Here is a 57,671-nt window from a genome sequence, read left to right as displayed (position 1 = left end):
ACTCTCAGTGTCGGTTATAACGCATGCGCATGAAAAAACCGTCGCACTGGCAACGAGTCAGTTGACGGTTTTCTCTACTGAGAATCGTGAACGCGGGGAGCGAACGTTCGTTCAGCCGCGCTTCTTGACGAGGTCCTCGGAATCCTTGTCCAGCGTGGCCATGATGGCGTGCTGCGCGTCCTTCACGTAGCCGAATCCACCGGCCTTCGTGAACTCCTTCTTGGCGGCTTCGTCCTCGGTGACGGCGCGGGTCACGCGTGCGATGGCGACCAGCACATTGGGCAGCTGCGAATCGGGAGCGTCGTTGCCCAGCTCGCCGTAGAAACGAATCGTCTCCACGTCGTTCGGATTGGCGCCGTTGGTGGGAGCAGCCTTCAGTGCTTCAACAATGCCGCCGAGATATTGCTTCATTGGATACTCATTTGGAATGCTCATGGCTCCCATGGTAGAAGGGCGTACGTGGATTTCCAGTCGTCAATCGTTCTATGTGCCGCAAAGGAAAACCGCTGGAATCCGAGCGAAAACCGACCTAAAATAATACTGGTTTCGTTGCTTTTTATCTTTGAATATTTGAATATCCCGAAAACGCGAATTATGAGGTTTTGCCGCTGGCGTCGGGGAAGCGCGCCGCTCCTAATCGTTGCGATTGCGTCCCAAGCTTCCAGTGAAAACCATACTTTCGAAATACCGAGCCCACGATTGACATTTTGCTCATAGCAAGGTGTATGGAGGCGTCGAAGCGGAGTGGATTCCGAAGTGGAAGAGGGGTTCGTTGAGGGGAAATCCCGTAAAAAAGAAAAATCCCCGTAGAAAAGAAGAAGACGGACCCCGTTGTCCGCTTTCCCTCACATATTCGGCCTGACTGCTGCAATCTCTGCCGCAATTGCGCGAAGGGCGCCGAATCAACCCTTCACGTCGTATATGAACCGCCGAATCAGCGATCCTGGGCGATCTTGATGATCGTGTCGTTCATTTCGTGGTTGGAGCAGCCCATCGTGCCGGCCATCTTGGCGCTGCCGTAGAGAGCCATACCGCGAAGCATCGAATCCTTGAGAGACATGATTGCCACCTTTCATAGTGTTTCTTCATCAATTGACTTCGTTAAGGACGAAAACCCGAATCGTGATGCGCGCTATCGATGAATTCCAAATAATCCTTCGGAAATCAACGATCTTGTGTATCGCTTTCGTTGTTTTCCTTCCCAACGATTCCCAATATAGCTCTTGAAACCGGTTTCAGCAAGTCGTGCCACGATTTGTCACACGGAGTTTACCTGCGATGACGATTGTCGTGGGCAACGCGATATGGGTGCCTTGGAATCGTGTGGTGGGGAAATGAGCGGGGCGGGCGAATCAGGACGTGTTGAATCGACCTCGTGTGTTTTTGTGGTTTTAATAGTCCGGTATCGCTTGGCATTCGCTCGAAAATCAGACTGTTTGGTGTGATATGACCTCGGAAAAACCACAAAACTCGCATGGTCATGGTGGGCTGGGCCGGAAACGACGGGGGCGGCCCATTCGCTGATTGCAGAGGTACGTGTGCGATTCGGGCCCGGCCGAGGTGTAGTCTCGAACACGATTGCCATATCGCAGGGAAGGAAGCCGCACATGGATAAGCTCTTCATCGGATCGCATCTGTCGACCTCGGGCGGCTGGAAGAAGCTGCTGGAGCGTTCGCATGACGAAGGCGGCACCGCGTTCGCGTTCTTCCCGCGTTCGCCGTACGGCAAGCGTTCGAAGGCGCTGACCCCCGAAGGGGCCGCCGCGTTCGGCGAGCAGCTGGCGGCCGAGCATTACGGCCCGCTGGTCGTGCATGCTCCCTACGTCTACAACTTCGCCGGCAAGGACGCCTCCAAGCGCGCCTTCGCCATCGACGCGCTCGCCCAGGACATCCGACTGCTGGAGCCCATCGCCGCGGCCGGCCAGCGCACGTACATCAACATTCATCCCGGCTCGCATGTGGGGCAGGGGAGCGAGGCCGGCTGCCGCCTCATCGCCGACGGCCTCAACCGCGTGTTCGATGCGCTTGCCGACGACGATACCGAGGAGTCCGGCGTCATGATCCTGCTCGAGACCATGGCCGGCAAGGGCACCGAATGCGGCCGCAGCTTCGAGGAGCTTGCCTCCATCATCGACGGCGTGGAGAACAAGGCGATGATCGGCGTTACCTTCGACACCTGCCATGTGTATGATGCCGGCTACGACATTGTGAACGACCTCGACGGCGTATTGAAGCAATTTGATGACGTCGTCGGGCTGGGGCGTCTCAAGGCCATTCACGCCAACGATTCGCAGTTCGGCTTCGGATCGCATAAGGACCGTCACGCCAATATCGGCGAAGGCGAGCTCGGCCTCGGGTTCTTCCGTACGATGGTCAACGACCCGCGTATGGAAGAGTTGCCGATGATTCTTGAGACCAAAGAACTCACCGAGACCACGCATCGTGAGGAGATCGCCCTGCTGCGCGGCCTGCGCGCGGATTGACGGGAGTCGCGGGTCGGTCGCATACGGACGCGCAGCGTGGTCCCCTCTGACCTCAAAACAGAATCAACTCCTTGGGGGTTTCCATGTCGGGGGATTGCCGGGCGCATAACAAAAAAGCGGCTTCGCGCCGCTTGAATCATATTGATTTATATACGTATGTGATGAATGCGATACGCGGACGCCGTTGGCCGCATATCCTCTTATCTTCTTCTCTGTTGGGATTCCCCTAAGGCCTCCCGTGGTCATGCCTTGCGGCAGACCATGTCTATCTCGACCTCAGCTCAGCGGGCGTCTTCTTCCAGGACGGAATCGGCGATCTGCTGGTAGGTGCGGCCGTTGTAGGCGGTGAGGGAGGCGGCACCCATGAGGGCGAAGGTCTTCTTCATGCTGTTCTTGAAGCCCATGATTACTCCTTATGGCTTTGGTTGACGAATTGAATTGGTCGGGATGCCAGTCCGCGATTCAGCGGGCGTCGTTCTCGATGCTGTGGATGGTGTCGAGCATCTGCTTGCTCATCGACGGGGTGGTGGTCATGGTGGAGGCGCCGTAGAGAGCGAGGCCGCGCAGCAGGTTCTTCTTGATGTTCATTGTCATATCTCCGTTTGTTTCGTATTGATTGATGACCGGCGATTATCGCCGGGGATGTACCGTACCCGAAGTGCGGGACGGAAGGTGTTTTCAGTGGGTCGAAACTCGCTGACCGGTGTTTCAGCGGTCCATGTCGACGTGGAAGGAAGCGATTTCCTTGGGGGAGGCCGGGACGATGGTCATGTTGTCGGCGGCGTAGGCGGCGAGTCCGCGAAGAGCGCTCTTGATGTTCATTGTTGTTTCTCCTTGATCGAAAGTCTTTGTTGGTTATCTATCGCTTGCTGCTGCCGGTTCAGCGGTCCATGTCGACGTGGAAGGCCGCGATCTCCTTGACGGAGTGCGGGGCGACGACCATGTTGTCGGCGGCGTAGGAAGCGAGGTTGCGAAGGGCCTTGGTGAAGTCCATTGTGTTCTCCTTGATTGAAAAGTCTGTATTGGTTATTCGGTTATGAAAGTCTGTGGGTGAGCTCAGCGCTCGTCGCGCGCGATGTCGAGGATGGTCTCGTTGAGCTTCGTGGTGGAGATGCCGGCCATGGTGGAAGCGCCGTACAGCGCCAGACCGCGCATCATGGAATGCTTCATGTTCATGTTGTCTCCTTCATGTTTTTCGTCCGCCCTGTTTGGCTGACATGAATAACGATAGACCACCTGCGCAATTTGCGCAAGCGCTGGCGCAAATGTACCTACCGATTGGTTGGTATTGCGCCGTTTCGTCGGCGTGTCGGATTCTGTGCGATATAGCGGTCAGGTGGTATGGAATGTGGGTTTTTCGTACATGTGAGCGCTATACAAACACAATAAAAAGGCCGGGGCGTCGATGAATGACGCCCCGGCCTGGCCGATGTCCCGATGAAGTGGTCTATATCGCTTCGTCGTCCATGGTTGCCATGGGGTTGTGCGCAAGCGCAGTCACCTTGGCCGCAGCCTCGATTGAGATGTCGCCGTCCTTGGCGTCCGCCGTCCGGACGACTGCGGCCGGCTTCTTCGCCAGGCCGGGCTGCTTCGGCCGCAACGTATAGGTGAGCGCCGCTCCGGCCACATACAGCACCGCATACGTCCAGCAGATGCCGGCGATGCCGACCGTGGAAAGCAGCAGGGTGGCGATGCCAGGGCCGACGAACGTTGCTAGGCCGGCGGAGAGGTTGTACACCGAAAGCGCCGCGCCCCGCTTCTCGGGCACAAGGCTGTTCATGATGGCGGGGATCGATGCGAAGGCGCTGGTGCCGACGCCGATGAACACGGCGGCGAGCACCATCAGCGGCGCGTTCGCGCCGAACCGGCGCGGCGCGTAGTAGAACGAGAGCGCGCAGATGGCAAGCAGCGCGCAGCCGAACCAGCGCATGGGCCACACCCATCCGAAGCGGTCCATGAACCAGCCCCAGAACACGTTGAAGAACAGCATGACGATGAACACGCAGCCCCAGATGCGCATCCAGTCCTGCACGGGGAACCAGTTGTCGCCGCCGTACTGCCTGCCGCACAGATACAGCGGCATGATGACGGGGAATCCGTAGAGCAGCAGGCTGTTGATCATGCGGATGATGCCGCATACGGCGATGCCGGGGTTGTGGAACGCGATGGTCACGCCCTCGGCAAGCTCCTTGACGCGCTCCTCGTGGGTGAGCTTGGCGGCCTTGGAATCACGGGTCCTGGGCACCATGAGGAGGCACAGCAGCAGGCCGGCCACCGAGAAGGGGATGGCGAACCAGAACGTGCGGTATTCGCCCACGGCGGGGATGAGGAAGCTGGGGATGTAGGCGCCGAACACGCCGAGGCCCAGCGAGAAGCACGTCCAGAACAGTCCGGTGGCCGAGGCGAGGCGTTCGGGGCGCACCGTCTGCGCGAGCAGCACCATGAACGAGTAGATGAACAGCGGGTATCCGAATCCGCGCAGCGCATAGACGGCGAGTATGAACGGATAGACGCCGCTCGGCAGGGCGATGCCGAGGAAGACGAGATGCACGCCGATCCACCAGCAGGCGCCGATGAGCATGATGCGGCGGGCTCCGAACATCTCGGCGAGCACGCCGGCAGTCCATCCAGCGATCGCCGCGAACAGGCCGTAGACGGTGATGAGCAGCGATCCCTGCGCTGCGGAGAAGCCGTGGTCGACCATGTATTTCGTCAGAAACGTGAGTTCGAAGCCGTCGCCGGTCATGAACACGGCGACGGTGAGGAATCCCGCTATGAGTTTCTTCGGAATGCCGAACCGTTCGACGGCGGCAAGGATTTGGGTGAGCATCATTGTTCCTTCCGATGTATACCGGAGCGTCCATAGGTCTCGGGCGCGGCGTCTCAGGTGTCGTGGATCGGTGCGAAAGACGCGTGCGCTGATTCATGACTACCGTTACAGTAAGCGCTTTCCATAAGAAAAGCAAATTATTGCAACAAAAAGATTTTACTTATGGAAAATGCTTACCGATTTTCCGTGTATCAATTTTCCGTATGTGCCTGCCGCTGGTCGTCGGCGCCGTTCGGGGAAGGGGGCTTATGGATGCGGGGATATGACGCATGAGACGGCGAGAGGGCCCCGGCGTATCTGCCGGGGCCCTCTCGAGTCAGGGGAGATGATGGCGATGGTCCATCAACGATGGCCCGCCGTCATCATTGTTGGTGCCGGGTCATGCGCGGCGCCTGCGGATGACGAACGCGGTGCCCGCACCCGTCAGCAGCACCAGGGCCGTGACGAGGCCGGCGACCGCCGTGCCCGTATGGCCTAGGGCGCCGCCGTTGGTGCTGGTCTTTCCGCCGTTGTCGGCGTTGGCGTTGGAGGCGTTGGTGTTGGTCGGCTTCGGGGAGCTGCCGCCATCGGCCGCCTGCTGGCCGCTGTTTCCGGGCTTCTGCGAGCCGCCGGCATTGCCCTGCTGCTGCCCGTTGCCGGGCTTGACGGCAAGCGCCTTGTAGGCGGCGTCGAGCTCCTTGGAGGCCTGGTCCACCTGGGCCTGCGTGGTGGCGCCGTCAAGCGCCTTGCGGGCCTTGGCCAGCGCGTCCTGGAACTTCGTCCATGAGGCGTCGGTGTAGTCGCCCTGCTTCACGCCGGCGTACTTGTTGACCATCGCGATCAGGCCGGCCTTGTCCACGCCGGCGGCCTGCTTGGCCCAGCCCGCATGGAGGGTGGTGTCGCCGGTCGCCTTGGCGGTCTTGAAGTCCCATGCCTGGGTGAGCCCGGCGTCCGAGTACCAGCCGGTGAACGTGTAGCCGGCCCTGGTCGGTGCCTTGGGCTCGGAGACGGGGTCGTTCCACTGCACGGTCTGCGATGCCACCTCGGAGCCGCCGTTCGCGTCGAACTTCACGGTGATGTCGGAGGCCTGGCGCATCAGGCCGAACGAGCCCTTGACTCCGGCTGCGCCCAGCACCAGCTTCGGCGAGGTGCCGGCCGGGTCCTTGCTGCTCTTCGGGGTGATGGTCAGCTGGCGGTTGTCGTGCGAGGGGGAGCTGATGGTGGCGCCGGGGCCGCCGATGCCGGAGATCGCGAACTTCTCGTTGTCGCCGATCGTGCTGGCGGAGGCCTTGACGACCAGGTCGGCGCCGTCGGCCTCGTCGGTCACGGAGAGGTACTTGCCGTTCTGCGTGGCGAGCAGCGAGTATGTGCCGTCGGCGTTTTTGATGACCTCGAACAGCGGGGCCTTCTCCCACTTCGACGTGATGGCGAGCGTGCCGTCCTTGTTCACGGAGAAGAAGGAGTTCAGCGTCTGGTCCACGCCGCTGGGCAGCTCGTCGGAGCCGGGACGGTAGGCGTTGACCTCGTCCCACGTGTTCTGGTACCACGGCTTCTCCGAGGTGCGCAGCTGGATGAACGTGCGCGGCGTGGTGGCCTCGCCGTTGTAGTTGGTCAGCGTGGAGTAGTTGAGGAAGTCGAGCGTGCTGTAGCCTTCGGGGCGCATGGCGCGGGCGGCCTTCTCCATCCACGTGGTGTCGACGCCCTCGACGTTCCTGTAGTGGGCGTAGGCGGTCTCGAACGTCGGGGCGAGGAAGCCGCGGTAGCTCACGTTGATCCAGGTGTTGATCTTGTCCCAGTAGGCGAACGGTCCGCGCAGATGGTAGATGTTGTCGACGATGGAATAGGGCACGTCGTCATGGCCGAGGTTGTACTTGGCGTACCAGTTCATGGCCTTGGCCAGGCGGTTGTCGTACAGGCCCCACAGGCTGGCGTCTCCCTGCTTCTCGGCGGTCAGGCAGATCTGCGCCATCCAGGCGATGGGCAGCTGCGCGTGGTCCATGTCGCGGCCGGCCTCCTGGGTGACGCCCTCGTCGTTGATGTAGGCGGCGATGGAGCCGTTGACGTGGATGTCCTGATACATGGTGACGGCGCGGTTGTAGATGTGCGCGTTCTCGGTGTAGACGCCGATGGCCATCATCGTCATGATGGAGCTGTCGTCCCAGCTGCCGTTGGCGAGCATCGGGGCGCTGCCGTCGCGGATGACGGGATAGAACACGTCGAGCATCTCGTTCTTCAGGGCGGTCTGCGCGTCCTTGGTGAAGCCGGCGTAGCCGCCGTCGTAGTAGGTGACGATCTCGGCCGCGGCGAGCAGGCGGTAGGTGCCGATGCTGGCGCCGAGGATGCGGTCGCGTCCGTTGAACGCCTTGAGATGCGTCCAGTTGGTGATGGTCGCTGCGGCCTTGTCGCCGTACTTGGCCTCGCCGGTCACCGCCCAGGCGAGCGCGTTGTTGTATGCGGTCTGGGCGTCGTTGTCGAACTGGTCGCGGCGCGGGGCGTCCCAGGTGGTGTAGGAGCCGCGCCCGATCTCGGTGTAGTTCTGGCCCTTGGGGCCGTCGGTGGTGTGCGAGTCGGCCAGCAGCTTCTCGAAGTCGCCCTTCCATGGCTGTTCGCCCTTGGACACATGGGCCTTCATGGTGTCGAGGTCGGTGGCGGAAAGCGCGATGCCTGGGTGGGTGAAGTCACGCGTCTCGTTGTCGGCGACGATCTTGGACTGCGGGTCGGCCTTCTCGAATGTCACGCGATAGGGGGCCTTGTCGGGGGTGCTCGCCTCGGTGTTGAAGGTGACGAATCGGGTGCCGGAAAGCTTGGTCTGGTACTTGGCGAACGACTTGCCGTCGCTTTCGTCGCCGGGCTTGATGTCGCGCTCGGAGTTCATGTGCGTGGTGATGGCCCAGCTGCCGTCGGCGGTGTCCTGGTCCATGTAGAAGCGCTCGTTGTAGCCCACGTAGCCGGCGGTGGCGTAGATGTCGTAGACGGTCGAGCCCCAGGTGGGGTCGTCGTTGTAGTACTTGGCGGCCACCGTGTTCTTCTCACGGTAGTTCTGGATGGTCAGGTACTGGCCGGAGCGGGTGTCCTGGAAGGAGTACGTGGTGACCATGGAGCCGAAGGTCTCGGCGGGGATGGTGTCGGTTCCGGTCACGTAGTCCTGGTACTTGTACTTGTATTCGATGACGTTGAACACCGACGCCTCGGAGGCGTCCTTGGTGGAGTAGACGGCGCCGTCGTTCTGGCGAACGGCGAGGTAGCCGCCGTCGGAGCCCTTGATCCTGGCGGTCTGGATCACCGTGCCGTCGGGATCGGGCGTGACGGAGCTCGCCGTGGGCGCGCCGATGCGAGGCGTCACGGCCTCCGATGCGTTCGCCATGCTTCCGCCGGCCGCAAGCGCCGATATGGCCATGGCCGTGGAGATGGCGGCGGCGATGCCGGCCCGGCCGGCCCGTCGCCATAATGACAGCTGTGTCATTAGCATTCCCTTCCTCGGAAATAGTTGTTTTCGCCCGCGGGTCCGTTCACATGAGGCCGACGGATGACGTCGGCCGGATAGCTGCACAACAACGATGTTCATGTAAATAGTTACGAGCTTATCTGGCACTATAGCGGTCTCTATGAACATCTGCAAAAACCGCGAAACGCCGATGATTTCAACGAAATTGACAGATTGTCGAAATTTGCCCTATTCTGTAATTGTTTCGCGGTTGAAACTAGTTACATAACCCAAACCAAGGAGGGTTCGGTATGAACAAGCGTTGGATGAAGATCGCGGTGAGCGCCGTCGCCGCCGTCGGTCTGTTGGCTCCGCTCGCGGCATGCGGTGGCTCGAGCAGCGGCTCCTCGACCTCGAACGGCCCCGTGACCATCGAATGGTGGGGCTGGGACCAGGGCCAGAAGAAGCAGGCCGACGAGTTCAACAAGTCGCAGAGCAAGATCAAGGTCGTCTACAAGCAGCAGGCCTCGCAGGAGAAGGCCGAGCAGGCCCTCGTCAACGCGGTCAAGGCCGGCAACGCCCCTGACCTCACCGAGGTCAACATGGACTCCACGATCTCGCTGCTGGCCGACGGTACGCTGCAGAACGTCAAGCAGTACAACCCCGACCTGTCCAAGATCTCCAAGCAGGCCGTCGATTCCTTCACCGTCGGCGATCAGCTCGCGGTCATCCCCTACAAGGTCAGCCCGCAGTTCATGATCGTCAACCAGAAGACCCTCGACGCCGCCGGCGTCAAGGCCCCGACCACCTGGGACGAGATGATCGCCGCAGGCAAGGCCCTCAAGGCCAAGAACAAGGACATCAAGCTCATCAACCTGCCCGGTGAGGACCCGTCGCAGCTGGTGCTCATGGCCCAGCAGTTCGGCGCCAAGTGGTACTCCACCAAGGGCGACAAGTGGGTCGTCGACATCAACGGCCCGGAGACCAAGAAGGCCGCCGCCTACCTGCAGCAGATCGTCGACAACGACATGTTCTCCCAGAAGACCTACGTCGAATGGGACGCCCTGATGCAGTACTTCCAGTCCGGCAACCTCGCCACGGTCGGCACCTCCACCTGGCAGCTGTCCGCCTACCAGCAGAACTTCTCCAAGTCGCTCGGTGACTGGCACGCCGTCGCATGGCCGAAGGAATCCGCCGGCTCCGACGTCGTCACCCCGCTGAACGCGCAGGGCAACGGCGTGCCGAAGGGCGCGAAGAACCCGCAGGCCGCCGTCGAGTTCGCCACCTGGCTGGCCACCAACGACACCGCCATCAAGACCGCTGCCAACGCCCAGACCGGCTCCGGCGCCTTCCCGGCCGTCACCGACGCCAGCAAGTACGTCAAGGACTCCCTGCCCGACAAGCTGCTCGACGACAACGACGACGCCGCCAAGGTGGTCGAAGAGGCCGACAAGACCCTCGCCCCCTACACCACCGGCGTGAACTGGAGCTCCATGTTCAAGCAGCTGCAGGACCAGTGGGCGCAGTTCACCCAGAAGAAGATCACCGCCGACCAGATGCTCGACAACGTCCAGGCATGGACCGTCAAGGACCTCAAGGACAAGGGCATCAGCGTCGAATCCGCCAACTGATCCGAATCCGAGTCTGACTGAGACCTACCATCTCTCCTCCTCATAACGAATGCCGTCGGGTTTCTCCTTTCTTCCACTCGACGGCATTCCTTTTCCCGAAAACCATTCATCCCGTTCATTTCCATCGGTCATCGTCCGCTTGCCCCGACGATTCGCCGATGCACCATTCATCGTTAGGAGTTGGATTGTGAGTGCCGTAACATCTTCGGTCCACGTATCCACGGCGGCGAAGTCCTCGGCCCAGGCGCGAGAGAACAAGACGCCGTCATGGCAGAGGCGCCTCGGCTACAAGGGCGCGCTGTTCGGACTGCCGTTCTTCGTGGGCTTCCTCTTCGTCTTCATCATCCCCCTGTTCTACGCCATCTACGAAAGCCTCTTCAAGCGCCAGTCCAGCGGCCTCGGCATCGGCGAGCCCACCCTGCACTTCGCGGGCCTGAGCCAGTACGCACGGGTCATGCAGGACCACGACTTCTGGGTCGGCATGGGGCGCGTGGCCATCTACTCCGTCGTGGTCGTTCCCATCATCATGGGCTTCGCCCTGCTCGAGGCGCTGCTCATCGACACCGCCAAGGCCAAGGCCAAGAAGGCCTTCCGCTTCATCCTGCTCATCCCGTACATGGTGCCGACCATCGTCTCCACGCTGATGTGGGTGTACCTCTACTCTCCCGACATCGGCCCGCTGCGCAAGTTCTTCATGGTCTTCGGCCTCGACGTCAACTTCTTCAGCCCCGGCATGCTGTGGGTCTCCATGGCCAACCTGCTGCTGTGGACCCAGGTCGGCTTCAACATGCTGATCCTCTACGGCTCCCTCACCGCGCTCGACCCGGCTCTGCTCGAGGCCGCCCGCGTGGACGGCGCCAGCGAGCTGCGCATCGCCTGGTCCATCAAGATCCCGCAGATCAAGGGATCCCTCGTGCTCACCGGCCTGCTCTCCTTCATCGGCATGCTCCAGCTGTTCGACCAGCCGCTGCTGTTCCGCTCCGCATCGCCGCAGACCGTGACCGCCAACTTCACGCCGATCATGACCATCTACAACTACACGTTCACCGCAGGCGGCGACTACAACTACGCGGCCGCGCTCTCCGTGGTGCTCGCCATCGTCATCGGCATCCTCTCCGCACTCATCTACGGATTCTCGAACAGGAAGAAGTGATACGTTATGACATCCGCAACCGCCAATCACGCTCCCGGCAAGGGGATTAAGGGCATGGGCAACAAGCGCACCCGCCTCGGCGTGCTCATCGTGCTCATCGTCATGGCCTTCTACGCATGCGCCCCGCTGTGGTGGCTCGTCGTCTCCGTCACCAAGACCCGCGTCGACCTCTACAACACCAACGGCCTGTGGTTCGGCCACACGAACAACATCGTGCAGAACTTCCAGCAGCTGTTTACCTACGAGAACGGCCTGTTCTTCAAGTGGATGTGGAACTCCATCCTCTACGCGGGCCTCGGCTCCCTCATCTGCATGGTCATCTCGCTGGCCGCCGGCTACTCGCTGAGCAAGTTCAGGTACCCCGGCAGGGGAGTGGGCATGGGCCTCGTCATGTGCTCGTTCCTCATCCCGGCCGCACTGCTCACCATGCCGATGTACCTCATGTTCTCCGCCGTGCACATGACCGACACCATCTGGGCCGTGCTCGTGCCGTTCTTCATCAACGCGTTCGACGTCTACCTCGCCAAGGTGTACATCGACGGCTCCGTGCCCGACGAGCTGCTCGAGGCCGCCCGCGTGGACGGCGCCGGCGAGCTGTTCATCTTCGGCAAGATCGTGCTGCCGCTGCTCTCCACCCCGGCCGCCACCATCTTCATCCTCACCTTCGTGCTCAACTGGAACAACTTCTACCTGCCGATCGTGATGCTGCGCGGCTCCGACAAGTGGACGCTCTCCCTCGGCCTCTACAGCTTCATGCAGACCAAGCAGACCGCCCTGTTCGACCCGACGACCATCGCCCTCGCCGGCGCCGTGCTCTCCATCGTGCCGCTTGCCGTGGTGATGATCGCCATGCAGCGATACTGGAAGTCCGGCGTGGCGCTCGGCTCCGTCAAGGGGTGAGTGCTCCGATGTCTTCCTCCACCACATACGCTGTGCTCATCCACGGATGGGGCGGCTCCCCGAAGACCTGGGAGCCGGTGCAATGGCCCGAATCGTGGAAGGTGCTCGCCTACACGCTTCCCGGCCATGCCGAGCGTGCGCAGGAAGGGCCGTGGACCATCCCGTCCGCGGCCGAGGACCTGGCCGACTACATCCGCAGGCATGTTCCGGCCGGCGCCCGCACCCTGCTCATCGCCCACTCCATGGGAGGACAGCTGTCCATGCTGGTCAACGCCGACCACCCCGAACTCCTCGACGGGGAGGTCGTCATCGACCCCGCATACAACGGCGACGACTCGCCGGCCGACGTGGCCGGAATGCGGCGCACCCTCGACGCGTTCCGCACTGACCCGCACGGCGCCATGAACGAGTTCATCCAGGGCGCGTTCTCCAAGTACCTGCCGGCCGAAAGCCGCAGGGCCATCATGGATGACGCCGGCCGGACGAACGGCACGGCGCTCGCCGACTACTTCTCCTCCGAATACCTCGAGGACGGGTCGTTCGGCCTGCGCGGGCACACTCCGGAAGTGGCGAAGCGCCGCACGAGGCCCGTGCTCGGCTTCTACACCAGCCGGGCGCGCGGCGACTACGAGCGGGCCTGCGATCCGGACGGTCTTGACGTTGAGATCTCGCTGTGGGAATCCGATCACGGTCACTTCATGCACATGGAGGATCCGCGGCGGTTCGCCGACGAGACCGTGCGCTGGGCCGTGGAGCGCGGTCTGGCCGATGCCCCTGACGCCGATGACGCCGCCGCGCGGCGGTCGGAGTCGGCCGTGGCGGCCGTCTGACCGGAACGTCATCGAATCCGGGCAACGGAAATGTAACAAGTTTCAGTAACCATCACCTTGCTGAATGCGGCGGCGTCGACTCCTTGCGATGCCGCCGCTTTTTGTAAAGGAAATCAGTTACACTACAACATCGTTATATATACGTACGTGTGACGGTATGGTCACCACGGTGGTCGCCGTCGCATCAACGGTCATTGCAACGACGAACGGAGGGACGGTATGAGCCGCCAAGAGCAGTTTGAGGGCGACGAGTCCAGGCATCACGGTCCCGGTCCCGCCCGTACGGGCAACGTCAACATCAGGGACATCGCCGAAGCGGCCGGCGTCTCCACCGCCACCGTCTCGCGCGTGATGCGCGGAGGCGCCCGTGTCTCCGAAGCCACGCGCGCCAAGGTGCGGAAGGTCATCGAGGAACTCGGATACATCCCCAACGCGCATGCCCTGGCGCTCACCACGCCGCCCAACTCCGTCACCCTGGTCGTGGACCACATCTACGGCGGCACCTACGGCGAGATGACCGCCGGCGTGGAGCGCGAGACCGCCGACCGGAACATGACGTTCCGCCTGCAGTCCACCGGCGGCAACTGGGACGATCCCGAACCCATATTCGACAACCTGCTCTCCCAGCGGTCGCGGCTGGTCGTCCTGACCGCCAGCGACGTCATCGACGCGCCGGTCAACGGCATCCTCAACGACTACGTCGACAAGTTCGCTTCCGTCGGCACCGACGTGGTGGTGCTCGCCCGTCCCCGCATGGGCCTCGACCCGCGCATCGCCGTCGTCGACTACGCCAACGAAAGCGGCACCTACGAGATGACGAAATACATGATCTCGCTTGGCCACCGGTCGTTCATGTTCGTCGGCAGGAAGCCCGACTCCAGCGTGTTCACGGCGCGATACGAAGGCTTCCTGCGTGCATTGCACGAGGCCGGGCTCTCATACGACGACCGCATCGCCGTGCCCATCGACGACGACCGCGACAGCGTCATCGCCAACGTCATGGCCGCCTATCCCATGGTCCCCGACTGCACGGCCGTCGTGGCCGTCACCGATGCCATGGCGTTGTACACCATCGCGGCGCTGCACAAGCTCGGCAAAAGCGTGCCGGGGGACGTCTCCGTCGGCGGCTTCGACGACATGCCCTTCGCCGAGGATCTGGTCGTGCCGATGACCACCGTGCACGCCCCCTTCGCCAACATGGGACATATGGCCGTCAAACTCGGTCTCGACGGTCTCGGGCACGATGTGATCATGCCTACGCAGCTGAAAATCCGCGGTTCCGTGGGCATCGCGCCGACACGATGAGTCTCATCCGCGTCTGAGGGCCCGCGCCAGCATCATGCCGATGGCGGCGACCGCGATGGTCATGATGAGGTAGTCGATCCGCGCGCCGTCCTGCGTGGCGAGACGGTATCCCTGGGTGCCGACGGTGCCCGAACCGCTCTGGAACACGGAGATGACGGTGGCCGCCACGGTCGTGCCCACGGCCACGATGGACCCGATGGGTTTCGGAGACATGGCCTGTGTCGTCTGTATCGGTGTGCGGATTGCCGTGCGGGTCTTCGTTTCCGCCGGCGTCTGTGGCGTCCTCATGAGATACGCTCCTTTGATTTCCCCAGGAATCAATCACGAATCAGTACGGTAAGCGCTTTCCATAATAGTCGGGGCGTCGCTCGGATGATAGACTTCACCATTGGCGTGGCAATCGTTTTCCGCAGAGATGTGGCGATGTGCCGGGCGGGTATCAATCACATGTATCGATCACATGGAGGATGAACGGCGATGACGACGGATCATCAGGGCAAGGCGGCGACGCTCATGGATGTGGCCAGGGAGGCCGGCGTCTCCATCGCCACCGCGTCGCGTGCGCTCAACGGCGGCACGCGCAAGGTGCGCAAGGACTCCTACGCCAAGGTGGCGGAGGCCGCCCGGCGGCTCGACTACCGGCCCAACGCCTTCGCGCAGGCCGTGGCCAAGGGGACATCCTCGAATATCGCGCTGCTGGTCTCCGACATCTCCGACCCGTACTTCGCCGGCGTCTCGCAAGGTGTGGTCAAGGCGGCCTCCGAACGCGGCGTCGACGTTTCCATCGGCGTGGCGTCCGACGGCGCCGAGGAGCTCGAACGCATCCGCGGGTTCATCGCCTCCCGGCCGAGGGGCATCGTCATCTCGGAAAGCGAGAACGTCAACGACAACCTGCGTCAGGAGCTCGAACAGGAGCTGAAGCGCTATGCCGACGCCGGCGGGCGCGTCGTGTTCATCCTCGACCGTGACATGCCGTTCCCCGCCGTCGACGTGGGCAACGAAGAGGGCGGATACGCCATCGGGAGGCTGCTGGCGGATGCCGGATACCGTCGTCCCGTGATCCTCAAGGGCAACGACGGATACCGCTCGTCCGGACAGCGCTACAGGGGTGTGGTCAAGGCGCTTTCCGAGAGCGGGGTCGACATCGACCCCCGGGCCGTGGCCAACGGGGGATTCCGCCGTGAGACCGGTTTCGCGGTTGTGTCGCAGATGATTCGCGACCGTTTGCTGCTGCCGGGGGAGGGCGCGCTGTATGACGGCTCCGGCGCGGACTGCATCGTGGCGTTGAACGACGTGATGGCCATCGGGGCCATGACCGCGCTGCGCACCGCCGGCCTCGAACCCGGCCGGCAGATCGGCGTCACCGGATTCGGGGACATCCCCTACGCCGTGGACGTCTACCCGGCTCTGACCACCGTGCACCTGCCGTTGCAGGGCATGGGCGCCGCCGCTGTCGAGAACATTCTGCTCGGTGACGACGAATACCGGGGGCTGGGCCACCGCCTCATCTTCCTGCATGCCAAGCCCGACGTCATCCTGCGTGATTCGCTGCCTCGGCGCTAGCCGGTTTTCATCGTCCTCTTCCGGCAATCGACGCTTTTCCCGAGCTCGGTCGTCTTTTTGCAATCGTCCGAAGTCGTCGGCGCATTCGGCGGTGTATACTGGGATAGTCCGTTTTGAAACCGGTTACATAGATGTTCTCCGGTAGGGCGGAATGTGGTTCAACGAGAACGCACATCGAATCCGGCGGCGCAGCGGCCGTCGGGAGGAAGGGTACTGCATTGACGGTATTGAAGAAAGCAAGAACCATCTGCGGCGCGGCCATAGGCGTCGCGGTAAGCGGCGCGATGATGGCCGCCGTGGGACTGGCGGCCACCGGAACCGCCGCATACGCGGACACCGTGGACGACGTCATCAAGGACAACGCATGGGTCTGGGGATCCGACGCCGGCAACGCCCACGCCGACGGCGCCCTCATCGTCAAGAACGACATCGACTCCTACATGCGTCTCGATCTCTCCGGCATCAGGCCCGACGCCAAATCCGTCACACTGAACATGTCGAAGAAGAACGCCGCCAACACGCTCAAGGTGCAGCGCGCCAGCGAGAACCTGAGCAAGGACGGCGCCGACACCGACACCGCATGGAGCGAAAGCAACATCACCTGGTCCACGAAGCCGATCGCCGGCGACACCGACTCCGTGAGCGTCGACATGGCCGGCGGCAACGTCTCCTTCGGCATCGACATCACCAAGCTCGTCAACGACGCCAAGGCGGCCGGCGACAAGACCATGACCCTGCGCCTGTCCACCGAGGGCACCACCGGCTCCGACCTCTACTCCACCCGTGCCGACGACGGCAGCCTCCGGCCCTACGTGGACGCCTCCTACGCCGACGACGAAAAGCCCGTCGACCTCGCCGTGAAGACGCCGTTCTCCTCATACATCGCCAACGGCGAGACCGCACAGAAGATCGTGAACATCAGGACCGACGACGGCAAATACCTTGCGGTGAACAAGAGCACCGGCGCGGTCACCACCGTCGACTCCAAGGACAACGCCTCGCTGTTCGCCATCTACGGCTACGACTACACCGCATCCGAGTACGACGACAAGGGCGGCGCCCAGCAGACCACCTACGCCATCAAGTCGCTCGCCAACGGCAAGTACCTGACCATCCAGAACTACGGCACCGCAAAGAACCAGCCGTACTACAACATGTCCGGCAACGCCTACGAGGTCAAGGCCACCGCATCCTCCGTGCTGTGGAACGAACGCTTCTACCTGCATGAATACGCCAAGGCCGGCAAGATCGCCATCGCCACGCACCTCAACTCGCTGCGCGACGGGGCCGAAGGCGCGCAGTCCCCGGTGCAGGCCACCGACAACGGCATGACCGCCGTCGCCGGCGACCACCACGTGTACAAGTACACGTTCGAAGAGGCCCCGGCCGACCTGCTCGAAGCCCACGCCACCGTGAACGGCACCAGCGCCACCGTGCAATGGACGCCCGTCAACGGCGACGCCGACGCCGGCCACTACAGCGTGGAAGGCGCCACCGTGACCAGCGCCGACGGCGTGCTGTCCGCCACCGTCACCGGACTGAAGGCCGGCAGCCGAACCGTCACCGTCAACTACGCCGACGGCGCCGCCAAGGCCAGCGACGACGTGACCGTACGCGTGTTCAACCACCCCGGCGTCACGCTCAGCGAGCAGCAGCTCGACGCCATGAAGGAGCACGTGGCCAAGAAGGAGGACCCCTGGTACTCCGACTACCTGCGTCTGAAGAACACCGCGCCCGACAACACCGCATCCGCCGACTTCGTCGACACCCCGCAGGAGGGCGTCGGCCGCGGCGACCAGCCCGGCCACGGCAACATCGCCTACTACGAGAAGGCCAGTGCCGCAGCCTACTTCAACGCCCTGGAATGGGTCGTCACCGGTGAAAGCAAGTACGCCGACAAGACCGTCGAGATCCTCAACGGCTGGTCCGACAAGCTCGACATCCTCGACGGCCGCGACCAGATCCTCGGCGCATCCCTCTCCACCGACAAGCTCATCAACGCGGCCGAGATCGTGCGCTACTACGACGGCGGATACAGCGTCTACAAGGCCGCCGACTTCGCCAGGTTCCAGAACCTGCTGCTCAACGTCGTCTACCCGGTGATCCAGGACGGCGGCGCCCCCATGAACGCCAACGGCAACTGGGACGTGATCCCCATCAACACCATGATCGCCATCGGCGTGGCCACCGACAACGCCGAGATCTACGACAACGCCGTGAACATGTACAAGAGCCCGTACATCAACGGATCGATCGTCAACTACGTGAGCGACTGGGGCCAGACCGCCGAATCCGCACGCGACCAGGCGCACGGCCAGCTCGGCGTCGGCGCCATGGGCGACATCTGCGCCATCGCCGAACAGCAGGGCGACGACCTGTGGGGCCTGGAGAACAACAAGCTCGCCAAGGCCTACAACTGGGCCGCCCAGTACAACATGTTCAGCGGCGAAGGCGAACTCAAGGCGCAGCCGATCGACAACATCTTCGGCCGCACCGACAACTGGGCCAAGTGGAGCACGATGGAGGAGCAGGGCGTGTACCGCGGCCAGCTCCGCCCGATCTACGAGACCGCGCTTGCGCACTACTCCAAGGTGCCCGGCGTCGACACCACGTGGATGGCCAAGGCCGCCGCGGCGAGCCGTCCCGAGGGCTTCGTGCACTACGACAACCTCAACTTCGACACGCTCACCTCGTACAACGGCAAGGCGGAGAAGGCCGGCACGACCAAGCCGTACTTCCAGATCCGCACGCGCATCGCGCCGTGGTACCAGACCGCATGGAACGCCATCGCCCAGTACGGTGAGGTCCCCGAGGGCTCCAACTCCATCACCGGAGGCGTGCTGCCGAAGAACTACACCACCGAGACCACGAACTCCTACTTCACCACCCAGGCCGACGGCTCGGTGAAGGTCGCCGCCAGGCAGAAGGACGCCGACGTGTATCGTCTGGTGACCAACGCCGACGAGACCTACTCCGTGCAGGACGCGAAGACCGGCAAGTACCTGAGCGTGGGCGAGCAGGCCGCCGACGGCACCAACCCAATCACCGCCACCGCCGACAAGGTGGGCGCGAACGAGAAGTTCACCATGACCAGCTGGATCGGCATCAGCTACCTGAGCCATGACGGACGCATGGTGGAGCAGACGGTCGTCGGATCCGACGCCTCGTGCGCAACCGACAAGCCCGACGTGACCAAGTGCGCGCCGGCGCTGCGACTCGGCACCGCCGCGACCCCGGCCGCCGCAGCCGACACCAAGACCACCAACTGGCTGCAGTTCACCTACCATGATGCCGTCAAGGTGCCGGGCGACGACGAGAACACCGACAACAACAGTGGTTCGGGCTCGAACAACAGCGGCAACAACGGTTCGAGCAACAACGGTTCGACCGGCGCCAACGGCTCCAATGGCCAGAACGGCACCAAGCCCAACGGCGGCAACACCTCCGGCAACGGTTCCAACGCCGCGAACGGCAAGACCGATGCCCAGGGCAACGCCTCCGGCAACAGTGCCCGCCTCTCCCGCACCGGTGCATCCGTCATCGGCGTGACGGCGCTCGCCGTCATCGCGTTGACCGCCGGCATCGCACTGTCCCTGCGTCGTAAGGCCCAGTGATTCCCGGTGATTCCCCTGATGGACGGCTCCCGAACGGGGCCGTCCATCATTTTTCCGATTGATTATTGACAGGAGCAGGCCGTCATGATTCCGTCTTCCGATGATTCCACGATTCGTATGTATCCGGTGCCCGCAGGCGCCGTATTGCAGCACGATCTGATCGTGCGCGTGCGAACCGTCGGCGACGATGCATGGCATGAGGTGCCCACATACCGCGTGAAGGTCGATATGCACGACGTCTCCGAGGCGTCGATGGCGTACTTCGACTTCGAAGGCGTCGTGGAGGTCGAGGTCACACGTCCCGGCTGGTGGTACTGCTATACGGCGGACATCCGACCGCTTGTCTTGGGCATTGCCCCGCAAGTGGAGCCGCGGAGGGTGGCGTTCCGGCTCGACCGGCCGGCGAACCTGTCGGTGGAGCTCAACTGCGACCGTCGTCATAATCTTCATCTCTTCGCCGGCTCCATCGCGGACGTCGACGCGCTGGAACGTCCCGGCGACAAGGCCGACGTCGTCGTGGAGGGGCGCATGGACGGGCCGAATACATTGGGGCGGGATGTGCTGCTGCAACTGGAGAACATCCGCCGGGGCCGTCCTCTCGACGCCGGCTATCTCGACGGCACGCGGTTCTGCGGCGACGATGCCGACGATGTAACTGCCGATGATACGGGCGACTTCAATGAAGCCCCGTCATCCATCGAGCCCGACCGCAGACTCGTCATCCGAGTGAAGCCGGGGCATTACCTCATCGAGGACGGCGTGATGAACCTGCCGTCGCACACCACGCTGATTCTGGAAGGCGGGGCCGTGGTCGAGGGCGCGCTGCGCGTCGACTGTGCCGAGGACGTGCGCGTCATGGGCCGCGGCATCCTCCATCTCGCCGACTTCAAGCGCTTCGCCGGCACCTGCGCCATCGCCGTCGCGAATTCGCGAAACGTGGAGATCGCCGGCATCTGCTGCATCAACCCGCCGCACTACACGGTGATGCTCGGCTCGTCCCGCGACGTTGTCATCCGCGACCTCAAATCGTTCAGCTGCGAAGGATGGAGCGACGGCATCGACATGATGTCGTGCTCCGACGTGACCATCGAACGGTGCTTCCTTCGTACCTCCGACGACTGCATCGCCATCTACGGCAGCCGTTGGGAATATCGGGGCGACACCCGAAACGTCGCCGTGCGCGACTGCGTGCTGTGGTCCGACGTGGCGCATCCGACGATGATCGGCACCCACGGCGACTACCTGCATGGGGGCGACATCATCGAGAACGTGGCGTTCGAGAACATCGACGTGCTCGAACACAACGAATACCAGCCCGGATACCTCGGAGTCATGGCCATCAACGTGGGCGACGGCAACCTTGCGAGAGACATCGCCTACCGCGGCGTCCGCGTCGAATCGTTCCGCCATGGCCGCGTGTTCGACTTCCGCGTGAGGCAAAACCCCGACTACAATCCCATCCCCGGCCGCGGCGTCGAGCATGTGACGGTGGAAAACGTGGAGATCGCCGATGGTTCGGGGGAGGAGCCGTCGCTTATCGCGGGCTTCGACGGGGCGCGCATGGTGAGGAATGTGCGGTTCGTCGATGTGACGCGTGGCGGGCGCCCATGCCGCACGTTGGGCGAACTGAACGTGCATGTCGGCGAATACGCGGCCGACGTGCACGTCTGAAACGGGCGCCGCCGGCATTTCCGCATGCTTTCCCGCGTTCTGGGGGGCTTCCCTGCGCAAACCGTCGGAATGGAGACTGGTCCTCGATGATTCGACGACGGCGACGTGTCGCGTTTGCAATTCTGAAATCGGTTTCATATAATAATTCATGAAAATCGCAGAACACAGTGTTTTCAAGGCGGAAAGAGAATTGATTGTAAGAAATCAATTTCAAAAAATGACCGTCCGGTGAAACGACATTGCAAAGGAGCGTCATGTCCGAGAAATTCAACGTCGTCATGTCCATCAAGCCCGGCCTGCCCGAGAAGCTGCTGACGGAGCCCATGTGGAAGCGTCTGCACGAGATCGCCAACATCGAGCAGCACACCGAGATCACCGACTTCTCCGACCCCGCCGCGCTCGAGCGCATGAAGGACGCCGACTACCTGTGGTACGGCTGGGAGGCCCCGCAGGTCACCGCCGAGGCGCTGAACAACATGCCGAAGCTCAAGGGCATCATCGCCGCCCAGGGCGTCGCCTACAAGGGCCTGACCGACGAGGCCCGCAAGATCGCCAAGGAACGCGGCATCTTCGCCACCAACGTGCAGGCCGCCAACTCCATCCCCGTGGCCGAATACTGCCTCGGCGTGGCCCTGCTCGAAAGCAAGGACTACACGCTCTCCCAGCACCAGTACGGCGAATCCCGCGCCTACATCAACCGTGAGGTCAACTACGCCGACGCCGGCACCTACGGCAAGACCATCGGCATCGTGACCGCCACCGCGCAGATCGCCCGCGACTTCATGGAGATGCTCAAGCCGTTCGACTTCAACGTCATCGCCTGGAGCCGCCACCTCACCGACGAGGAGGCCGCCGAGTACGGCGCCAAGAAGGTCGACCTCGACACGGTGTTCCGCGAGTCCGACATCGTCTCCATCCACACGCCCGGCATCCCTCAGACCGCCGGCATGATCGGCGAGCACGAGCTCGGCCTCATGAAGGACGGCGCCCTGCTGCTCAACTCCGCCCGCGGCATCGTCATCGACCACAAGGCGCTCGAGAAGGAGCTCGTTTCCGGCCGCATCCGCGCCGTGCTCGACGTGACCGACCCGGAGGAGCCGCTGCCCGCCGACAGCCCGCTGTGGGACCTGCCGAACGTGGTGCTCACCCCGCACATCGCCGGCTCCATGGGCTGCGACCTCAACCGCATGGGCGCCTCCGTGCTCGCCGAGTTCGAGCACATCGCCGCCGGCGAGCCGCCGATCCACTTCGAAGCCAACCCGCTGGCCTGACCGGACAGGAGCGTTTCCGTCATGGATAAGAAATACGAATACGGCACCGACGAGAACCGCGCGCTGCTCAAGCGCGAGACCGAGAACCTGCTCGGCTTCGGCCACAGGTTCCCCGCGCCCGGCGGCGGCTCCGCCTGGCTCGACAACGAAGGCAACCCCGACCCCTCGCACGGCATCCAGACGTGGATCACCTGCCGTATGGCGCACGTGTACTCGCTGGGCACCCTGCTCGGCCACCCCGGTTCCGAGGAACTGGTCGACGCCGCTGTGGAAGGCCTGCTCGGCCATCTGCACGACGACGCCAACGGCGGCTGGTACCCCGAGATCACGTGGGACGGCAAGCCCGCGCCCGACAAGATCTGCTACGCCCACGCCTTCGTGATCCTCGCAGGCACGTCCGCCACGCTGATCGGCCGTCCGAAGGGCCCCGAACTGCTGGAGAAGGCGCTGGATGCCTACAACAAGCACTTCTGGGACGACGAGATCGGCCTGGCCGTGGACACGTGGAACACCGAGTTCACCAAGCTCGACCCGTACCGTGGCCTCAACGCCAACATGCACACCACCGAGGCTTTCCTCGCCGTGGCCGACGTGACCGGCGACGAGGAGTACCGCCGTCGCGCGGGACGCATCATCGACCATGTGGTGGACTGGGCCGCCAACAACGAGTGGCGCATCCCCGAGCACTTCAACGAGGACTGGCAGCCCGACCTCGACTGCAACCGCGACAAGCCCGACGACCAGTTCAAGCCGTTCGGCGCCACCCCCGGCCACGGCATCGAATGGTCGCGACTCATCACCCAGTACGCGCTGAGCTCCGACCGTGACGACGCCGGCAGGAAGGCGCTCGTCGACGCCGCCGAGCATCTGTTCAACCGCGCGCTCGAAGACGCATGGAACCGCGACGGCACCATCGGACTGGCCTACACCACCGACTGGGACGGCAACCCCGTGGTCACCGACCGCATGCACTGGACGCTCGCCGAGGCCGTCAACGCCTCCGCCACGCTCGCCAAGGTCACCGGCAAGCAGGAGTACAAGGACTGGTACGCGAGGTTCTGGCAGTACATCGACGAATACCTCGTCGACCACGAGAAGGGTTCGTGGTTCCACCAGCTCGACAAGGACAACCACGTGCTCACCACCGTGTGGCCCGGCAAGTCCGACCTGTACCACGCCACGCAGGCCACGCTCATCCCGCTGCTCGACCCGGCCGTCTCCGTCGCCCCGGCGCTGAAGGCATCGCTCGCCGCCAAGGAAGCGTGAGGCAATCGCTTACATGACTGTCGGTCATGTCAGCATGGCTTGAAATAATAAGCCACATTCCAATCGTCGGCATGGAATCTGAAATGATTTCATGCCGACGGTCATGAATGCAGTACCGCCGCCGTATGACGGCATATATCATCCAAGGAGTCCACAACCATGGCCAGGAACGCGCAACGCAGCACGCCGGTGATCAAGGACGTCGCCAAACTCGCCGGAGTCTCGGCGCCCACCGTCTCCCGATACCTCAACGGCACCGCCAACGTGAACGAGGAGAAGCGCAAGCGCATCGCGCAGGCCATCAAACTGCTCGGATACAAGCCGAGCATCGTCGCCCGCGCACTGGCGAACAAGGAGATGGACTCCGTCATGGTGTTCGCCACGAACTCCGGCACGTTCTCCACCAACATGACGAATATCGGTGTGGAACGCGGTGCGCAGTCGAAGAACTACCTGTTCGGCGTCACCACGCTGAGCGAACACCACATCGACGACGTGCAGCAGATGGTGCAGATGGCGCTCGGCTCCAACCCCGCCGGCGTCATCGTCTACGAATACGACCATGCCGGCGCCGAGGCGCTGCGCTACATCCCCGACGGCATGCCGCTGGTCATCGTCGGCGGCAACGCGGGGGAGGGCCCGTATCAGGTCATCAACTCCGAACGCGAGGGCGGCAGGGAGATGACGAAATACCTGCTCGGCCATGGCCACAAGACCGTCTATCACGTGGCGCGCGCCGAAGGCCCGAGCAGCAACACCCGCACCAACGGCTGGCGTGACGCCCTCACCGAGGCCGGCGCGCCCATTCCCGAGATTCTGCGGGTTTCGGCCGCCGATCTGCAGGAGGCCGTCGAGGCCGGTCGCGCGCTCGGCCGCCGCGACGACGTGACCGCCGTGTTCGCCGGCAACGACGAGACCGCCATCGCCGTCATCAACGGCCTGCGCGAGGAGGGGCGCAGCGTGCCCGAGGACGTGAGCGTCGTCGGATTCGACGACCGCCAGTTCGCGCCCCTGTGGAAGCCGGCGCTCACCAGCTATCGGCAGAACTTCAACGAGATGGGCGAACGCGCCTTCGCCATGCTCTACGAGCAGATCCAGGCCAAGCGCGCCGGCGAGGAGCCGCCGCAGTCGCGACTCGAGACCGTGCAGGGCCGTATGATCGTGCGCGATTCCGCGCAGTAATCCGCGCCTATAGTGGGTCCCGGAATCGTCGGAATGGCGATGGAAGGGGATATGCACGATGGAATTCAACGATGTGATTGCGCGGCGGTATGCATGCCGGAAGTATGATGCGCGGCAGGTCGCGCAATCCGATTTGGATGCGATTCTCGAGGCCGGTCGTCTGGCGCCGACGTCGGTCGACCAGCAGGAGCAGCATGTGTACGTCATCCGTTCGGCGGAGGGACTCGCCAAGGTCGACGAACTGTCGGAATGCCGGTATGGCGCGCCGACCGTGCTGATGGTCACGTACGACATGACCGACGTGTTCGAATATCCGGGCGGCAGATACGATTCCGGCGTGGAGGACGCGTCCATCGCCACCACGCAGATGATGCTCGCCGCCACGGACTGCGGCGTCGGAAGCTGCTGGGTCAACGTGTTCGACCCCGACAAGGTGCGTGAAGCGTTCGGACTGGCCGACAAGGAGCGGGTCGTTGCCATGCTCGACCTCGGCTATCCGGCCGTCGACGCCGAGCCGTCGGCGAAACACGCGCGTCGCAAGCCGATCGACAAGCTTGTCACGTACCTGTGACACGGGAGTCGTTTTCATTGTTGTTTTTCTGTTCCGTGCCAGGAAATTCTGGCACGGAACGACATTTCGTTGTGATTATTCGTTCCGTGCCATGCGTCGACGCCGGGCGTCGTGGTTTTGTATCGTGTGTGTGCACCGGTCGCTGTTTGTGCACCGGTCGCTCGACGCTATGCGTTTGTGCGTGTCATGCGCGGGATTCGCGTTGGCGTCGTACGACGGCGATTTTCGCAAAACCCGCTGTTTCGGGGCGTGGATTGGTGTACACTGAAACTGTTTTTGAAATCGGTTTCAGAAACGGCGGGGAGTCAGAAACGACGACGAGCCGCGATGGGCCGATATGGATGATATAGGGGCCGACGGAACCATATGTTTCCCAAAGCCCTGCGATACCTCAGCAACGAGGCTTAGGAAAGGAAAGCGACAATGGCTTGGGAACTGGCTGCAAGCACGCTCGGCGCGCCGTACGACACCATGGATGAACTGGCGAAGACCTTCACTGAAACCGGTGTTACGAAGATCGAGGTCGCGGTCGGCGATGAAATGAAATTCACCATGACCTCCACCGATGACGAGCTCAAGGCCATGCGCGACGAGCTCGCCGAAAAGGCCAACGTCTCCATCTTCTCCGTCGACTCCCGCGTGCAGGTGTGCAACCCCGACCGCACCGAGGACGAACTGCTCGAAAGCCTCGAACACTGCCTGCACATGGCCGACGTGCTCGGCGCCCAGTACGTGCGCGTGTTCCCGACCGCCCCGCTCGACCCGTGCTGGACCCCCGACCGCCTGCCCGGTCTCGCCCTGCCCGACGGCCAGAATCTCGCCGGCATCTCCAAGCGCGGCGCCGCCATCATCGTCAAGGCCCTGCCGCTGGCCGACAAGCTCGGCGTGCAGCCGCTGCTCGAAACCCACGACTCGCACACCAATGGCGAGCGCAACGCCATGATCCACGCCGAAATCGACCGTCTGGCCCCCGGCAACCGCGTCGGCTCCATCTGGGATCTCGCCCACCCGTGGCGCGTCGGCGAAGACCCGGTGACCACGTTCGAATACATCGGCCAGTACATCGCGAACGGCCGCGGCCTCGTGCAGATCAAGGACTGCGCGTTCCCCGGCGACCAGACCCCGGTCCTGCAGGGCACCGGCCGCGTGCCGCTGGCCAAGTGCTGCCGTCTGCTGAAGAACGGCGGCTACACCGGCCCGCTGTCGCTCGAATGGGAGCGCCGCTGGTACCCCGAGGTCGCGCCGCTCAAGGACGCGCTCGTGGCCGCGCGGAACGCCATCGACAACCTGCCGCTCGACGCCCAGCTGGCGTGAGCGTTCGCAGGGTGACGGTCGAGTAGGTGTCGTCGACTCCCCTCAGTCGGCTGCGCCGACAGCTCTCCTCAATCATGAGGGGAGCCAATAAGAGAGGCTGTCCGGCTTCCATCGGCTCCCCTCAATCATGAGGTAGCCAGAGCATGACCGGCTTCCACTGGCTCCCCTCGTCGAGGGGAGCTGTCAGTCGCAGGCTGACTGAGGGGAGGCGATTCCATAAAGGTGCATACCCATCCCACACAACACAAAAGGAACCTTTCAATGACGATTGATCCCCGTACTTACGGCGCCAAGGCGGACGGCACGACCAACGACGCCGCGGCCATCCAGCGGGCCATCGACGCATGCGCCGCGAACGGCGGCGGCACGGTCCGTCTGACCGACGGCGCGTTCCTCTCCGGCACGCTGTTCATGAAGTCGAACGTGTATCTCAACGTCGCCGCGTCGGCAAGGCTCGTCGCCAGCCCGAACATCGCCGACTACTCGCCGGACGTGCACCACAACCGCTACCGCAACGAGACGAACATCGACCGCTGCTTCATCTACGCCGAGGACGCGCACGACTTCGGTCTGATCGGCCATGGCATGATCGAGGGACAGGCCGAGGCGTTCCCCAACGAGGGCTCCATCTACCGGCCGATGATGATCCGCGTGCTGCGCTGCTCCAACGTGCACATCGAGAACCTGCGCCTGTACAACGCGGCCGCGTGGACCACCGCGTTCCTCGACAGCGAATACATCTGGGTGCGCGGCGTGGACATCAGGAACGACAAGCGCTACAACGGCGACGGCCTCGACTTCGACGGCTGCGCCCACGTGTTCGTCTCCGACTGCTACGTGCGCGGCACCGACGACAACTTCTGCCTGCAGGCCAGCAGCAAGGCGCTGCCCGTGCACGACGTCCACGTGACCAACTGCGAGTTCTCCGGCATCTGCGCCGGCATCCGCATCGGCCTGAAGTCGATCGGCGACATCCGCAACGTCACGATCAGTAACTGCACGCTCGACCGTGTGTGGCGCGAGGGCATCAAGATCGAAAGCACCGAGGGCGGCACGATCAGCGACATCAGCGTCAGCAACATCGTCATGCGCAACGTCACCCGTCCGATCTTCGTGATCCTCAACAACCGCTTCGAGCCCGACGACTACGGCACGTCCATCGAACTCGACCATGTTCCGGCCATCGGCAGGCTCGAGAACATCGACATCTCGCATCTGACGGCGGTCGACGACGAGGAGATGGCGAACACGCACATGCGTTTCACCGACGACGTGATGGGCTCGCCGCGATTCAACGGCATCCGTTTCGACGCGGCCGACGGCCATCCGATTAGCGGCGTGACGCTCAGCGACATCCGGTACACGTTCATCGGCGGCGTGAAGCAGTCCGACATCCCCGCCGGCGAATACCCGAAGGTGCTCGACCGACTGGTCGCGCCGGAAGGCAGGTCCAGCGAAAACTACTGGCCCGACTGGTCGCGCACGTCGTTCATGGACCTGCGCAACGTGGCCGACCTGCAGCTGCGGAACGTCCGGCTGCGCACGCTGCACGACGACGAACGCCCCGCGATTCTCACCGACGGCTGCGACGACATGGCCGCTGACAACATCCGCGTCAATGGAAGGTCGTGGAAGCGATATTCGTGAGGTCGCACTCCTCTCAATCCGCTGCACGGTCGGTTCCCCTCTCTGAGGGTAGCCGTCAGACGAATGTCTGACCGAGGGGAGCCGACGGCAATGATTCGACTGAAACAAGGAACACGAGGAACACATATGCGAACGATTCTTCTGCAGTCCACCGTGGGCGGGACCACGGCCGTATACCGCCGCGACGCCGAAACCGGTATCGTCGAACTGCTGCTCGTGCCGTCCGACGTGCTCGGCAACGATGGCGGTGTCGACGCGGCCCTGCGCGACGACTGCGCCGCCGAACCGCTCGTGCAGGCCAAGATCATCGGAGACGACTACCCGTTCGGCTTCTCGCAGGGGCGCACCATGCGTAACTCGCAGACCGTGGCGCGCATGGAGTTCGGCAAGCCGCGCGCACTCGCCGACGACAACGGCGTGACCACCGTGACCACGCGCATCGACGACCCGCGCGGCTGGCACTACGAACACAGGTTGACGATGACGACGAAGAGTCCGGCCGTGGAGATCCGCACGTCCGTCGTCAACGACTCCGTGGAATCGATCACGTTCGAGATGCTTTCCAGCTTCACGCTCGGCTCGCTCTCGCCGTTCGCCACCGGACTGGACCCGGAGAACCTGGCGTTGCACCGCATGCGCAGCACATGGAGCGCCGAGGGACGACTGCTCTCCCAGCCGGTCGAGGATCTGGAGCTCGAACCCAGCTGGCAGCGATTCTCCGCCAACTCCGTGCGTTTCGGCTCGGTCGGCAGCTTCCCCGTACGTGAATGGGTACCGTTCGTGGGACTGACCGATGAGCGCGCCGGCGTCACCTGGGCCGCGGCCACCACGCACGCCTCCAGCTGGCAGATCGAGGCCTACCGCCGAGACGACGGGCTGAGCCTGTCCGGCGGCATCGCCGACCGCGAATTCGGCCAGTGGACGCACGCCGTGAAGCCGGGCGAGCGCTTCGACGCGCCCAAGGCCGTCGTCGCCGTGGTCGCCGGCGACGTGAACCAGGCCGCGCAGGCCGTGGCCGGCAACGTGCGACGGTATCTCGACGTTCCCGAATCCGAGAACCACCTGCCCATCATCTTCAACGAATTCTGCTCCACCTGGGGCGTGCCCACCGAGAAGAGCGTGCTCGAACAGCTCGACGCGGTCAAGGCGCTCGGCGTGGAATACTTCGTCATCGACGCCGGATGGTTCGACGACGCCGCGTTCGAGGCGGCCAGCCGATTCGGCAAGTGGAAGGTCAGCAAGACCGCGTTCCCGCACGGTCTGAAGCCCGTCGTCGACGCGATCCACGCGGCCGGCATGAAGGCCGGCATCTGGTTCGAATTCGAGGTCGCCGGACGCCAGGAGCCCGACTGCTTCAACAAGGCCGAATGGCTGCTCACGCGAGACGGACTGCCGATCACCTCCGGCAACCGCCGCTGGTGGGACATGCGCAATCCTGAGGTCCGCGACTACCTTGCGCACAAGGTCATCGACATGTTGCGAGACAACGGATTCGACTATATGAAAGTCGACTACAACGACACCATCGGCATCGGCTGCGAGACCCCCGGCGACCCGGACGCGTCGCTGGGCGACGGCCTGTACTCGCAGGTCCAGGCGTCGCAGGACTTCTTCCGCCGCATCCGCGAGGAACTGCCGGACCTGATGATCGAGATCTGCGCGTCCGGCGGCCACCGGCTCGTGCAGTCGTTCATGGAGATCGGCGCCATGGCCAGCTTCTCCGACGCGCACGAATGCGACGAGATCCCCGTGATCGCCGCGAACATGCACCGCATGATTCTGCCGCGTCAGTCGCAGATCTGGGCCGTGGTGCGTGACGAGGAGCCGGCGAGCAAATTGCACTATCAGATCTGTTCCGGCCTGCTCGGCCGTCTCTGCTTCTCCGGCGACGCGAACGCGTTCTCCGGCGAGAAGAACGACGTGATCCACAGCGGCGTCGACTTCTACCGTGCCGCCGCGCCGACCATCGATCACGGTGCGAGCGAATGGCATGGGTCCGAACTCGGCAGCTACCGTCATCCACGCGGATGGCAGGCGATCGTGCGCCGCGGCGAGCACGGCACCGACGCGCAGGGCCGCACGCTCGTGGTGCTGCATACGTTCCACGATGCGCCGGAGAACGTGACAATCTCGCTGGACGAGGCGAACGATGGTGATGCGGATGCCGGTTTCTCCAGCGTCATCGCCCGCGCGTTCCACCGCAGCGGCATCAACGTGACGCTTGCCGACGGCACGCTGACCGTCAGCGGCCTGACCGACTTCGACGGCGTGGCCGTATTACTGTGATTTCATGACAAAGGAGTTTCCCATGACCACGATGATCCACAATCCGATCCTGCCGGGCTTCCACCCGGACTCCAGCGCCCTGCGCGTGGGCGACGACTACTACATCGCCACATCCACCTTCGAATGGTGGCCGGGCATCGACATCTACCATTCCAAGGACCTCGTCAACTGGGAGTGGGTCGCCGCGCCTGTGAACCGCGAATCCCAGGTGAACCTGCTCGGCAACTACGACTCCGGCTCCCTGTGGGCGCCGCACCTGAGCTACGCCGACGGCAAGTTCTGGCTCGTCTACACGGACGTGAAGACCTATGCGCCGTTCAAGGACACGCTCAACTACGTGATCACCGCGCCGAGCATCACCGGACCGTGGAGCGAGCCGCACTTCCTGACCGCGTCCGGCTTCGACCCGGCCATCTTCCATGACGACGACGGCCGCAAGTGGTTCCTCAACATGCTCTACGACTACCGTCCGAGCCACGAACTGTTCGCCGGCACCGTGATCCAGGAGTTCGACCCGGAGACCATGAAGCTCATCGGAGAACGCAGGCACTTCTACAAGGGCACCAAGCTCGGCGTGTGCGAGGGGCCGCAGATCCTGAAGCGCAACGGCTGGTATTACCTGCTGTGCGCGGCCGGCGGCACCGGCTACATGCACGCCGCCACCGTGGCCCGCGCCCGCACGCTCGAAGGCCCGTTCGAGGATTCGCCGTACACACCGCTGCTCACCGCGCGCGACGAGCCGACCAACCCGCTGCAGAAGTCGGGTCACTGCTGCTTCCTTCAGATCGGCGACGAATGGTACGTGACCCAGATCTGCGGCCGTCCGCTCACCGAACGCGGCAACTGCACGCTCGGCCGCGAGACCGGCATCCAGAAGATCTACTGGACCGAGGACGGCTGGCCGCGCCTGGAGAACAACACCATCAGCCCCGACCTCGACGTGCCCGCCCCGAAGATCTCGCAGGGCGTGGTGCAGAAGACGGACCACTCTGAGCGCATCGACTTCTCGGCTCTGGCCGTGCCCGCAGATGAAGCCGCGTCCGACGCCCTCTCCACCCCGCTCACCTCCGTCACCGACCCGGCCATCCCGCCGAGCCTCAAGACCCTGCGCACCGCGCTCGTTGCCGGCGAGGACTACAGCCTCACCGCCCGTCCCGGTTGGCTGCGCCTCTATGGCGGCCAGTCCCTGCGCTCGCAGCACCGGCAGAGCCTGTTCGCCCGCCGTTGGGAGCACTTCGACTTCGACGCCGAAACCGTCATCGACTTCCAGCCGAAGAACTTCCAGCAGCTTGCCGGACTGATTCTCTACTACGACACCCAGAACTGGATCTACACGTGCGTCACCTTCGACACCGAGGGCACCGACACCCGCGTGCTGCAGATCCTGCGCTGCGACCACGAGGATCTTGAGTACGGCTGCGAGCAGGTGGAGATCTCCGGCACCGACCCGGTGAAGCTGCACGTGGAGGTGCGCGGCGCCGTCGCGAAATTCTCCTACGCGCTGGGCGACGGCGAACTGAAGCCGCTCGGCGGCGACCAGCCCGCCGACCACATCAGCGACGACTATGTGGAACGCACGATCAAGGGCTGTGCGTTCACCGGCGCCATGCTCGGCATCTGTGCCCAGGACATGGACGCCCACGGCTCCCACGCCGACTTCAAATACCTCGACTACGCCGAACGGCACTGACGGCCGGTCCGTGTCGCAGGCTGCATCGCGGCCCGGCCGACAATCCTGACTGATTGATGCGCAAAGGTCGCGCATCCGATACCTCAAAGGCTTCGCACCCAATATGGTGCGAAGCCTTTTGCGTTTGGGGACTTTAGTGCTTTTCGGGAGGAGCCTCGTTGACTATGACGTTGCCATCGACGTCGTTTTTTCCCGACGAATCGCAAGATGCCGAGATATCCGCGTATTCGTGTATTCACGAACCGTGAGATATGGATGCAATAGACGATTCGATACGCGAAAATCAGGGGGCGAATCGTCTGATATCGATATATTCTGCGATTCGTGTATGGCACGAATCGTGAGATGCCGCGGTAACCGGCGAATCGTGCCGATGGAATACCCGTGTGGAAGCCGATTGCAGGCGTCATGTTGCGTAAGGCCGAGGCACGATATGGCGATTGCCGGTGCATATGCCGATTCGTGCACGGCGCGAATCATAGGAACGAATCATGAATTATGAGATGCGGCGGCAATCGATGAATCGTGTCCGGAAGTCTCATGCATATGAAAGGCGAACAGACGGATGCGCATGAAAAAACGTTCCGCATGGCTGGCAGACCATGCGGAACGCTCGAAAAGGAGGGGTGGTAAGAGTCAGATCACTTGACGCCCTTGATGCCGAACACGGAGACGGCGGCGATGGACAGCACGATGAAGCCCATCGGGAACAGTCCCATGTAGCCGAAGATGCCGATCACGGCCGCCGCCAGAAGCGGGGCGAGCATCTGGCCGATGGTGCCGGCCACGTTGAGGAAGGCCAGATCCTTGGCGGCGTTCTTCTGGTTCGGCAGCACGGAGGTCATCAGCGCCTGGTCGAGGGCGACGAAGATGCCGCCGCCGAGGCCGGAGAGCGCCACGTAGATGGTGTACATGAGCGGCGTCGGGATGAAGAACGGCAGCCAGCAGGGCACGCCCACCAGGAACACGGCCACGGCGACCGGCACCTTGATGGTCTTGAGCTTATCGGCCAGCGGGCCGGAGATCACGGCGGCGACGATGGCCATCACGAGGCTCAGCGCGGCCATGAGGCTCATCCACTTGGCGGCCGCCTCGGCCGGGGTGTGCATGTAGTCGGTCAGCGTGTACAGACGGTAGGTGCCGATGCCGCCGGGCATCATGTACATGAGGCGGGCGAGCGCGGCGAACCAGTAGTCGCGGCCGGCGTGACGCGGCGGCAGGAAGTTCGTCTTGAAGGATTCGAAGGAGAACGGCTCGCGCGGAACGTGCTTGTTCGACTTCTCCTGGCAGATGACGACGGCGAGGATCAGCGCGACGTCGGCGACGATTAGCAGGATGAACACGCCCTTGGAGACGTTGGTGATGTAGAGGGAGGCCAGCGACTGGGCGCCGTTGAGGCCGATCTGCGTGGCCACGCCGAACATGGAGCTCGCCGTGCCGCGGTACTTCGGGGCGATGAGGTCGGGCATCCACGCCATGGCGGCGGCCATGACGGCGTTGTACCACACCACGTACACGTACCATGCGCCCAGCGCGACGGTGGCGTTCGACGACGTGGCGAAGATGACGAGGCAGACGGTGGCGAGGATGCCGCCGCCGACTATCCACGGCGTGCGGGCGCCGAAGCGGGAGCGCGTCATGTCGCACAGCGCGCCGCAGATGAAGCCGGCGAACACGGAGATGAGCAGCGTGATGCTCGTGGCGCTCGCCACCATGGAGACCTTCTGGTCGGGGGCGATCATCTGGATCTTGGCCGGCAGCAGCACGGCGCTGATGCCGAAGAACGGGGCGTAGAAGCCGATGGTGCCGAAGAACTGGGCTATCGACGGCCTCCATGGGAATGAGTTCTGCTGCGCGTCGGTGACGGCGGCGTTCTTGACGTTGATGTTCATCATGCTCCTTTGCATCTGCTGCAAATCATAGGGGAAACGGGGTGGGGGATGTAGGATGTCGCCTGTATGGCATTCGCCGTCGGTCATTCCGTCGTCGACAGGCCGGACATCGGGCGTCCGGGCCATTCTCGCTGATGCGGAACCGACGATGCGAACATCATTTAGGTAACTAGTTACATCGCTGGAAAAACACGATACCATGCCTTTCCGGAGTGTCGCGACGGCGGGTTGCCATGATTTGCTTCGCCGTCGGCGTGTCGAGGCTTTGAAAACCGTTGTGCCGATTGATTTCGGAGACGTCGTATGTTTGGGAGATAAATTTTCGAAAGCGACGATTTTTCCGGCGTTTCGCGGATTATTTCTGACTTGATTTGAAACCGGTTTCAAAATGGTGTATGGTTCAAAACGACAGCAAGAAAACCGTTAAGAAGATTGCGATGACGCACAAAGTTGCTCTTGTTACTGGTGGTAAGCAGGGAATCGGTTTCGGAATCGCGAAGCGACTGATTGCCGACGGCTTCGCCGTGTCCATCCTCGATGTGTGGGACGAGCCGACCGACGTGCTCGCCGAGCTGCGTGAAGAGGCCGGCGACGACTCCCTCGTGCGTTACGTGCAGGGTTCCGTCGACAACTTCGACGATCACAAGCGCTACCTCGACGACGCCGTGAACGCCTGGGGCCGCCTCGATGTGCTCGTGAACAACGCCGGCGTCGCCCCCAAGGAGCGCAAGGACCTGCTCGAGGCCACGCCCGAAAGCTTCGACCGTGTGCTGGGCATCAACCTGCGTGGACCGTACTTCCTCACCCAGGCCTTCGCCAACCGCGTCATCGAGCTGCGCGGACCGCTCGACAAGCTCCCCGAGCCGCCGGAGCAGCCGGTCGCCACCATCATCAACATGGCGTCCACCTCCGCCGAGACGGTTTCCCTCAACCGCGGCGAGTACTGCATCTCCAAGGCCGGCGTGCACATGGCCACCTCGCTGTGGGCCGTGCGCCTCGCCCCCGAAGGCATCGTGGTCTACGAGGTGCGCCCGGGCATCATCGCCACGAGCATGACCTCCACCGTGCACGACAAGTACAACACCTTCTTCGCCAACGGCGGCGCCCCGATCGGCCGCTGGGGCAAGCCCGCCGACGTCGCCGGCGCCGTGTCCATCCTCGCCTCCGGCAACACCCCGTACTCCACCGGCGACATCATCAACGTCGACGGCGGCATGCACATCCCGGTGCTCTGACAGACCTGGCCCCTTTCGCAGGACCGACGGTCGCGCCACGGCCCGCATTCTCCTCTGTGCGGGATTCGCGGCGGCCCGGACGAAGGACATAAGGCTTTCAACCGCATATCTTGTGAGACAACTCCTCCTTTCTTTCCATGAGATTCATGCGTCTTCGTCCACGGCATTCGGCCCGACGCCCGGGAAGGGGCCACACCCACTCTTTTCCCTCCATATTCCCCCATACAACCGTTCTTCCGGACGATGAACGTCCGGCACCTCACTAAGGCACCAATATGAACGAAACCACACTCACGATCGCCGGCCACGACGTGCCGGTCGTCACCCACCAGGCCGTCGTGGTCGGTACCGGCGCCGCCGGATACTGCGCCGCGGAACGCCTGTACGACCTGGGCGTCACCGACGTGGTGCTGGTCTCCGACCACATCAACGGCGGCACCTCCCGCAACGCCGGCTCCGACAAGCAGACCTACTACAAGCTCACCCTCTCCGGCGGCGACCCCGACTCCGTGCGCGAGATGGCGCAGACCCTGTTCGAAGGCGGCGCCGTCGACGGCGACACCGCGCTCGTGGAGGCGGCCGTCTCCGCCCAGGGCTTCCTGCACCTGTGCGACCTCGGCGTGCCGTTCCCGCGCAACAAGTACGGCGAGTACATCGGCTACAAGACCGACCACGACCCCCGCCGTCGCGCCACGTCCATCGGCCCCTACACCTCCAAGTCTATGGTCGAGCATCTGCAGGCCTCGGTGGAGTCCAAGGGCATCCACACCTACGACCGCTGCCGCGTGGTCGACATCCTCACCGCCGACGACGGCAAGGGCGGCCGCAAGGTCGTCGGCCTGCTCGTGCTGCGCACCGACGTGCAGGACGGCGCCGAGGAGTCGCGCTTCCTCGTGCTGCGCACCGCCAACCTCGTCTACGCGACCGGCGGCCCTGCCGGCATCTACAGCAACCGCGTGTACCCGAACGGCCAGTGGGGTGCCTCCGGCGCCGCCTACCGTGCGGGCGTCGACGGCAAGAACCTCACCGAATGGCAGTTCGGCCTCGCCTCCACCAACCCGAAGTGGAACGTCTCCGGCACCTACATGCAGGTGCTGCCGCGCTTCGTCTCCACCGCCCAGGACGGCTCCGACGAGCGCGAGTTCCTCTCCGAGGCCATCCCGGACTACGGCCGCCAGCTCTCGCTGATCTTCCTCAAGGGCTACCAGTGGCCGTTCGACATCCGCAAGGCCCGCGACGGCAGCTCGCTCATCGACCTGCTCGTCTACCGCGAGACCGTGCTGCGCGGCCGCAAGGTGTACCTGGACTTCCGCTCCAACCCCGTGCAGCCCGAGCTCGACGCCTCCAAGCTCGACAAGGAGGCCTACGAGTACCTCGAGCAGGCCGGCGCGCTGACCGGCACCCCCATCGAGCGCCTGCGCCACATGAACGAGCCCGCCTACCAGTTCTATCTGGAGAAGAACCCGGGCGTCGACCTCGAGAAGGAGATGCTGCGCATCGACCTGTGCGCCCAGCACAACAACGGAGGACTGGTCATGGACGCCTGGTGGCGCTCCAACGTCGAAGGCATGTTCCCGATCGGCGAGGCCGACGGCGTGCACGGCGTGTACCGTCCCGGCGGCACCGGCCTCAACGCCGGTCAGGTCGCCGCCATCCGCGCCGCGACGTACATCGCCGCCCGCCGTGCCGATGCCGCCACCCTCGACGACGCCGCGTTCGAGGCCGCCGTCGCGAACCGCGCGAAGGAGGACTTCGACCTGTTCGACACCGCCACCGCGCGCGCCGAGCAGAGCGGTTCCGAGAATGTGCACCAGTACATGAAGGACGTGCAGGAGCTCATGAGCGCCAAGGCCGGCCCCGTCCGCCAGAAGGACGAGGTCGAGGCCGCATACCGCCAGGTGGGCGAATGGCTCGACGAATACGAAAGCACCGTGAGCGCCAACGCCGGCTCCCGCCGCAGCGTCGACCGCCTGTTCCTCGTGCGCGACATCCTCACCACCGCCTACGTGTACCTCGGCGCCATGGCCGAATACGCCGACCACGCCGGCAACACCTCCCGCGGTTCCGTGCTCTACACGAACCCCGAAGGCGAACTGCCGGTCAAGGGCTACGGCGACGACCCCGACACCCCGCTCGACATGGAGGACATCTTCCGCTTCAAGCTCGACGGCGGCGCCTACAACGGCGTGACCCAGGAGACGAAGTTCAGCCAGGACTCCGACACCCAGGCCAACGGCACCGTCTCCTGCAGCTGGCGACCGGTGCACCCGATTCCCGAGGACGACGACTTCTTCGAGAACGTCTGGCGCTCCTACCGCGAGAACGGCAACATCGACTGATTCCGCAGGATCCCGGCTCCCCCCAACCATGAGGGGAGCCACCAATACCAATACGCATATCGTCAATCAATCAAACACAACACAATCCCGAAAGGAACAACCATCATGGCAGATAAGACTCTGGGCGTGATTCTCAATGGCGCGACCGGCCGCATGGGCTATCGCCAGCATCTCGTGCGCTCCATCCTCCCGATCATCGAGCAGGGCGGCGTCGAACTCTCCGACGGCTCCCGCGTGCAGCTCGACCCAATCCTGGTCGGTCGTCACGAGGACAAGCTCAAGGCCGTCTCCGAAAAGCACGGCGGCATCAAGTACACCACCGACCTCGACTCGGTCCTCGCCGACGACAAGTACCCGCTGTACGCCGACTTCCTCGTCACATCCGCCCGCGTGGCCGCCATCGAAAAGGCCATCAAGGCTGGCAAGAAGGCCGTCTACACCGAGAAGCCCATCGCCGAGACCCTCGAGGACGCCGTCGAACTCGTCAAGCTCGGCAAGGAGCACGACGTCGTCTCCGGCGTGGTACACGACAAGCTGTTCCTGCCCGGCTTCCTCAAGCTGCGCCGCCTCATCGATTCCGGCTTCTTCGGCCGCATCCTCTCCGTGCACGGCGAGTTCGGCTACTGGGTGTTCGAAGGCGACTGGCACAAGTCTCAGCGCCCCAGCTGGAACTACAAGAAGGAGCAGGGCGGCGGCATGATCTCCGACATGTTCCCGCACTGGAACTACATCATCGAGAACCTCTTCGGCCGCATCACCGACGTCTACGCCGACGCCAAGACCGAGATTCCCGACCGCTGGGACGAGCAGGGCAACCACTATGACGCCACCGCCGAGGACGCCGCCTACGCCGTGTTCAACACCGTCAACGGCATCACCGTGCAGATGAACTCCTCCTGGAACACCCGCGTCTTCCGCGACGAACTCGTCGAGTTCCAGGTGGACGGCACGCTCGGCTCCGCGGTCATCGGCCTGTTCACCGCCAAGATTCAGGCCCGCCCGGCCACGCCGCTCGCCTTCTGGAACCCGGACGTCCCGGATCCGCACAACTACTGGGACAACTGGCAGGAGATCGCCACCGACGAGCAGTTCGAGAACGGCTTCAAGGCCCAGTGGGAGGAGTACATCCGCGCCCTCGTCGAGCACAAGCCCTACCCGTACGACTTCGAATCCGGCGCCCGCGGCGTGCGTCTGGCCAACCTCGGCTACGAAAGCGCCAAGGAAGGCCGCAAGATCGAGGTCCCCGAAAACCTGCTGTGACCCGGTCGGTATCCTCGCGGAAGCATACGGAAGCATTGAAGCACTAAGGAAGCATCAATCATGACCAATCCGATTCTTTCCATGAACCAGGCCACCATCAAGTACGCGGACCTCAAGACCGCGCTTGACGTGTGCTCGGCCGCCGGCTACCAGAGCATCGGCCTGTGGCGCGAACCCGTCGAGGCCGTCGGCCTCGAAACCGCCGTCCAGATGGTGAAGGACTCTGGCCTGCGCGTCTCCACGATGTGCCGCGGCGGCTTCTTCACCATGGAGGAGGGGCCCGCCCGCCGCGCCTCCATCGACGACAACCGCAAGCTCATCGAGGAGACCGCCGCGCTCGACTGCCACGTGCTCGTGCTCGTCGTCGGCGGCCTGCCCGAAGGCTCCAAGGACCTCACCGGCGCGCGCCTGCGCATCGGCGAGGCGCTCGCCGAGCTTGAGAAGGACGCCCTCGACGCCGGCGTGACGCTCGCCATCGAGCCGCTGCATCCGATGTACTGCACCGACCGTGCCTGCGTCTCCACGCTCGGCCAGGCGCTTGACATCGCCGCGCCGTTCAATCCGAAGGCCGTCGGCGTGACCGTCGACACCTTCCACATCTTCTGGGACCCGCAGGTGCAGGAATCCATCGCCCGCGCCGGACGCGAAGGCCGCATCGCCACGTACCAGGTGTGCGATTGGAAGACCCCTCTCGAGGCCGATCCGCTGCTCAGCCGCCACTACATGGGCGAAGGCGTCATCGACTTCAAGCCGCTCACCGAGGCCGTATGGAACACCGGCTGGCGAGGCGACATCGAATGCGAGCTGTTCAACCAGAAGATCTGGGACACCGACCCCGCCGTCGTGGCGAAGAAGGTGTCCGACGCCTTCGACAAGGAAGTGGCCCCCTACTGGCCGCTGTAATCGTCGTATGTCATGACGGATGGTCATGACGGGCAATCATGGCACAGATGAAGTAATCGGTTATTGAAATACGGGCCCAAGACCCCGATATCGCCGATTCGCGGTGCGTCATGGTCGTTTTCCGTTCCGGAAACGACCGCAACGCACCGTAAATCGCTGATAATGGGATTTTGGGCCCGTATTTTTGGTCGTTGACGTGCGTATTCTATATGAGTGCGTTCTGTATGAGTACGCGCAACGAATGAGTTCACGGCAAACGGGGTATGCATGGTCGAGCATCTGACAAGGCGGACGGTTCAGAAGGAAACGGTTCGTGCGGCGCTGCGGCAGACGGATGATTTCATATCCGCGCAGAACCTGCACCGCCGGCTGCAGGACGCAGGCTCCAAGATCGGTCTGGCCACCGTATACCGTCAGCTCAACGCCATGGCGGCGGCGGGGGAGGCCGACACCATCCGCATGGGCGGCGAGCAGCTGTTCCGCGACTGCGGCGAGGACGCGCAGCGGCACCACCATCATCTTGTATGCGAGCGCTGCGGCAAGACCATCGACATCGAACCGCCGAGCGAGGCATGGTTCCGCAAGGTGGCCGAGGACAACGGCTTCGCCATCAGCCACCATATTCTTGAGATCTTCGGCGTGTGCGCCGAATGCGCGGACGCCGAGAGGCGATCCGCCGACGATGGCGTCGAGGCCGCCGATGAATCCTCCACAGGCAAAGTCAACGCCACCGACTGAAATGGGAATATGAACAGGAACAGGATCGTCGGGCTCATATCCTTGATCGTCGTGGTCGCGGTCATCTGCGGATTCGCGGTATGGCGAACGACGTCGAAGCCCGAATCCCGACCGGCCCGGTCGACCGTATCCGTGACCGGATACCTCGGCGGCGAGAAGACCGGCCTGTTCGACGACGAGGAATTCACGAAGCTCGCCGCCGACTCCGGACTCAAGGTGGACTACCGCAAGGCCGGCTCCCTCGACATGATGACGGCCGACCGGTCGGGCATGGATTACCTGTTTCCCTCGTCGCGCACCGCAGTCGAATACGGCGCCTCCAAGGGCGTCAAGGCCGCGAGGCAGGACATCGTCTTCAACTCGCCCATCGTCGTCTACACGCACAAATCCGTGGCCGAGGGGCTGGCGAAGTCGGGCATCATGCGCCGTGACGGCGACGTGTGGCGGCTCGACATGACGAAGGCCGTCGACGCCATGAAGGCCGGGCGCACATGGGCCCAGGTCGGGTACGTGGGCGGCTACGGCGTGTTCCACATCGAAAGCACCGACCCGGTGAAATCCAATTCCGGCAACGAATACGCGGCGTTGCTGGCCAATACGATGAACGGCGGGCAGCCGGCCACGCGGGCGACGGTGAAACGCGACGCCGCCGTGATCCGTTCGATTTTCGCGAAGTCCGGGTGGATGGAGACCTCCTCCGAGGACAGCTTCAGCCAGTTCCTCACGCTCGGCGTGGGCTCCAAGCCCATGATGGTCGGCTATGAAAGCCAGATTCTCGATCTCGCCGTCAACAATCCCGACGCCTACGCGCAGGTGAAGGACGACCTGGTCATCGCGTATCCGACGCCGACCGTGTGGAGCACGCACACGTTCATGGCGCTCGACGCCAAGGGGGAGAGGCTGCTGACGCTGCTGGAATCGAAGCCGGCGCAGAAGCTCGCATGGGAGCGGCACGGCTTCCGTAGCGTGGATTTCTCCGGCACCGACTCCATCAGGCGGTTCGGCGTGCCCGGCACCGTCGACACCGTGCAGAACGTGACCGAACTGCCACCCAACGACGCCATGCAGGACCTCATCACCGCGTTGAGGCAGTGAACTCCGGCTTTTCGCTCCGGATTTTTGGCACGGAGCCCGTTTTCGTTGCGTTTTTTCGCTTCGTGGCGGAAAAGTTCGGCAGGGAAAGCCATTTTGCCGCGATTATCCATTCCGTGACGGCGGATGGGCTTTCATGAAGAGTGGTTTGGTTCGAAACCGTTGAAATTGCAACAAGGGCGGTGGAGTGTCGGTTGGGGTTCGTGGCACGGAATGCAATAAGAGGGGACATCGTCGTTCGGTGACGCGTATGAATGGCGGGGAACGCCCAAATGCCGTTATATGACGCTCCGTGGCAAGGACGGCCGGCTGGGAACAAACGCGGCATTGGAATTTCGACGATTGTCGGATGACGACTGGGGGCAGATGCCCTCGGTTCGTGTTTTCGGGATTGATTCATGGTTTTGCCAATGGAAAAGAAATTTATCCAATAATGAAAATGATTATCAATTTATGTGTATACTAAGAGCGTGGATTTCCTCAGAGAGGGGAATGCAACGGTAGAAAGACGACGAACAATGAACGATACAAGCATGACCGGCAGCGACAGGACCAAGGCAATTGCGTCGAATCGGTTCAGGCGCGGGATGACCATGCTGGCGGCTGCCGCAACGGCGGCGATCATGACCATCGGTTTGGCGGCGTGCGGCGGTGCGGGGACGTCCGGCGGCGGGTCATCCGAGAAGATCGCGGTGGTGGCGAGCATCAACCAGTGGGGTTCCGTGGCTGAGGCGCTGGGAGGCGACAAGGTCGATGTGAAGTCGATCATGGCGAGCACGAACGTGGAGGCCCACGACTACGAGCCGACGACATCCGACGTCGCCGCGTTCGCCAAGGCGCAGGTCGCCGTCGTGAACGGCGCCGACTACGATTCATGGGCGTCCAAGGCCACGGAAGGCACCAAGGCCGACGTGGTGAACGCCGCCGAGACCGACGGTATCAAGGAAGGCGACAATCCCCACGTCTGGTTCTCCCATGATGTGCGCGAGAAGACCGCCGATGCCATCACCGCAGCCTACGAGAAGGCCATGCCCGACCAGAAGGACTACTTCGAACAGCGGCACAAGGCATGGGAGGCCCAGGAGCAGAAGGTCGAGGACAAGATCAAGGCGGCCGAATCCAAGACCAAGGGCGTGCCGTACGCCGCCAGCGAGTCCGTGGCATGGTACCTCGCCGACGACCTCGGCATGACCGACGCCACCACCAGCGGCTACAAGAACGCCAGCGCCAACGAAAGCGAGCCCTCGCCCGCCGACATCAAGCAGTTCTCCGACGCGCTGAAGGCCGGAAAGATGAAGGTATTCGTGCTCAACACGCAGGAATCGAACGACACCACCGAGCATCTGGAGGCTGCCGCGGCGGAAGGCGATGTGCCCGTGGTGAAGCTCACCGAGCAGATGCCGAAGGAGTACACGAACCTCACCGATTGGATGAGCGCGCTGGTCGACGACTTCACCGGTGCCGTGAAGTGAGTGAAAGTATAAGAATACCCATTGGCTTCCCTTGCTGAGGGGAGCCAATGGCGTGAGTCGACTGGGGGAGTGGCACCTCGGGTACTCAACTCCCCTCAGACCGCCTGCGGCGGCCAGCTCCCCTCAGCGAGGGGAGCCAATACATATCTCGTATCTCGGAAAGCTGCCCTTACCGCCCCAGCTGCTGGGCGTTCTCGATGAGCGCGTTCTTCAGATCGCCTTCGAGCTGACGCATCTTCACCTCGGCGGCGGCGCGGCTGGCCTTGCCCTCCTTCTGGATCTGCACGGTCTCGCGCAGCGTGGCGATGAGTTCGGAATTCACCTTCTCCAGCGTTTCGATGTCGACCACGGAACGCTGGTTCGCCTTCTCCGCGTCCACGGCACCCTGATGCAGAGCACGGGCGTTGGCCTGGATAAGCTTGTTGGTCACGTCGTCGGTCTTCTTCTGCAGGTCGAGCGCCTGACGCTGGTTCTCTAGGCCGAGCGCGATGACCATCTGGCTCTTCCACACCGGAATCGTGGTGGAGATGGTGGTGTCGATCTTGTCGCACACCATCTGGTCGGCGTTCTGGATGATCTTGATCTGCGGCGCGGTCTGCAGGCAGATCACGCTTACGCGGTCGAGGTCGTCGAGCCGCTTGGCGAAGCGTTCCAGCTTGGCCTTGAAGTCGGAGAGGATCTGCGCCTGCATCGGGTCCTGCGACGCGGCGGCCTCCTGCTCGAGCTTTGGCAGCTGGTTCGCGTTGAAGTCCGCCAGCGCCTTCTTGCCGGCGAGCACGGTGATTTTCAGGTCGCGGTACTGCTCGGCGTTGCGGTCATACATGGTGTTGAACATCGAGATGTCGGAGACGAGCTGGCTCTGCGCGCCCTCCAGCTTGGCGACGATGTCGTCGATCTGCGTGGAGACCTTCTCGTAGCGGCGGCGCAGCTTGTTGATGTTCACGGCGATCGTGCCGAGGATCGGTACCTTCTTGATGCCGCTCAGCTCCGCCTCGTCCACGGTGACGAGCAGACCCTGCAGCAGCTCGCCCGCCTGGCCGGCGTCCTTCGAACGCGTCTTGGCGAGGATGTCGTCGGCGAACGTGGACGTAGCGCGTTGCACGTCCTTGCCGTATGCGGATTCGATGCCGGCCTTGGTCAGGTCGAGCGAGCCGGCCAGCTGCGTCACCTTCGCCTGATCCGCCGGATTGAGCTTCGCGATCTGCTGGTCGGGCGTGGCGTCGGCGGCCAGCGCCTGGTCCCCGGACGGTGCGGCGAGGTCCACGGCACTGGTCTGCGAGCCTCCCGCGAGGTCGCTGAGAGAGATTTCCTTCATGGTTCATTGTCCTTTCGAGAGCGTGGTGATGATCGCCTGCATGGCGTCGTTGCTGGGCAGTTCGGAGACGGCGGTGACCTGGTCCACGGTGCCGGGCACCTTGAACCGCTTGATGCCGTCGGTGCCGGTGAAGTTCGCCGAACGGAACCCATGCCGCTGCCAGGCGAGTTTCTGCATGTCGTCGCTCTTGAGGAGCGTCAGCAGCTTGCGGCCCTTGTCGTCAAGCGGGATGAGCATATGCGTGGACCATACCGTCGGCGTCGGGTAGACGATGACGATGTCGTCCTTCACCTGGTTCCATGCGTCGGGCTGGTTGGCGGCCACGTCGAGCACCTGGCTCTCATAGCCGATCATCATGGGTTTCGATCCGACGCCAAGCGTGAGGAACTGGTTGAAGCTGTCCTCCGAACTCGTCTCCATCCAACCGGATTTCGAGAATATGGACTGCAGGGTGGCTTGGTCGCGTTGCACGGACTGCACGGTCGCGGGCTGCCCGCCGTTCAATACCGTGGCCACCAGGGCCGCGTACTCGTTGCCGGAGTTCGACTTCACCGGGTCGGTCGAGTCGATGCGGAACTGCCCGTAGCCGCCCGACCAGCCGACCTGGGCCCACGTCTTGTTGGTCTTCAGCGCGTCGACGGCCTTGGCCATGTCCATATGGTAGACGCCGTCGGTCTTGCTCATCATGCCGGTCTTCACCAGGCCGTCGGCCACCTGCTTGTGCGTGTAGATGACGATGGGGGAGTTGAACACGATGTCGGCGCCCGACGTGTCGATCTTCTTCGACTTGCCGTATTCGACGGCGACCTTGGACGACGGGAAGAGATAGTCCATGCCGTTGTTGTCGGCATCCATCATGGACAGCGAGCCGGCCTTGCGGTAGTCGATCTTCAGGCCGTTCTTCGCGGCGAGGTCCTTGAACTGCTGGTCCTCGAACAGCGTGATCTTCTCGCCGCCGAGATAGCCGGTCACGCTTTCGGTCTTCACGGGCTTGGGGGCGGTGCTGGCCTTCCAGTTGCGCAGCACGGTGACGCCGCCGAGCACGAGCACCACCACGAGCAGCGCGGCGAGACCGATGATCTTCGATTTCGAAAGTTTCACGACCTGACTCCTTTCTGAGCCGTTCCATCGTCGGCGGGAACGTCCGCGGCCGGCGAAGGTGCCGTCGGCGTTTCCGCCGCGCCGGCTCCGGATGCCGGCGATGGTCCGGACGCCGGCAGCGGCCCGGGCGTTCCCGCCGGCACGTTCATCGGTCCGTTCGCCGGCCGGTCGTACGGGATCGGCGACGTATATGTCGATGCGGGGCGCCGGCCGTTCCGCTGGGACCGCGCCTGTGCATCGCCCGGCAAGGTGTCATGCGCCGTCTCCACGCTGTAGCCGTCCATGCTGGCCAACCGCGCGATGGCCTCCGAATCGGCGGACAGGGCCAGCGTCTTCGCCTCCACGGCGTGCGAGAGCTCGCCGGCGGCGGTCTGCTCGAGCACCTGCATGGCGTTGATGGTGTCGATGCGTGCCTTCGCTATCTGGTCGCGGGCGCCGGAACGCTCCACCTCCACATAGCCCTGCAGCAGGTTCTGCGTCTGGTCGCCATACACGTTGATGAAATGCCGCAGCGTCTCGTACGAACGGGGATTGTCCTCGACGAACGCCGTGAGCGCCTTCGTGGCCACGACGATGTCGTTGACCTCCTTGCGTACGGCAGGGTCGCGCACCTGGGACATCAGGCCGCTGATGGCGTTCATGCGCGCGTTGGCCATGTCGATGGCCTCCACGGCCTTCTGCCCGTTGGGCACGGCCGATGCAAGCACCTTGCCGAGTTTGCGTTCCGGCTGGGTGAGGTACGAGACGCCGATGTATCCGCCGGCGGCCACGACCACCGCGCCGACGAGACCGACGATGCCGCCGCCCGCCACCCAGAACGTGAGGGCGGCGAGCCCGAGTCCGGCGAGGAAGCTGATGATGGTGCTGATCATCCGTTGAATCCCTTCACCTGGCGGAAGATGGAAGCCAGGTCCTCGGATCGTCCGTCGAACACCTTCGCGTTGGAGAGCTTGGCGAGTTCGTTGAGCTGGGCGGGATCGGCCTGGCCGAACATGATGGAGAACACGGGCACGTCGTGGCCGGAGGCCTTGTACTGCTTGGTGAACGCGTCCTTGTTGCCGGTCTGCGAGACGCCGTCGGTCATCAGAACGATGGCCGTGGTGTAGTCGCCGGTGTTCTTCGGCAGGTTCTGCAGGGCCTTCTCCAGACCGTCGTAGATGTCGGTGCCGCCGATGGTGTCGGTCGCCTGGCCGCGCTGCAGAATGGCGGTCGTGTCGGCGCCGGTCGACTTGGTCGGCTCCTGCGCGTCGCCGGAGAACGGGATGAGGATGTTCACATCGTTCTTGCCGGCCTCAAGATGCGACTGCCTGGCCTGCGTCTGGTCGAGCGCGGCGTTGAGTCCGCGCACGACGCCGTCCTTGCCGTCGCCCTGCATGGAACCGGAGTAGTCGACCACCCATACCGTCCAGCTGGGCTTGCGCAGGCTCGACTGGTAGACGTTCAGCGATTCGTCGATGACGTCGGCCGCCGGCAGCGGAATGGTCTTCAAGGCGTCGGCCCCGGTGTTGATGCCCCATTCGCTGCGGAACGCATCCTTGACCTTGGCATCGTTCTTGTAGGTGAGCACGCCCGCGAGGCCGGTGCGACGGCCGGCGCGCTCGAACAGCAGCTTCGCGTCCTTGGACTTCAGGGCCTTGGCGAAGGAGTCGTAGGCGTCGTTGAGGTTCTGTCCGCGGTCGACATAGCCGAGCGGGGAGTCGGAGACGGCGATGCCGTCCGAGGGGTATACAGCCAGCAGCGGGTCCTTGCCCTTTTGGGTCAGGACCTTGTCGGCCTGGATGACGAGGCTTTCGTAGTTGACCATGGCGTTGAACCGGTCGGGATTGGCCACGACCATGTCCTTGAGCCAGTCGGACGAGCCGGACGAACGGTCCACGCCGGACAGCAGCGTGTGCACGTTGGCCTGCACGTTCGCATTGTCGAGATCGGCCTTGGTGAGGGCCTGGTTCTTGCCGGCGATGGCGGTGAGGAACGCGAGGTAGGCGCTGGCGCCGGAGTTCGACTGCGTGGCGCTGGTCATGGAGAACGTGAGTTTCTTCGCCTTCACCGCGTCGATGACGTCCTGCGTCTTCACGGCTTTGGTGGTGCCGTCGCCGTTGGCCCAGCCGAGCTGCTGCGCCTTGGACTTGGCGATGCCGAACACGATGGGCGTGGTGGAGGTGCTCTGCTGGTCCTTGACGATATGCTTGGTGTCGCCCATGGTGATCCACATGCTCGACGCCGGCCAGACGGCGTCGTATGATTTGCCGCCGTTCTTCAGCACGTTCATGATGTCGAGCGATCCCATGTAGTCGATGGTCACGCCGATCTTGGAGTCGTCGACCGCGCGCTGGATGGCCGCGGACACCTCCTTGTTCTCCGAGCCGGAGGCGATCTTCAATGTGGCCGTGGCATTGCCGTCAGCCGGCTTGTAGGTTTCGGTCTTGCCGTTGTTCGAGACCGTTGGCTTGGCCGACGATGTCGGGTCGGTCTGCGACGTGTCGCCGGACGATGTGCCACCGCCGTTCTTCTGGGAATCCGTACCGCCCGCGCATCCGGCGAGCATCATCACCATTGCGAGAACCGCGGCTATGGCCGCGACCGTCCAGGTTTTCATCGACGAATGCACTGCCCTGAACATCTCATCTCCTGTTATTCGAGTCCCCTCGTCGCCGGTCGTCATGTATCGAATATCCCCCGAAACGACGAAGAGACATGTATCCGTATACTTCATTGTCGTCCGGCGGTGTTGCCGGACGTGGATTGGAGTATGAACGCAAAGTGAACAGCAGGTGATGTTTGCGGCGCCCGGTGATGTGATGACGGAGCGTCATCGTCGTTGCGGAGGATTCGACGTACTGTTGTACGCCTTCGTCCTGCCGTGTCTTGATGCCGCACGCGTCATCGCACCACCGACGGGTGGGCGGGCATGACGGAGCGCCATCGGTTTTGTGGGGGATCCGGCCACTACGCAAAAGCCCCCTCTGACGAGGGGGCTGGGCACGCTCACTGAAGGGAAATAACGTGTGTGGCCGCAAGGCGTGGGAGATGAAGGTGCGCTCAGTACATCGAATCTCCCATAATGCCGCGGACACTCCGTTATTTCACTTCAGCGCTTTTGCGCCGATGTCGTGGCGATAGAACAGACCGGTCGTATCGAGCGAGTCGATGATCGCGTAGACCTTGTCCTGAGCGGCCTGCAGGGTGTCGGCAGTGGTTTCGACGAGGAGCACACGGCCGGAGTTGGCGATGAGCTGGTCGCCGTTCTCGCCGGTGGTGGTGACGCCGGCGTAGTAGACGTGGGAGTCGGCGTCCACGGCGATGTCGGGGACCTTGGCGCCCTTGATGACGTTGACGGGGTAGCCGTCGGAGGCGAGGACGACGCCGAGGGTGGAGCGCTGCTCGTCCCAGGTGAACGTCGGGGTTTCGCCGTTGAGGATGGCCCAGATGCCGGCGCCGAGGTCGGAGGTGAGCTTGGGGAGCACGACCTCGGTCTCGGGGTCGCCGAAGCGGGCGTTGAACTCGATGACCTTGGGGCCGTCGGCGGTGGCGATGAGGCCGGCGTAGAGGATGCCGGTGAAGGGGGTGCCTTCATCCACCATGGCCTTGGTGACGGGCTTGACGATGGTTTCGACGGCCTGGTCGACGACGGACTGGGCGATCTGCGGGACGGGGCTGTAGGCGCCCATGCCGCCGGTGTTGGGGCCTTCGTCGTTGTCGTAGGCGCGCTTGTGGTCCTGGGAGATCGGCATGGTCCAGAACTCCTCGCCGCGCACGAAGCTCATGAGGGAGAACTCCTGGCCTTCGAGGAACTCCTCGATGACGACGGAGGCGCCGGCCGCGCCGAAACGATGGTCGACGAAGATCTCCTCGAGGGCCTCGATGGCCTCGACCTCGGTCATGGCGACGGTGACGCCCTTGCCGGCGGCGAGTCCGTCGGCCTTGATGACGATGGGGGCGCCGTGCTCCTTGACGTAGTCGACGGCCGGTTCGAGGCTTTCGAACGTGGCGTAGGCGGCGGTCGGCACGTCGTGACGCTGCATGAGCTCCTTGGCGAACGTCTTGGAGCCCTCGATCTGGGCGGCCTTCTTGTTGGGGCCGAACGCCTTGACGCCGGCTGCCTCGTAGTCGTCGACGAGTCCTTCGATGAGCGGGACCTCGGGTCCGATGAACACCCAGTCGATGTCGTTCTGCACGGCGAAGTCGATGAGCGCGGCGTGGTTCTCCTCGCTCAGCTGCACGATGTGGATGCCGTCGGCGCTCATGCCGGGGTTGCCGGGGGCGACGAACACCTCGTCGACGGTGTCGCCCTTGAGCAGGGTGTGGGCGATGGTGTGCTCGCGGGCGCCGGAGCCGATGACCAGTACTTTCTGACCCATGATGTCAAGTCCTTTCAATCAGTTCAGTGCGTTTGTTCGATTGATGCGTATTGCCGTTGCTGCGTAATCGAATCGTACGAGTGGCGAATCAGTCGTGCAGCGTGATCTGGTTGCCGTCGGCGGATTCGACGATGGAGCCGAGCACGTAGGCGGCCTCGTCATGCTCCTTGAGGATGGCGAGCGCCTCGTCGGCGCGGTCCTTGGAGACGGCGAGCACCATGCCGATGCCCATGTTGAAGATGTTGTACATCTCCTTGTGGTCGATCTCGCCGGCCTTCTCGAGCACGTCGAAGATCGGCAGGACGGGCCAGGTGCCGAGCTTGATGTCGGCGGCGAGGCCGTCGGGGATCATGCGCGGGATGTTCTCGATGAAGCCGCCGCCGGTGATGTGGGCGACGCCCTTGACGACGCCGGCCGCGAACAGGGGCTTGAGGGTCTTCACGTAGATCTTGGTGGGGGTGAGCAGCACGTCGCCGAGCTTGGCGCCGCCGAGTTCGGGAAGTTCGGTGTCGACGGTGTAGCCGGCCTGGTCGAACAGGGCGCGGCGCACGAGGGAGAAGCCGTTGGAGTGGACGCCGGAGCTGGGCAGGCCGATGAGCACGTCGCCGGCGGTGATGGTGGAGCCGTCGACGATGGCGGACTTTTCGGCCACGCCGACGGTGAAGCCGGCGAGATCGTACTCGTCCTCGTCGTACATGCCGGGCATCTCGGCGGTCTCGCCGCCGATGAGGCCGGCCTCGGCCTGCACGCAGCCGTCGGCCACGCCGGCGACGACCTGCTCGAGCAGGGCCGGGTCGTTCTTGCCGCAGGCGATGTAGTCGAGGAAGAAGAGCGGCTGGCCGCCCTGGGCGGCGATGTCGTTGACGCACATGGCCACGCAGTCGATGCCGATGGTGTCGTGCTTGTTCGCCATCTTGGCGACGACGAGCTTGGTGCCGACGCCGTCGGTGCCGGAGATCAGCACCGGCTCCTTGTAGCCGAGCGAGGCGAGGTCGAACAGGCCGCCGAAGCCGCCGATGCCGCCGACGACGCCGGGACGGTTGGTGCGGGCGACGTGGGACTTGATGCGCTTGACGACCTCGTAGCCGGCCTCGACGCTGACTCCTGCCTTTTCATACGCTTCGGGCATGATGGTCCTTTCGTGAATGTCGATGTGCGTCGGTGTGTCGGCCGACGCGTCGGATGTGTCTATCGAACTTGTGTCTATCGAACTTGTGTCTATCGAACTTGTGTCTATCGAATATCGAACTGTTGCGGATGGTTGAAATCGTCCGTCGGGCCGCCGGCCGTTGGAGCGGCTGCCCGACGGACGGACCGTCAGGCCTTGGCCCCGGCCTGCTGGCAGGAGTATTCGTTGCCTACGTACTTGCTCTTGTAGAGCGCGAACTCGGGCAGGCGCTTGCGGTCCTCCGGGGTGAGCGACTTGAGGAAGTCCTGCTCGTAGTCCTCGAGGGCGGTCGGGTAGTCGCCGTTGAAGTAGGCGACGCACAGGCCGCCGTACGGGGCGTCCTCGTGCAGACCGATGCATTCGACGAGGCCGTCGAGCGACAGGAAGGAAAGGGAGTCGGCGCCGATGTATTCGCGGATCTCCTCCACGCTCTTCTTGCCGGCGATGAGCTCCTTGGTGGTGGAGATGTCGATGCCGTAGAAGCACGGGTACTTCAGCGGCGGCGAGCTGATGCGCATGTGCACCTCGGCGGCGCCGGCCTCCTTGAGCAGCTGCACGATGCGCTTGGACGTGGTGCCGCGCACGATGGAGTCGTCGATGACGACGACGCGCTTGCCCTTGACCACGCCGCGAACGGCGGAGAGCTTCATGCGCACGCCCTGCTCGCGCAGCTCCTGCGTGGGCTGGATGAAGGTTCGTGCCACGTACTGGTTCTTGATGAGGCCCATCTCGTTGGGCAGGCCGGCCTCCTCCGCGTAGCCCGAGGCCGCGGAGAGCGAGGAGTTCGGCACGCCGATGACCATGTCGGCGTCGACCGGGGACTCCTGGGCGAGGCGTGCGCCCATGCGCTTGCGGGCGGAGTGCACGTTGACGCCGTAGATGTTGGAGTCGGGGCGGGCGAAGTAGATGAACTCCATGGAGCAGATGGAAAGCTGCGTGTGGTCGGTGTAGGTGTCGATGGTGTAGCCGTCGTCGTTGATGACGATGACCTCGCCCGGGCGGATGTCCCGCACGAGTTCGGCGCCGACGATGTCGAGCGCGCAGGTCTCGGAGGCGAGCACATAGGCGCCGTTCTTCATGCGGCCGAGGGACAGCGGGCGGAAGCCGTTCGGGTCGAGCGCACCGATCATGGCGTCCTCGGTCATGAGCAGGTAGGCGAATCCGCCGTGCACCTTGCGCAGCGACTCCTTGAGCTTGTCCATGAAGGTCGGCTGGTCGGAGCGGCGGATGAGGTGCATGAGCACCTCGGTGTCGGAGTTGGAGTGGAAGATCGCGCCCTCGTCCTCGAGATGACGGCGCAGCGTGCGGCAGTTGGTGAGATTGCCGTTGTGGCACAGGGCCATGTCGCCGTCGTGGAAGCGGAAGATGAACGGCTGGATGTTGTCGGTGGAGCCGGAGCCGGCCGTGGCGTAGCGCACGTGGCCGATGGCCTTGTCGCCGGCAAGACGGGTGATTTCGCGTTCGTCGCCGAACACTTGGGTGAGTAGGCCCAGACCACGGTGGCCGATGAGGTGGCCGTTATCGTTCGAGACGATGCCGGCGCCCTCCTGGCCGCGGTGCTGCAGGGCGTGAAGACCGAAATAGGTGAGACGTGCCGCATCCGGATGACCCCAGACGCCGAAAACGCCGCATTCCTCGTGAATTTCTTCCAGTTCGGCGGACAAGCCACTCGCTCCTTCATATAGAGTTAACGCAGGATTCAATCGCTCCCACGTTACCAACCGCGCACTACAACCGACGCCCCGTCGTGGCGCTGAACGACACGGCGTTTATTCGAACATATGTTCGAGATATGATAGTCTCGAAAACGGTATTCGAACATTTGTTTGTTTGTCTTGATGATGAAGGCTCGGGCTTGGCAGGGGGTGAGGAGGGATTGCGCGACCGGACGTACATCGCCATCGACTTGAAGTCGTTCTATGCGTCGGCGGAATGCGTGGAACGCGGCCTCGACCCGCTGAACACGCATCTGGTGGTGGCTGATGCGAGCCGCACGGAGAAGACCATCTGTCTCGCGGTCTCGCCGTCGCTCAAGGCATACGGCATTCCCGGTCGGCCCAGGCTTTTCGAGGTGGTGCAGAAGGTACGGCAGGTCAACGCCGAACGGCGTCTTCGCGCGCCCGGCCGGCGGTTCATGGGGGAGTCGTATCTGGCATCGGAACTGGCGGAGAACCCACGTCTGGCACTGACGTATGTCGTGGCGAAGCCGCGGATGGCGATGTATCTCGAATGCAGCGCGCAGATATACGGCATCTATCTCAAATACGCCGCCGCCGAGGACATCCACGTGTATTCCGTGGACGAGGTGTTCATGGACGTCACGCGGTATCTGAAGTCCTGCGGCATGACTGCGCACCGGCTGGCCATGACCATCGTTCGAGACATCCTCGCGACCACGGGCATCACTGCCACGGCCGGCATCGGCACGAACTTGTATCTCGCCAAGGTCGCCATGGACATCGTCGCCAAGCACATGCCGGCCGACCGCGACGGCGTGCGCGTCGCCGAGCTCGACGAGATGTCGTACCGGCGGCTGCTGTGGGATCATAGGCCGCTCACCGACTTCTGGCGGGTCGGGCGCGGCTATGCGAAAAAACTCGAGGCCCACGGGCTCAACACCATGGGCGATGTCGCACGCTGCTCGCTCGGCGGTCCCACCGACTTCTACAACGAGAATCTGCTGTACCGGCTGTTCGGCGTGAACGCGGAACTACTCATCGACCACGCATGGGGATGGGAGCCGTGCACCATCGCCGACATCAAGGCGTACCGCCCCGAATCCAACAGCATGAGCATCGGACAGGTATTGCACGAGCCCTATGATTTCGCGCACGCCCGCATCATCGTCAAGGAGATGGCCGACCAGCTGGCGTTAGACATGGTCGAACGAAACGAGCGGACCGACTGCGTGTCGCTCATGGTCGGCTACGACATCGAGAACCTCGGCGGCAGGAAGGACGACTGCGGCATGGGGGAGGCGCCCCGGACCGATGCGTCGCACTATGCCGGCGTGGTTGACACGGACCATTACGGGAGGAAAATCCCGAAAGCCGCGCACGGCACGGAAACGTTGCCGTATACGTCATCCGCCCGCCGCATCGTCGACGCGGCCACGAGGATATACGACCGAGCCGTCGATCCGAACCTGACCGTCCGTCGCATCACCATCGTCGCCGGACGGCTCAAACCGGAGAAGAACGGGGAGGGAGCGGCCGTCGTGCAATCGGCCGGCGACCATTACGAACAGCCCGACCTGTTCACCGACTCGGAAGCCGAGGAACGTCGGCGGCGGGAGTCGGCGGTAGGGGAGCGGCGGGAGCATGACGTGCAGAAGACCCTGCTGGATATCAAACACCGGTTCGGCAGAAACGCCGTCATCAAAGGCATGAACCTCGAGGAAGGAGCCACCGGCATCGAGCGCAACAGCCAGATTGGCGGCCATGCCGCCTAAGCCAACGGAACCTCATGGAAAGGAGTCTCATGCCCCTCACCCCGACCCACCGATACGACGACATCATCGACAGGCCGCATCACCGGTCATCCACACGACCGCATATGCCATTGCGCAAACGCGCCGCGCAATTCATGCCGTTCGCCGCGCTCAGCGGCTACGACGCCATCATCATGGAGACGGCAAGGCAGACCCAACAGCGTGTGGAGCTCGGTGACGACGAACGTCAGGTGTTGGACGAACGGCTGCGGCACATCGTCGAACATGCGTCGGACCATCCGCAGGTCTCGGTGACGTTCTTCATGCCGGACCCCCGCAAGGACGGCGGCGTCTACGTCACCGTCGGCGACACGCTCCGCCGCATCGACACCGTGCACCGGCTGCTCATACTTGGCAACGGGCAGACCATCGCCCTGCAGGACATCGTGGACATCCATGAAATAGCGGCCAATAGATAACCGTTATAGCCTCCGCTGATCAATCCCATGCGGAACGCGACGCAAGAACGGTATATTCGGGCGTGATTGAATCAGTCAGGAGAAGACCATCACCATGCTTGCAGCCGATTCCAACGTCCGTTCATGTCCGGTGCCGTTCGCGCCGATTGCCGAATCGATACCGCCCAACGTGTTCGCCGTCACCGACCGGAAGGTCGCGAAGGCCGTCGCCTCGGGCGCGGACGTCATCGACCTCGCCAAGGGCAACCCCGACGCCTATCCGGCCGAATTCATCCGCGCCGTCGCCAAGAAGGCCGTCGACGATCCGGCCAACGCGCGATACACACCGTTCGACGGCAAGCCCGCGTTTCTCGAGGCCGCCGCCGAATGGTACCGCAACGTGCACGGCGTGGAACTCGACTGGCCTACGCAGCTGTTCGCCGTCGAAGGCGCGGTCGACGGGCTCGCCGGACTCTACGCCATCCTCATCGACCGCGGCGACGCCGTCGCGTTCGTCGACCCCTACTATCCCTCATACCACTGCATGGCCGTCATGCACGGTGCCGAGGAGATACTGCTGCCCGCGCTCGCCGACCATGGATTCCTGCCCGACCTGGACGCCGTGACCGCCGACACCTGGGACCGTGTGAAGATGCTGGTGCTCAACTATCCGAACAATCCCACCGGAGCCCAGGCGTCCCTTGAATTCCTGCGTCGCGCCGTCGAACTGGCGCGTGAGCATCGGTTCGTCATCGTGCACGACTACGCCTACACGGGCCTCGGCGTCGGCGGGCCGGATGCACAGCAGCACAGCATCCTCGAGATTCCCGGTGCGTTCGACGTGGCCGTCGAGGTGTGCTCACTGTCGAAGATGTACGCCATGGCCGGCTGGCGCGCCGGATTCGTGGCGGGCAACGAGGCCGTGGTCTCACGGCTCAAGCTCTACCACTATCAGATGGGCTCCATGATCACCGGCAGCATACAGGACGCCGGCATCGCGGCGCTGCTCTCCGACCAGTCATGCGTCGCCGAACTCGCCGAACGCTACGCCGCCCGTCGTCGCATCGTGGCCGAGGGACTGCGCGAGGCCGGACTCGACGTGTTCGACTCAGCCGGAGGCATCTACGTGTGGGCGCACGTGCCCCGTGACGGCGGCTGGAACGGTGAGCGCCTCGCCGACCACCTGCTCGACCACGCCGCCGTCGCCGTGCTGCCCGGCACCTGCTTCGGTCATGTCGGCGCCGACTACATTCGTCTGAGCCTGCTCAAATCCGAGCCCGAACTCGCCGAAGCCGTCCGCCGCATCCAGATTGCTTTGCGCTAGACGACGTGGATAGGTGAATCCAGACAGCCCTCCGACATTGTTGCAAACATGCCCATGTGTCTTATGGCTTGTAAGAATGTAAACTTCTTTATGAAGTTGCAACGGGGCACTTGCAGCCACATGACATGAGACGAGGGAGACGCCTGTGAGCATCATCGACGGCATCGGCAACATGGCGAAAGACGCCATCGACAATGCAGGCCAAGCGGCGAAGAACGCCGTCGATGGTGTCGGCAAGGCGGCCAAGGACGCCGTCAACGAGGTCGAAAAGGTCGCAGGGCAGGCTGGAGAATCGGTAAAGCAGGCCGGTAGCGATGCCGCGAATGCGATGAAAGACGTTGCCTCGAACGTGTCTGCACCGTCGTTGACCGAAGAGCAGATGTCCGAGATTCTGGACAAGTGCTATGCGGCCGCACTGAACGGCATCCCCAAGGTCAGCAAAAGCAGCGATGCCTTGGCGCAGGAGTACCTGGACCGGTATGATTCGCCGGAGAAGGCGGCCAGGATGTTCATCGCCAATCAGATCGCGAAATGCTCCACGTCCGGATTCGTCACCGGCTTCGGTGGATTCATCACCATGCCTGTGACCATACCGGCGAATATCACCAGCGTGATTTATGTGCAGATGCGCATGATCGCCGCGCTCGCCTATATGGGCGGATACGATCCGCACGACGACGAGGTGCAGACGCTGGCATATATGTGCCTTGTCGGCACATCCATCACGGATATCGTAAAGAAGACCGGCATAGAGGTCGCAAACAAGGTCACCATGGCCATGTTGAAGAAGCTTCCCGGACAGGTGCTGATGAACATCAACAAGAAGGTGGGCTTCCGGCTTCTCACCAAATTCGGTTCCAAGGGCGCCATCAATCTGGTGAAGGTCGTGCCGGTCGCCGGGGCGTTGGTCGGAGCCGGCATGGATTTCGCCGGTACGAAGATAATCGCGGACAAGGCCTACAACGTTTTCCTGCTG

At 63.4% G+C, this 57,671-nt stretch carries 43 protein-coding genes (1 of these 43 cut by a window edge); 28 read left to right on the top strand and 15 right to left on the bottom strand.

The genetic code is table 11. The features are described from left to right. Positions 1-111 precede the first annotated feature (111 nt). Positions 112-411, bottom strand: coding sequence for a hypothetical protein (locus GFD18_RS00825; protein ID WP_100509903.1), 300 nt, complete (start codon positions 409-411; stop codon positions 112-114). Positions 412-934: 523 nt separating this feature from the next. Then, positions 935-1,060 (bottom strand): hypothetical protein, encoded by a 126-nt coding sequence (locus tag GFD18_RS11235; protein WP_263863964.1) that lies wholly within the window; start codon positions 1,058-1,060, stop codon positions 935-937. 547 nt (positions 1,061-1,607) lie between these two features. Between GFD18_RS11235 and GFD18_RS00820 the strand changes: the two genes are divergently transcribed. Next, positions 1,608-2,483: a deoxyribonuclease IV gene (locus GFD18_RS00820; protein ID WP_163200088.1), complete on the top strand. Its 876-nt coding sequence runs from the start codon at positions 1,608-1,610 to the stop codon at positions 2,481-2,483. A 281-nt stretch (positions 2,484-2,764) separates the two neighbouring features. On the opposite strand, the gene GFD18_RS11230 is transcribed toward GFD18_RS00820, so the two are convergent. The 4 genes from GFD18_RS11230 to GFD18_RS00810 all read right to left on the bottom strand — a co-directional run bounded on the left by GFD18_RS11230 (position 2,765) and on the right by GFD18_RS00810 (position 8,755). After that, positions 2,765-2,887 (bottom strand): hypothetical protein, encoded by a 123-nt coding sequence (locus tag GFD18_RS11230; protein WP_263863965.1) that lies wholly within the window; start codon positions 2,885-2,887, stop codon positions 2,765-2,767. A gap of 58 nt (positions 2,888-2,945) precedes the next feature. Next, on the bottom strand, positions 2,946-3,077 hold the full coding sequence (locus GFD18_RS11225; protein WP_263863966.1) for a hypothetical protein: 132 nt from the start codon (positions 3,075-3,077) through the stop codon (positions 2,946-2,948). Positions 3,078-3,930: 853 nt separating this feature from the next. After that, positions 3,931-5,301, bottom strand: a complete 1,371-nt coding sequence (locus GFD18_RS00815) for an MFS transporter (RefSeq protein WP_318644302.1) — start codon at positions 5,299-5,301, stop codon at positions 3,931-3,933. A gap of 391 nt (positions 5,302-5,692) precedes the next feature. Next, positions 5,693-8,755, bottom strand: a complete 3,063-nt coding sequence (locus GFD18_RS00810; RefSeq protein WP_163200086.1) for an InlB B-repeat-containing protein — start codon at positions 8,753-8,755, stop codon at positions 5,693-5,695. 272 nt (positions 8,756-9,027) lie between these two features. Here GFD18_RS00810 and GFD18_RS00805 point away from each other — a divergent pair, with 272 nt between their 5' ends. From GFD18_RS00805 to GFD18_RS00785, 5 genes are all read left to right on the top strand, one after another. Further along, positions 9,028-10,347, top strand: coding sequence for an ABC transporter substrate-binding protein (locus GFD18_RS00805; RefSeq protein ID WP_163200085.1), 1,320 nt, complete (start codon positions 9,028-9,030; stop codon positions 10,345-10,347). A gap of 187 nt (positions 10,348-10,534) precedes the next feature. Next, a complete protein-coding gene (locus GFD18_RS11315; RefSeq protein WP_204313998.1) occupies positions 10,535-11,500 on the top strand; it encodes a carbohydrate ABC transporter permease in 966 nt (321 codons plus the stop codon). A 6-nt stretch (positions 11,501-11,506) separates the two neighbouring features. Next, entirely contained in the window at positions 11,507-12,400 is an 894-nt protein-coding gene (locus tag GFD18_RS00795) for a carbohydrate ABC transporter permease (RefSeq protein WP_163200083.1), read from the top strand. An 8-nt stretch (positions 12,401-12,408) separates the two neighbouring features. After that, positions 12,409-13,230, top strand: coding sequence for an alpha/beta fold hydrolase (locus GFD18_RS00790; protein ID WP_163200082.1), 822 nt, complete (start codon positions 12,409-12,411; stop codon positions 13,228-13,230). 219 nt (positions 13,231-13,449) lie between these two features. After that, complete coding sequence (locus GFD18_RS00785) at positions 13,450-14,535, top strand: LacI family DNA-binding transcriptional regulator (protein ID WP_163200081.1); 1,086 nt, start codon at positions 13,450-13,452, stop codon at positions 14,533-14,535. A gap of 3 nt (positions 14,536-14,538) precedes the next feature. Here GFD18_RS00785 and GFD18_RS00780 read toward each other — a convergent pair whose 3' ends face one another. Continuing rightward, positions 14,539-14,823, bottom strand: a complete 285-nt coding sequence (locus GFD18_RS00780) for a hypothetical protein (RefSeq protein ID WP_163200080.1) — start codon at positions 14,821-14,823, stop codon at positions 14,539-14,541. A 189-nt stretch (positions 14,824-15,012) separates the two neighbouring features. Between GFD18_RS00780 and GFD18_RS00775 the strand changes: the two genes are divergently transcribed. The 11 genes from GFD18_RS00775 to GFD18_RS00725 all read left to right on the top strand — a co-directional run bounded on the left by GFD18_RS00775 (position 15,013) and on the right by GFD18_RS00725 (position 32,610). Beyond that, a complete protein-coding gene (locus GFD18_RS00775; protein WP_225432822.1) occupies positions 15,013-16,098 on the top strand; it encodes a LacI family DNA-binding transcriptional regulator in 1,086 nt (361 codons plus the stop codon). Positions 16,099-16,325: 227 nt separating this feature from the next. Next, the gene (locus GFD18_RS00770; RefSeq protein WP_163200079.1) at positions 16,326-19,712 is read left to right on the top strand and encodes an alginate lyase family protein; all 3,387 of its coding nucleotides are present in this window, start codon (positions 16,326-16,328) and stop codon (positions 19,710-19,712) included. An 84-nt stretch (positions 19,713-19,796) separates the two neighbouring features. After that, positions 19,797-21,383 carry a glycosyl hydrolase family 28 protein gene (locus GFD18_RS00765; protein WP_163200078.1) on the top strand — a complete coding sequence of 529 codons (1,587 nt, stop codon included), beginning with the start codon at positions 19,797-19,799 and terminating at the stop codon, positions 21,381-21,383. Between the two features lie 254 nt (positions 21,384-21,637). Further along, positions 21,638-22,654 carry a hydroxyacid dehydrogenase gene (locus GFD18_RS00760; protein ID WP_163200077.1) on the top strand — a complete coding sequence of 339 codons (1,017 nt, stop codon included), beginning with the start codon at positions 21,638-21,640 and terminating at the stop codon, positions 22,652-22,654. Between the two features lie 21 nt (positions 22,655-22,675). Continuing rightward, a complete protein-coding gene (locus GFD18_RS00755; protein ID WP_163200076.1) occupies positions 22,676-23,920 on the top strand; it encodes an AGE family epimerase/isomerase in 1,245 nt (414 codons plus the stop codon). A 159-nt stretch (positions 23,921-24,079) separates the two neighbouring features. Beyond that, positions 24,080-25,102 carry a LacI family DNA-binding transcriptional regulator gene (locus GFD18_RS00750; RefSeq protein WP_163200075.1) on the top strand — a complete coding sequence of 341 codons (1,023 nt, stop codon included), beginning with the start codon at positions 24,080-24,082 and terminating at the stop codon, positions 25,100-25,102. Between the two features lie 58 nt (positions 25,103-25,160). Next, a complete protein-coding gene (locus GFD18_RS00745; protein WP_163200074.1) occupies positions 25,161-25,673 on the top strand; it encodes a nitroreductase family protein in 513 nt (170 codons plus the stop codon). A gap of 423 nt (positions 25,674-26,096) precedes the next feature. Further along, positions 26,097-26,987, top strand: a complete 891-nt coding sequence (locus tag GFD18_RS00740) for a sugar phosphate isomerase/epimerase family protein (protein WP_163200073.1) — start codon at positions 26,097-26,099, stop codon at positions 26,985-26,987. A 261-nt stretch (positions 26,988-27,248) separates the two neighbouring features. Beyond that, positions 27,249-28,634 carry a glycoside hydrolase family 28 protein gene (locus GFD18_RS00735; protein ID WP_163200072.1) on the top strand — a complete coding sequence of 462 codons (1,386 nt, stop codon included), beginning with the start codon at positions 27,249-27,251 and terminating at the stop codon, positions 28,632-28,634. 126 nt (positions 28,635-28,760) lie between these two features. Continuing rightward, positions 28,761-30,920 (top strand): glycoside hydrolase family 36 protein, encoded by a 2,160-nt coding sequence (locus tag GFD18_RS00730; protein ID WP_163200071.1) that lies wholly within the window; start codon positions 28,761-28,763, stop codon positions 30,918-30,920. Between the two features lie 22 nt (positions 30,921-30,942). After that, positions 30,943-32,610 (top strand): glycoside hydrolase family 43 protein, encoded by a 1,668-nt coding sequence (locus tag GFD18_RS00725; protein WP_204313997.1) that lies wholly within the window; start codon positions 30,943-30,945, stop codon positions 32,608-32,610. 641 nt (positions 32,611-33,251) lie between these two features. Here the strand turns inward: GFD18_RS00725 and GFD18_RS00720 are convergent. Next, positions 33,252-34,505, bottom strand: coding sequence for an MFS transporter (locus tag GFD18_RS00720; protein WP_163200070.1), 1,254 nt, complete (start codon positions 34,503-34,505; stop codon positions 33,252-33,254). 434 nt (positions 34,506-34,939) lie between these two features. Here GFD18_RS00720 and GFD18_RS00715 point away from each other — a divergent pair, with 434 nt between their 5' ends. The 7 genes from GFD18_RS00715 (at position 34,940) to GFD18_RS00685 (ending at position 43,541) form a co-directional block, all read left to right on the top strand. Next, on the top strand, positions 34,940-35,737 hold the full coding sequence (locus GFD18_RS00715; protein ID WP_100509885.1) for a 3-ketoacyl-ACP reductase: 798 nt from the start codon (positions 34,940-34,942) through the stop codon (positions 35,735-35,737). A 275-nt stretch (positions 35,738-36,012) separates the two neighbouring features. Further along, positions 36,013-38,076, top strand: coding sequence for an FAD-binding protein (locus tag GFD18_RS00710; protein WP_163200069.1), 2,064 nt, complete (start codon positions 36,013-36,015; stop codon positions 38,074-38,076). 105 nt (positions 38,077-38,181) lie between these two features. After that, positions 38,182-39,336 carry a Gfo/Idh/MocA family protein gene (locus GFD18_RS00705; protein WP_100509883.1) on the top strand — a complete coding sequence of 385 codons (1,155 nt, stop codon included), beginning with the start codon at positions 38,182-38,184 and terminating at the stop codon, positions 39,334-39,336. Between the two features lie 60 nt (positions 39,337-39,396). Further along, positions 39,397-40,239: a sugar phosphate isomerase/epimerase family protein gene (locus tag GFD18_RS00700; RefSeq protein WP_163200068.1), complete on the top strand. Its 843-nt coding sequence runs from the start codon at positions 39,397-39,399 to the stop codon at positions 40,237-40,239. Between the two features lie 267 nt (positions 40,240-40,506). Continuing rightward, on the top strand, positions 40,507-40,977 hold the full coding sequence (locus GFD18_RS00695) for a Fur family transcriptional regulator (protein ID WP_163200067.1): 471 nt from the start codon (positions 40,507-40,509) through the stop codon (positions 40,975-40,977). 9 nt (positions 40,978-40,986) lie between these two features. Beyond that, on the top strand, positions 40,987-42,072 hold the full coding sequence (locus tag GFD18_RS11000; RefSeq protein ID WP_225432824.1) for a hypothetical protein: 1,086 nt from the start codon (positions 40,987-40,989) through the stop codon (positions 42,070-42,072). 584 nt (positions 42,073-42,656) lie between these two features. Continuing rightward, positions 42,657-43,541 (top strand): metal ABC transporter solute-binding protein, Zn/Mn family, encoded by an 885-nt coding sequence (locus tag GFD18_RS00685; protein WP_404801596.1) that lies wholly within the window; start codon positions 42,657-42,659, stop codon positions 43,539-43,541. A gap of 169 nt (positions 43,542-43,710) precedes the next feature. On the opposite strand, the gene GFD18_RS00680 is transcribed toward GFD18_RS00685, so the two are convergent. The 7 genes from GFD18_RS00680 to purF all read right to left on the bottom strand — a co-directional run bounded on the left by GFD18_RS00680 (position 43,711) and on the right by purF (position 53,147). After that, positions 43,711-44,856, bottom strand: coding sequence for a toxic anion resistance protein (locus GFD18_RS00680; RefSeq protein WP_163200066.1), 1,146 nt, complete (start codon positions 44,854-44,856; stop codon positions 43,711-43,713). A gap of 3 nt (positions 44,857-44,859) precedes the next feature. After that, positions 44,860-45,957, bottom strand: coding sequence for a hypothetical protein (locus tag GFD18_RS10995; RefSeq protein ID WP_225432827.1), 1,098 nt, complete (start codon positions 45,955-45,957; stop codon positions 44,860-44,862). Continuing rightward, entirely contained in the window at positions 45,954-46,829 is an 876-nt protein-coding gene (locus tag GFD18_RS00670) for a 5-bromo-4-chloroindolyl phosphate hydrolysis family protein (RefSeq protein ID WP_163200065.1), read from the bottom strand. Before GFD18_RS00670 ends, GFD18_RS10995 begins: the two co-directional genes overlap by 4 nt. Next, positions 46,826-48,577: a vWA domain-containing protein gene (locus GFD18_RS00665; RefSeq protein WP_225432829.1), complete on the bottom strand. Its 1,752-nt coding sequence runs from the start codon at positions 48,575-48,577 to the stop codon at positions 46,826-46,828. The genes GFD18_RS00670 and GFD18_RS00665 overlap by 4 nt, the downstream gene beginning before the upstream one ends. Positions 48,578-49,040: 463 nt before the next feature. Continuing rightward, positions 49,041-50,315 (bottom strand): phosphoribosylamine--glycine ligase, encoded by a 1,275-nt coding sequence (purD, locus tag GFD18_RS00660; RefSeq protein WP_163200064.1) that lies wholly within the window; start codon positions 50,313-50,315, stop codon positions 49,041-49,043. 88 nt (positions 50,316-50,403) lie between these two features. Continuing rightward, positions 50,404-51,444: a phosphoribosylformylglycinamidine cyclo-ligase gene (purM, locus tag GFD18_RS00655; protein ID WP_163200063.1), complete on the bottom strand. Its 1,041-nt coding sequence runs from the start codon at positions 51,442-51,444 to the stop codon at positions 50,404-50,406. Between the two features lie 188 nt (positions 51,445-51,632). Continuing rightward, entirely contained in the window at positions 51,633-53,147 is a 1,515-nt protein-coding gene (purF, locus tag GFD18_RS00650; protein WP_163200062.1) for an amidophosphoribosyltransferase, read from the bottom strand. 128 nt (positions 53,148-53,275) lie between these two features. On the opposite strand from purF, the gene GFD18_RS00645 reads away from it, so the two are divergent. From GFD18_RS00645 to GFD18_RS00630, 4 genes are all read left to right on the top strand, one after another. Next, positions 53,276-54,934 (top strand): Y-family DNA polymerase, encoded by a 1,659-nt coding sequence (locus tag GFD18_RS00645; protein WP_163200061.1) that lies wholly within the window; start codon positions 53,276-53,278, stop codon positions 54,932-54,934. Between the two features lie 29 nt (positions 54,935-54,963). Continuing rightward, positions 54,964-55,392, top strand: a complete 429-nt coding sequence (locus GFD18_RS00640; RefSeq protein ID WP_163200060.1) for a hypothetical protein — start codon at positions 54,964-54,966, stop codon at positions 55,390-55,392. 94 nt (positions 55,393-55,486) lie between these two features. Continuing rightward, positions 55,487-56,695, top strand: coding sequence for a pyridoxal phosphate-dependent aminotransferase (locus GFD18_RS00635; protein WP_163200059.1), 1,209 nt, complete (start codon positions 55,487-55,489; stop codon positions 56,693-56,695). A 145-nt stretch (positions 56,696-56,840) separates the two neighbouring features. Further along, positions 56,841-57,671, top strand: the 5' portion of a protein-coding gene (locus GFD18_RS00630) for an EcsC family protein (protein WP_204313996.1). Its footprint extends 15 nt past the window's final position; 831 of the gene's 846 nt are visible here — the first part of the coding sequence; the start codon lies at positions 56,841-56,843; the stop codon falls past the right edge of the window.

This window comes from Bifidobacterium saimiriisciurei, assembly GCF_010667655.1.
GTDB lineage: Bacteria > Actinomycetota > Actinomycetes > Actinomycetales > Bifidobacteriaceae > Galliscardovia > Galliscardovia saimiriisciurei.
The sequence above is the reverse complement of the archived record's forward strand: the minus strand, read 5'-3'. Positions and strand labels throughout refer to the sequence as shown.

Excerpts from the sequence above, each read along its gene's own strand:
- GFD18_RS00740 (WP_163200073.1), top strand. The coding sequence starts at position 26,097 with ATGGCTTGGGAACTGGCTGCAAGCACGCTCGGCGCGCCGTACGACACC.
- GFD18_RS00645 (WP_163200061.1), top strand. The coding sequence starts at position 53,276 with ATGATAGTCTCGAAAACGGTATTCGAACATTTGTTTGTTTGTCTTGAT.
- GFD18_RS00730 (WP_163200071.1), top strand. The coding sequence starts at position 28,761 with ATGCGAACGATTCTTCTGCAGTCCACCGTGGGCGGGACCACGGCCGTA.
- GFD18_RS00755 (WP_163200076.1), top strand. The coding sequence starts at position 22,676 with ATGGATAAGAAATACGAATACGGCACCGACGAGAACCGCGCGCTGCTC.
- GFD18_RS00725 (WP_204313997.1), top strand. The coding sequence starts at position 30,943 with ATGACCACGATGATCCACAATCCGATCCTGCCGGGCTTCCACCCGGAC.
- GFD18_RS00795 (WP_163200083.1), top strand. The coding sequence starts at position 11,507 with ATGACATCCGCAACCGCCAATCACGCTCCCGGCAAGGGGATTAAGGGC.
- GFD18_RS00695 (WP_163200067.1), top strand. The coding sequence starts at position 40,507 with ATGGTCGAGCATCTGACAAGGCGGACGGTTCAGAAGGAAACGGTTCGT.
- GFD18_RS00735 (WP_163200072.1), top strand. The coding sequence starts at position 27,249 with ATGACGATTGATCCCCGTACTTACGGCGCCAAGGCGGACGGCACGACC.
- GFD18_RS11000 (WP_225432824.1), top strand. The coding sequence starts at position 40,987 with ATGAACAGGAACAGGATCGTCGGGCTCATATCCTTGATCGTCGTGGTC.
- GFD18_RS00710 (WP_163200069.1), top strand. The coding sequence starts at position 36,013 with ATGAACGAAACCACACTCACGATCGCCGGCCACGACGTGCCGGTCGTC.
- GFD18_RS00775 (WP_225432822.1), top strand. The coding sequence starts at position 15,013 with ATGACGACGGATCATCAGGGCAAGGCGGCGACGCTCATGGATGTGGCC.
- GFD18_RS00640 (WP_163200060.1), top strand. The coding sequence starts at position 54,964 with ATGCCCCTCACCCCGACCCACCGATACGACGACATCATCGACAGGCCG.
- purD (WP_163200064.1), bottom strand. The coding sequence starts at position 50,315 with ATGGGTCAGAAAGTACTGGTCATCGGCTCCGGCGCCCGCGAGCACACC.
- GFD18_RS00635 (WP_163200059.1), top strand. The coding sequence starts at position 55,487 with ATGCTTGCAGCCGATTCCAACGTCCGTTCATGTCCGGTGCCGTTCGCG.
- GFD18_RS00765 (WP_163200078.1), top strand. The coding sequence starts at position 19,797 with ATGATTCCGTCTTCCGATGATTCCACGATTCGTATGTATCCGGTGCCC.
- GFD18_RS00825 (WP_100509903.1), bottom strand. The coding sequence starts at position 411 with ATGAAGCAATATCTCGGCGGCATTGTTGAAGCACTGAAGGCTGCTCCC.
- purM (WP_163200063.1), bottom strand. The coding sequence starts at position 51,444 with ATGCCCGAAGCGTATGAAAAGGCAGGAGTCAGCGTCGAGGCCGGCTAC.
- GFD18_RS00810 (WP_163200086.1), bottom strand. The coding sequence starts at position 8,755 with ATGACACAGCTGTCATTATGGCGACGGGCCGGCCGGGCCGGCATCGCC.
- GFD18_RS00685 (WP_404801596.1), top strand. The coding sequence starts at position 42,657 with ATGACCATGCTGGCGGCTGCCGCAACGGCGGCGATCATGACCATCGGT.
- GFD18_RS00670 (WP_163200065.1), bottom strand. The coding sequence starts at position 46,829 with ATGATCAGCACCATCATCAGCTTCCTCGCCGGACTCGGGCTCGCCGCC.
- GFD18_RS00760 (WP_163200077.1), top strand. The coding sequence starts at position 21,638 with ATGTCCGAGAAATTCAACGTCGTCATGTCCATCAAGCCCGGCCTGCCC.
- GFD18_RS00680 (WP_163200066.1), bottom strand. The coding sequence starts at position 44,856 with ATGAAGGAAATCTCTCTCAGCGACCTCGCGGGAGGCTCGCAGACCAGT.
- GFD18_RS00820 (WP_163200088.1), top strand. The coding sequence starts at position 1,608 with ATGGATAAGCTCTTCATCGGATCGCATCTGTCGACCTCGGGCGGCTGG.
- GFD18_RS00750 (WP_163200075.1), top strand. The coding sequence starts at position 24,080 with ATGGCCAGGAACGCGCAACGCAGCACGCCGGTGATCAAGGACGTCGCC.
- GFD18_RS11235 (WP_263863964.1), bottom strand. The coding sequence starts at position 1,060 with ATGTCTCTCAAGGATTCGATGCTTCGCGGTATGGCTCTCTACGGCAGC.
- GFD18_RS00665 (WP_225432829.1), bottom strand. The coding sequence starts at position 48,577 with ATGTTCAGGGCAGTGCATTCGTCGATGAAAACCTGGACGGTCGCGGCC.
- GFD18_RS11230 (WP_263863965.1), bottom strand. The coding sequence starts at position 2,887 with ATGGGCTTCAAGAACAGCATGAAGAAGACCTTCGCCCTCATGGGTGCC.
- GFD18_RS00720 (WP_163200070.1), bottom strand. The coding sequence starts at position 34,505 with ATGATGAACATCAACGTCAAGAACGCCGCCGTCACCGACGCGCAGCAG.
- GFD18_RS00780 (WP_163200080.1), bottom strand. The coding sequence starts at position 14,823 with ATGAGGACGCCACAGACGCCGGCGGAAACGAAGACCCGCACGGCAATC.
- GFD18_RS00700 (WP_163200068.1), top strand. The coding sequence starts at position 39,397 with ATGACCAATCCGATTCTTTCCATGAACCAGGCCACCATCAAGTACGCG.
- GFD18_RS00745 (WP_163200074.1), top strand. The coding sequence starts at position 25,161 with ATGGAATTCAACGATGTGATTGCGCGGCGGTATGCATGCCGGAAGTAT.
- GFD18_RS00785 (WP_163200081.1), top strand. The coding sequence starts at position 13,450 with ATGAGCCGCCAAGAGCAGTTTGAGGGCGACGAGTCCAGGCATCACGGT.
- GFD18_RS00790 (WP_163200082.1), top strand. The coding sequence starts at position 12,409 with ATGTCTTCCTCCACCACATACGCTGTGCTCATCCACGGATGGGGCGGC.
- GFD18_RS11225 (WP_263863966.1), bottom strand. The coding sequence starts at position 3,077 with ATGACAATGAACATCAAGAAGAACCTGCTGCGCGGCCTCGCTCTCTAC.
- GFD18_RS00715 (WP_100509885.1), top strand. The coding sequence starts at position 34,940 with ATGACGCACAAAGTTGCTCTTGTTACTGGTGGTAAGCAGGGAATCGGT.
- GFD18_RS00705 (WP_100509883.1), top strand. The coding sequence starts at position 38,182 with ATGGCAGATAAGACTCTGGGCGTGATTCTCAATGGCGCGACCGGCCGC.
- GFD18_RS00805 (WP_163200085.1), top strand. The coding sequence starts at position 9,028 with ATGAACAAGCGTTGGATGAAGATCGCGGTGAGCGCCGTCGCCGCCGTC.